Consider the following 56471-nt stretch of genomic DNA (forward strand, 5'->3'; position numbering starts at 1 on the left):
CTTGAGGCCGAACAGCAAGTTGCCCCGCACCGACAGGTGATCAAACAGGCTCGCCTCTTGGAAAACGTACCCCAGCGCTCGCTGGTGAGGCGGCACAAAAATCCCACGCTCGCTGTCCTGCCACACTTCGCCATTGACCTCGACGAAGCCCCGCGCGGGCCGGTCCAGCCCGGCGATGCAGCGCAGGCACGTGGTTTTGCCGGAGCCGGATTCGCCGTACAGCGCCGTCACGCCCCGGCCAGGCAGTTGCACGTCCAGGTCCAGGGAAAACGGGCCGTGGTCGAGTTGAAATCTCGCCTGGATCATCGATCAGCTCCAACCGGCGCGGGTGCGGCGGCTGGAATACAGCGCTAGCAGCACCAGGAAAGAAAACACCAGCATCGCCGCCGCCAGCCAGTGGGCCTGGCTGTATTCAAGGGCTTCGACATGGTCGTAGATCTGCACCGACACCACCCGGGTCTTTTCGGGGATGTTCCCGCCGATCATCAGCACCACGCCGAATTCGCCGACTGTGTGGGCGAAGCCGAGGATCGCCGCCGTAATGAAGCCCGGGCGCGCCAAGGGCAGGATGACGCTGAAAAAGGTGTCCCACGGGCCGGCCCGCAGGGTGGCGGCGACTTCCAGCGGACGGCTGCCGATGGCGGAAAAGGCGTTTTGCAGCGGCTGCACGACGAAGGGCATCGAATAGATCACCGAGCCAATCACCAGCCCGGTAAAGCTGAAGGTGAGGGTGCCCAGGCCGAGGGCCTGGGTGAACTGGCCGATCCAGCCGTTCGGTCCCAACGCCAGCAGCAGATAGAAGCCGATCACGGTAGGCGGCAGCACCAACGGCAGCGCCACCACCGCGCCCACGGGCCCGCGCAGCCAGGATCGGGTGCGTGATAGCCACAGGGCGATGGGCGTGCCGATCAGCAGCAGGATCACCGTGGTCAGTGACGCCAGCTTCAGGGTCAACCCGATGGCGGAATAGTCGGCGCCGGTCAGCATTTAGCGTTGATAACCGTAGGTTTGGATGATGGCGGCGGCTTTCGGGCCCTTGAGGTAGTCCATCAATGCCTTCGCGGCAGGGTTGTCCCGACCCTTGCCGAGGATCACGGCGTCCTGCTTGATCGGATCATGCAGTTCGGCCGGGACAATCCACGCGGAACCGCTCGCCAACTTGCCGTCCTTGAATACTTGGGACAGGGCCACGAAGCCTAGCTCGGCATTGCCGGTGGAAACAAACTGGTAGGCCTGGGTGATGTTCTGGCCTTCAACGATCTTGTCCTTGACCTGCCCGGTCAGCCCCAGTTTATCCAAGACCTGGGTGGCGGCGAGGCCATAGGGCGCGGCTTTCGGGTTGGCGATGGACAGATGCTGGAACGCGTTGTCCCGCAGGACCTGGCCCTTGGCGTCGACGTAATTGTCCTTGGCCGACCACAATGCCAGCGTGCCGACGGCGTAGGTGAAGCGCGAGCCTTTCACGGCATCGCCTTCGCTTTCCAGTCTGGCCGGGGTGGTATCGTCGGCGGCCAGGAACACCTCGAACGGCGCGCCGTTCTTGATCTGGGTATAGAACTGCCCGGTCGCGCCGTATGCGGCGATCAGTTTGTGGCCGGTGTCTTTTTCGAATTCGCTGGCGATGGCCTGGATCGGGGCGGTGAAATTGGACGCGACGGCAACCTGCACCTCTTCGGCTTGGGCAGCATTGATACAAAAGCAGGCTGCCAGCAGCAGCGGGGCGAAATGGACAGGGCGCATGGACAGAGTTCCGTGGGGGCGGGTTCGCTATATAGCGGAATATATAGCGAAAGGCTGACAAACGGAACGTGGCATTTTGTCAGAAGTCAGCGGTGGCAGGGCTGCCGTCATCGCGAGCAAGCTCGCTCCCACAGGATTTCGGGATGAATGCATGATTGATATTCACACTGAACCCCTGTGGGAGTGAGCTTGCTCGCGATAGCGTCCGGTCAAGCGCCGGGGACTGTCAGGCTTGCGCTCAGCCCTTGAACCGAGCCAGCGCCTCCTCGGCCAGACGCCGGGTCAACTCGCCGCTCGGTAACTCACGCCCCAGGGGAAACGCCTGGCCGGCCCAGAGATTGGAGAAGTCAGCTTCGTCTTTGGCGCGCAAGGGCATCAAGGCGCCACCCGCCAAGGGGAATGCCGGGGCGAGCGGGCTCATCGGGCCGACTTCGCGCATCACTCGGTTGACAATCCCACGGGCCGGGCGACCGGTGAACAGATTGGTGACTGCGGTCTGGCTTTCCTTGGCCGTGCGTAACGCCCGGTGATGGGACGCGCTGATCTTCGCCTCGGGCGTGAACAGGTAGGCGCTGCCCAGCTGTACCGCTGACGCGCCCAGGGCAAACGCGGCGACGATTCCCCGCGCATCGCCGATTCCGCCAGTGGCGATCACCGGCACCTTCACCGCGTCCACGACCTGCGGCAGCAAGGCGAACAGGCCCACTTGGGTGTTGAGATCGTCACTGAGGAACATCCCGCGATGGCCGCCAGCTTCGTAACCCATGGCGATGATCGCGTCGCAGCCGTGCTGTTCGAGCCAGACGGCTTCTTCGACGGTGGTGGCCGACGAGAGAATTTTCGCGCCGGTGGCCTTGACCCGATCCAGCAACGATTTTTCCGGCAGGCCGAAGTGGAAGCTGACCACCTTGGGCCGCAGTTCTTCCAGCACGCGGCAGGCCGCATCGTCGAACGGCGTGCGATTGGACACTGGCGTTGGCGCGTCGTAGTCAGCCCCCAGTTCTTCATAGTAAGGCTTGAGGCGTTGCTTCCAGGCCTCGGCCCTTTGTTCATCAAAGACTGGCGGTTGATGGCTGAAGAAATTCACGCTGAACGGCTTGTCGGTCTGTCCAGCAATGTCCGTCAGGGCCTGGCGCAGTTGCTCTACATCGAGCATCGCGGCAGGCATCGAACCCATCCCACCGGCATTGGACGTGGCGACCACCATGGCCGGACCGGTCACCCCAGCCAGCGGCCCCTGGATGATCGGGTGCTCGATGCCGAGCAGGTCGAGAATGCGGGTGTCTGGCCACTGACTCATGTCCGGGTGTCTCCGACGGCAGAAGGAAACCGTGTTTTTAGCAGGAGTGACCCGGCCAGTGCCAGTCGAGTTTTTCAATCGATGCCCGGGTTGATCCCGACGCAAGGATCGGTACCATGCGGACTTCAATCATCAAGGAGCCCGACCCATGGACGTGAAACTCAGGACTGTCGAACCCTTCACCGTCGCCGGTTTGCAGGTGCGCACCCGCAACGTCGACGAGCAACAGGGCGACGCGGCGAAGATCGGCCCGATGTGGCAGCAGTTCTTCACCGAAGGGCTGTTCGACCAGATCCCGGCGCGTCAGTCGGAGTCGTTCGTCTATGGGGTGTATTCCGGCTACGAGTCCGATGCAACCGGCTATTTCAACGTGACCGCGGGTGTGCAGGTCGATGCCACGAGCGCAGGCTACCCCGCCGTGAATATCGAGGGCGGGGATTACCTGGTGTTCTCGGCCAAGGGTGAAATGCCTGACTGCGTGATCCAGACCTGGGGGCTGATCTGGGCGTACTTCGCCGACAACCCGCAAGCCGTGCGCCGGTTCACCACCGATTTCGAGGTGTACAACACGGCTGATTCGGTCGCGATCTATATCGGCGTTCAATCCTCCGACGAGCGTTCCAGCGCCAACAGCTGACGCTTGCGCTCAACACCCCAGCGGTAGCCCGACAGGTTGCCGTCGCTGCGCACCACCCGATGGCAGGGGATCGCCACGGCGAGGCTGTTGGCGCCGCAGGCCTGGGCCACCGCGCGCACCGCTTTGGGCAAGCCGATGCGCTGGGCGATCTCGGCGTAGCTGGCGGTGCTGCCTGGCGGAATCTCCCGCAGGGCCTGCCAGACCCGCTCCTGGAACGCCGTGCCGCGCAGGTCCAGCGGCAATTCCAGGCCCAGGGCAGGCGCTTCGATAAAACCCACCACTTGGGCGATCAGTTGCTCGAATTCCCGGTCGGCGCCGATGAGGTTGGCGCGACGGAATTTGTCTTGGAGGTCGCGCACCAGCACGTCCGGATCGTCGCCCAGCAGGATCGCGCACACGCCACGCTCGCTCTGCGCCACCAGGATCGCCCCGAGGGAGCACTGGCCGACGGCGAAGCGAATGTCAGTGTTTTGCCCTGCGGCGCGGTAATCGGCGGGTTTCATGCCCAGAACTTTGTCGGCAGCTTCATAAAAGCGGCTGTTGGAGTTGAAGCCGGCGTCGTACAGCGCTTCGGTCACCGACCCGGCGTCGGCCAGGCGTTCGCGCACCCTGCGCGAGCGATGGGCCGCGGCGTAGGCCTTGGGTGTCAGGCCGGTGACGGATTTGAAGACTCGGTGGAAATGAAAGGGGCTCAAGCCAGCTGTCCGGGCGAGGTCATTCAACCCAGGCAGTTCATCGGCCGCCTCGATCTGCCGGCAGGCGGCCGCGACCCGGGCCGCTTGTTGCGCAGCAATCTGGGTCTGGTCCCTCGCCAGGCGTTTGCTCGGACGGTAACCGGCGGCCTGGGCCTGTTCCGGCGTATCGAAGAATTCGACGTTGCGCGGGTTGGGCAGGCGCGACAGGCTGCTGGGGTGGCAATAGATGCCGGTGGTCTTCACGCCGTAGACAAATGTGCCGTCGGCGCGCGGATCCCGAGCGAGCACGGCGGCCCAGCGTGGGTCTTGGTCGGGGGAGCGGTTGTTGGAAGTGCTGTTCATGGTCGTTATTCCATTGGCCCGTTTTGCCTAGAGTAAGGAGCCATGCTTGTGACGACACTCCGGGTCTTGCGGTTGAATTCTGCGCTTTTATCCGGCCATGCGGAACGTCAGGTTGATCCGTTGGGCGCCCAGGCGCGGATGCTCTCCCGGCTTGAGGGGCAGCACGCCGTGGTAGCGCAACCGGTCCACGCCACCCCAGACGGCGATGTCGCCATGGAACAACGGGATGCGCTGGCTTTTGTCGCTGCGCTCGAACCCGCCGAACTGGAACATTGCCGGCAGGCCAAGGGAGAGTGAAACGACGGGGGCCGTCAGGGAGCGCTCGTTCTTGTCCTGATGCAATGACATGCGCGCGCCAGGCACGTAGCGGTTGATCAGGCAGGCGTCGGGCTCGAAATGCTCGAACCCAGCCTGCCGGGCAGCGGCCCGGGCCAATTCGCGAAAAACTTGCGGCATGTCGGGCCAGGGGTGGCCGGTCTGCGGGTCATGGGCGGTGTAGCGGTAGCCGCTGCGGTCAGTGGTCCAGCCGAGCGCACCACAACTGGTCAACGCCACCGACATTGTGAAGCCGCCGGGCGTGACCATCTGCCGGAACGGTGCCGCCTGCAAGACGCCTTCCAGCGCCGGCAGCAAGCGGTCGAGCCAGGGCAGGGCAAATCCGCGCAGCACAAAGGATTGTTGGCCGATCTGTTCGACCTGGCCGGGCGTGGTGGGCGCCTGGTCGGCGAACAGGTCGAAGGTGATGGGCGTGTCGTCATTGCGCATCATGAAAAATGATCCCGAGTGTATGCCGGCGACCGCTGTGCACGCGGCTGACGCCATGGCGCAAGTTAACCCGAAAATAACCGCGAACGCCCTTGACCGGCCGCTGATGCACGGCGAATACCACGGCGTCGCCTTGTTTCAAGTCGATGACCTGGGGGCGCGATTGCATGCGCGGCCGCTGTTCCGTGAGGACAAACTCGCCACCGATGAAGTTCTCGCCCGGTTCCGACAGCAGGATCGCCACCTGCAGCGGGAACACGTGCTCGCCATACAGGTCCTGGTGCAGGCAGTTGTAGTCCTGCGGCCCGTATTGCAGCAGTAGCGGGGTGGGGCGTTGCTGCCCGGCGGCGTGGCAGCGTTGGATGAAATCGGCGTGTTTGTCGGGATAGCGCGCGTCCAGCCCCATGCATTCGTTCCAGCGATTGGCCAGGGGTGCCAGCTTCGGATACAGCGACTGACGCAATTGCTGGATCACTTCAGGCAGCGGATAAGCAAAATACTGATACTCGCCGCGCCCGAATCCATGGCGTGCCATTATGACCCGCGAACGGAAAAGCCCGGGGTCGGCGTACAAACTACTTAACTGCCGACATTGCGTTGGCGACAGCAAATTGCGAATGATCGTGCAGCCGTCCTGGTCGAGGCTTTGTTCCAGGGCAGGCCAGTCGAGATCGGCGAGGTGTTGGGGCAGGGAGGGCTTAGGGGACATGATTGCAATCCTGTTGGAAGGACTGTCAGTCTGAAGAATGCTGTGTTGCAGGCACCCCGATTCTTGCTTATTTGAGAGCTCTTGTGGCGAGGGGATTTATCCCCGCTCGGCTGCGCAGCAGTCGTAAGCTTGCATCCACGGTTCACCTGCTGCAATGAAGTAGCAAGTTTTGGGGCTGCTGCGCAGCCCAGCGGGGATAAATCCCCTCGCCACGGATGCGTGGCTGCGTCTTACAGTGCCTTGCTGACCTTGAGGTCGGTGATCACATCGTCAGTCTCGCCATGCAGCTTTTTCAGCGCGGCCATGGCTTCTTCCTCAGTGCCGGTTTGCAGCTGGGCAAACTCGAAGCGGCGTTCGCCGTTGAGCTTGTACTTGATAACGTATTTGGTCGTCGGGGCCACGGTCTTTCCTGTTTTTTACGAAAGGGCCGCTCAGCTCAGCTTCGAGCTGGAGCGCCGGATGATCTTGATCTTGTGGGTCAGGGTCGGCTTGCGGGTGACGCTGATGGCGCGACGGTTGACGGTGTCGATGGTGATGTTCCAGAAACCGGTGCTGGGCGCGGTGATCCTGGCCGGGAACGTGTCGAACGCGCCGCCATGGTAAGTGTGCCGGCCACCGTTCTTGAAGCTGCGGAAATTGGCGTCGTTCATCAGGCGGATGTTACACATTTGGGAGCATTCGATGACGACGATATCGTCCTCGTTGAGGTGCTCGCGCTGATGGATGAATTTCATGGGTGCCTCCAGAAGGGCATTTCTTGCAAATCGACACGGCAAGATGGGCAAATAATGGCGCGCAGTTTACCAGCACCTAGGGTCAATAACCGACCCCTGTCCTGGGTGAAAGTCATTTATTGCCGGTTGGCGAATAAAAAAAACCAGGGCGTTGGAGAAAAACGGCGTTTGCATTGTCGGAGGGTCTTTACTGGAGGAATGATATGAAGCGCAGCGTGTGGGTACTGGCCTTGGCCCTGGGTGGATGTGCATCGGTATCGGACATCAACCAGACGCCACCCACCATGAGCGTCATCTCCGGTAAGAAGCCTCATGAATACGCCAATTGCGTTGCCGACAAGCTGCTCAAGACCCGTGGCCCGCTGCAGATGGAACCGCACAAGAACGGCGTCCGGGTGATCGTGCCAGGCAGAATATCGACGTTGCCCGCGGCGGTGTTCGACATCGACGAGCGTTCCAGTGGCAGCAGCATCAAGTTGCACGAAAGCATGTCCAACGTGCCGGTGCGTCCGGGGGACGTGCAGGAAGCGGCCAACGCGTGCATCTCCGGTTGAGCGCGTTCCGGGCCTGACGAACGGGCCGGGCATCGGTTAAGCTGCGCCCTTCGAAAAAAATGCCGCCACGGTCACGTTGGCGGCATTGTCATTTATGGAGTTCAGTCGATGAAACGCGAGCAGGTCCGCGAGCGCCATGCAGAAGGACTTATCTGCGCCACCCATGTGATACAGAACCCCGCGAGCCCCGGGGAATGGATCGTCTTCTTCAAGAAAAGCGCCGGACGCAGTTTCTTTCTCGTGGATGACCAGGACGAAGTCGAATCCTTCAGCCGGCTCGATGACCTGATCGAGACCCTGCGGGGCCTGGGGATCAAGTTCGCCGAGATTCACATCTAGCTTATTTGCAGACGACCACGACACTGCGGCTGGTGAAGTTTCCAACATCGACGCCCAAGGTCTTTTCGCTTTCCTTGGCCTGTGGCGTGCCATCGGTGCCGACGATGCGGTAACCGGTGCCGGCGCAGGAGGCATCCGCCTTCTCATAGCAGGTGGCCCAGGAGTTGGCTTCGCCCGAACAGTCGATGGACAGGCCTTGCTCGCCGTTATCCAGGTAGGTTTTTTCCGCCGAGGCACAACCTGCCAGGGCCAGGACTGCGGACAGCGCCAGGAACGTCTTCATGGGATAGTCATCAAGAAGGGAGGAATGGCGCGAGATTATAGCGAATAGCCATTCCGGTACAGCTAAACCAATGGCCCCTTCGAGCACCCAGGCGTCGAAGGGGCTGGCCGATTATTTCTTGCGGCGATTATTGCGCGCAGGCGCCTGTTCGCGTTCTCGCGGCGCCGGGGCAGAGCGCTCGTCCTGGAAGACCGCGGCGACTTCCACCGCCATCGTCTTGGTCGGCAAGGGGCCGGCGACCTGCTCGCCATGGTAGTTGATAATCCACCATTGGCCGTCCTTGTCCTGGCTGACCGAATAACCGTTTGCGTTCTGTGTTGCCGACATCTAGCTGCCTCATTGGCGGGATCAAGGCGGCCATGATACGCCAAATACCCGCAAACAGCGCTGATGGGCGTACAGTGGGGACCGCTGGAACCATCGAAGCGAAAGGCGATTGAACTATCCGCCGGTTTATTTCTCTATGATGGCATCGGTTGGCCAGTGCAGGCATTGTAAGCCGCCTGCCGGCTGATTAGACTGCGCCGAAACTTGTACACACCGCCTTTTCAAGGACTTATATGATCAAGAAATGCTTGTTCCCAGCAGCCGGTTACGGTACTCGCTTCCTGCCAGCGACTAAAGCCATGCCCAAAGAAATGCTGCCGGTGGTGAACAAGCCACTGATCCAGTACGGCGTCGAAGAAGCCCTCGATGCAGGCCTGACGGAAATTTCCATCGTCACCGGCCGTGGCAAGCGCGCCCTGGAAGACCATTTCGACATCAGCTACGAGCTGGAAAACCAGATCAAGGGCACCGACAAGGAAAAATACCTGGTCGGCATTCGTAAGCTGCTGGATGAGTGCTCGTTCTCCTACACCCGCCAGACCGAAATGAAAGGCCTGGGCCACGCGATCCTCACCGGTCGCCCGCTGATCGGTGACGAACCGTTCGCCGTGGTTCTCGCGGACGACCTTTGCGTCAACCTGGAAGGCGACGGCGTACTGACCCAGATGGTCAAGCTGTACAAGCAATTCCGCTGCTCCATCGTGGCAATCCAGGAAGTGGATCCGCAGGAAACCAACAAGTACGGTGTGATCGCTGGCGAAATGATCCGCGACGACATCTACCGCGTCCACAGCATGGTTGAAAAACCAAAGCCTGAAGATGCGCCGTCGAACCTGGCGATCATCGGTCGCTACATCCTGACCCCGGACATCTTCGACCTGATCGAACAGACCGAGCCAGGCAAGGGTGGTGAAATCCAGATTACCGACGCCCTGATGAAACAGGCCCAGAACGGCTGCGTCATGGCCTACAAGTTCAAGGGCAAGCGTTTCGACTGCGGTGGCGCCGAAGGTTATATCGACGCGACCAACTTCTGCTTCGAGAACTTCTACAAGACCGGCAAGGCTTACTGATAGCCAGCGTCGCGCCTTGAAAAAACGCCCCGACTGGTTCGGGGCTTTTTTTTGCCTGCAGATCAGCAAGCTCCCTCGCCACAAGGGCTCTTTGCAGATGCCGTTTGGCTTTTCGTTTTCCGTCCCCATAATCAATTGCAACGCTGCCCGTTCTGGCTGCTCCGCGCAGGAACAGCAGGTATGCTGACAACCTGCCGAAGGAGATAGATGATGGCCTACGATTTTAATCTGTATGTGATTGGCGCCGGTTCCGGCGGTGTGCGGGCGGCGCGGTTTGCCGCGGGTTTCGGCGCAAAAGTGGGCGTGGCGGAAAGCCGCTACCTGGGTGGGACCTGCGTCAACGTCGGTTGCGTGCCGAAAAAACTGCTGGTCTACGGCGCGCATTACGCCGAGGACTTCGAACAAGCGTCGGCCTACGGCTGGACGGCCGGCGAGGCGAATTTCGACTGGGCCACGCTGATTGCCAACAAGGACCGCGAGATCAATCGCCTCAACGGCATCTACCGCAACCTGCTGGGCAACAGTGGCGTCACGCTGCACGAAGGCCACGCCAGGATCACCGGCCCTCACGAAGTCGAGATCAACGGCGAGCGCCACACCGCCGAGCACATCATGATCGCCACGGGTGGCTGGCCGGTGATCCCGGATATTCCAGGGCGCGAGCACGCCATCAGTTCCAACGAGGCGTTTTTCCTGAAGACGCTGCCCAAGCGCATGTTGGTGGTGGGCGGCGGTTACATCGCGGTGGAGTTCGCCGGGATCTTCCACGGCATGGGCGCGCAAACGTCCTTGCTGTATCGCGGCGACCTGTTCTTGCGTGGCTTCGACGGCGCAGTGCGCAAGCATCTTGCAGAGGAACTCGAACGTCGAGGCCTGGACCTGCAATTCAATGCGGATATCCAGCGCATCGACAAGGAAGCCGACGGCAGCCTGAAAGTGACGCTCAAGGACGGTCGCACGCTGTCCACCGACTGCGTGTTCTACGCCACTGGCCGGCGACCGATGCTGGACAACCTCGGCCTTGAAAACACCGGCGTGACGCTGGACGAAAAAGGCTTTGTGCAGGTCAACGAAAAATACGAGACCGCCGAGCCGTCGATCCTGGCCATTGGCGACGTGATCGGTCGCGTGCAGCTGACGCCTGTCGCGTTGGCTGAAGGCATGGCGGTGGCGCGACGCCTGTTCAAGCCCGAGCAGTATCGCCTGGTGGACTATCGGATGATCCCCACAGCCGTGTTCAGCCTGCCGAACATCGGCACGGTTGGCCTGACGGAAGAACAGGCCCGGGAGGAGGGGCATGAGGTGCAGATTTTCGAGAGCCGTTTCCGGCCGATGAAGCTGACCCTCACCGAGTGCCAGGAACGCACGCTGATGAAGCTGGTGGTTGACGCCAAAACCGATAAGGTCTTGGGTTGCCACATGGTCGGGCCGGATGCGGGAGAAATCGTGCAGGGCTTGGCTATTGCCTTGAAGGCCGGCGCGACCAAGCGTGACTTCGACGAAACCATCGGCGTACACCCGACCGCCGCCGAAGAATTCGTCACCATGCGTACGCCCACCGCCTGACGCATGGAAGATGCCTGTAGGTGCTGCCGAGTGCAACGAGGCTGCGATCTATTCCTTGGAACTTTCACTTCAAACGAAAGATCAGGATCAAAAGATCGTCCGAACGCGGCCCGAGCCTTCGCCAGCTTCTACAGATTTCTTCTATCTATATGGTTTCCTGATAGCCAAAACCAATCATTCGCATGAGCTTTGGCAATGAGCCAACCGCGAATTGAATGGCTAAGATTCCCCCATCAACTTTTCAACCCCTGACGGAGAGTCAACGATGCCTATCATCAACAGCCAAGTTAAACCGTTCAAAGCCACCGCTTACAAAAATGGCAGCTTCATCGAAGTGTCGGACGCTGACCTGAAAGGCAAGTGGTCTGTCGTGTTCTTCTACCCGGCTGACTTCACCTTCGTTTGCCCAACCGAACTGGAAGACCTGGCCGACAACTACGCCGAATTCCAGAAGCTGGGCGTCGAAATATACAGCGTGTCGACCGACACTCACTTTGCCCACGCTGCCTGGCACAACACTTCGCCAGCCATCGGCAAGATCCAGTACACCATGATCGGCGACCCGACCCTGGCTATCTCCCGCAACTTCGACGTGCTGATCGAAGAAGCTGGCCTGGCTGACCGCGGTACTTTCGTGATCAACCCTGAAGGCCAGATCAAGATCGTTGAAATCAACGACGGCGGTGTAGGCCGTGACGCTTCCGAGCTGCTGCGCAAGATCAAGGCTGCTCAGTATGTTGCCGCTCACCCAGGCGAAGTCTGCCCAGCCAAGTGGAAAGAAGGCGAGGCCACCCTGGCTCCGTCCCTGGACCTGGTCGGCAAGATCTAAGTCTGTGAGTTATCCGAGGGCGATCCGCTCTTAATCAAGTAAGCCGCTTCGCCCCAAAAAACGCCCGGGCGAGATTCGCTCGGGCGTTGTTTTTTCTGAAATTCACACATGGAAATCGCCCGTATGTTGGACGCCAATCTTAAAGCTCAGTTGAAGTCATACCTGGAACGGGTCACCCAGCCGATCGAGATCGTTGCATCCCTCGACGACGGTGCGAAATCCCAGGAAATGCTCGCGTTACTCAAAGACGTCGCCAGTCTTTCCAACCAGATTACCTTGCTCGACAACGGTACCGATGCGCGCAAGCCGTCGTTCTCGTTGAACCGCCCGGGAGCCGATATCAGCCTGCGTTTCGCCGGCATTCCCATGGGCCATGAATTCACTTCGCTGGTGCTGGCCCTGCTGCAAGTCGGTGGCCACCCTTCGAAGGCCAGTGTCGAAGTGATCGAACAGATCCGCTCGCTCAAGGGCGAGTTCAACTTCGAGACGTATTTCTCGCTGTCGTGCCAGAACTGCCCGGACGTGGTCCAGGCGCTGAATCTGATGGCTGTGCTGAACCTGAACATCAAGCACGTCGCTATCGACGGCGCGCTGTTCCAGGCCGAAGTCGATGAACGCCAGATCATGGCCGTGCCAAGCATCTACTTGAACGGTGTGAACTTCGGCCAGGGCCGCATGGGCCTGGAAGAAATAATCGCCAAGATCGACACCAGCGGCATCGAGCGCCAGGCCGAGAAGATCAGCGCCAAGGATGCCTTTGACGTGTTGGTGGTCGGCGGTGGCCCGGCCGGTGCTTCGGCGGCGATCTACGCGGCGCGCAAAGGTATCCGCACCGGTGTGGCGGCCGAACGTTTCGGCGGCCAGGTGCTCGACACCATGGCCATCGAGAACTTCATCTCGGTCCAGGAAACCGAAGGCCCGAAACTGGCCGTTGCCCTGGAAGAACACGTCAAGCAGTACGACGTCGACATCATGAACCTGCAACGCGCCGACGCCTTGGTGCCTGGCACGGACGGCGGACTGCATGAAGTCAAGTTCGCCAGCGGTGCGAGCCTCAAGGCCAAGACCGTGATCCTGGCGACCGGTGCCCGCTGGCGTGAAATGAACGTGCCGGGCGAGCAGCAATACCGCAACAAAGGCGTGGCGTACTGCCCGCACTGCGACGGTCCGCTGTTCAAAGGCAAGCGTGTCGCAGTGATCGGCGGCGGCAACTCCGGCGTCGAAGCGGCCATCGACCTGGCCGGTATCGTGTCCCACGTCACCTTGCTGGAATTCGACGTGCAGTTGCGAGCCGACGCGGTGTTGCAGCGCAAACTGCACAGCTTGCCGAACGTGACGGTGATCACCAATGCCCAGACCACCGAAGTGACGGGCGACGGCCAAAAGGTCAATGGCCTGCGCTACAAGGATCGTCCGAGCGGTGAAGTGCGCGACGTGGCGCTGGAAGGGATCTTCGTGCAGATCGGCCTGTTGCCTAACACCGATTGGCTCAAGGGCACCGTTGAGTTGTCACCGCGCGGCGAGATTATCGTCGATGCCCGTGGCGAAACCTCGATCCCTGGCGTGTTCGCAGCCGGTGACGTGACCACCGTGCCGTACAAGCAGATCGTGATCGCCGTGGGCGAGGGTGCCAAGGCTTCGTTGAGTGCCTTTGACCACCTGATCCGCACTTCCGCGCCGGCCTGATCGCCTCCCGCTGAAACGAATAAACCCCATGGGCCTTGGCTCATGGGGTTTTTTTTTGGATCTCGCGTTTTCCTGTGGGAGCGAGCTTGCTCGCGATAGCGGCCGGTCAGCTTGCATCCATGTTGAATGTGCTGAAGTCATCGCGAGCAAGCTCGCTCCCACAGGGGATTTGTCAAATGTTGGAGCGGTAATGCGGTTTACAACGGCGCAGGCTGGATGATCTCAACCCAATAGCCATCCGGGTCCTTGATGAACGCCAGGCTTTTCATGCGGCCATCGTTCAGGCGTTTCTGGAAGTCACAGCCCAGCGCTTCGAAGCGTTCGCAGGCGGCGACGACATCGGGCACGGAAATGCAGATATGACCGAAACCGCGCGGGTCGGTGTTGCCGTTGTGGTAGGCAAATGCCGGGTCGTTTTCGGTGCCATGGTTGTGGGTCAGTTCGAGGATGCCGGGGATCGACTTCATCCACTCGGTGCGCGCCGCCGCGTCCGCCGGAATCTGGCTCTTGTCCACCAGCGCCAGGAAATACAGGCTGAATTCGGCTTCAGGGAAGTCGCGTTTCTCCACCAGCGAGAAACCCAGCACGCGGGTGTAGAAATCCAGGGACTTGGTGATGTCCTTGACCCGCAGCATGGTGTGGTTGAAGACGAACTTGGCCGTGGCCGCATCGGGTTGGGCGGTGACGCCAGGGAAAGTATTGAGTTCGTGCAGGCTCATGGGCCCTCCGGAAAATAAGTGGGGCAAACGGCGTCGCAGCCTGGGGCACGACGGTTCCTGGGCTTGCGTCAGATGGCTTCCTTGCAGGTGCGCCCATGATACGCAAGGGACGCGGCGCCGCCAAACCGCGCATGGCTATTGCCTGGTTCTGCCTCGGGCTTCAGACTTCACGATTCGTTCTTGAGTGCCAACGCAATGATTCGACCGTTCCTTACGCTGTTTGTCCTGCTACTTGCAAGTGTCGGCGGTGTCCAGGCGGCCGAACCGCAGGTCACCTGGCCCCAGGGCTGGGTTGTCGAACCGCTGCCAGCGGATACATCGGCCTCGGCTGCCCCTGGAACCCTGCGCCAACGTGCCACCAAGAGTGATCCGGCAGGCAATGCCGTAATGGTCATGGAGCTGACCATGACCCCCGTCGCGCCGGATCATCAGGTCAACTTGCAGGGTGTGTTGCTGGAAATGCGCAAATCAATCCAGAAGGATTTTTTCCAGGGCGGTTATCAAAGTGTGTGCACTAAGGTCCATGCCTCCATGTTGGCTGACGTAACTGCATTGGAAACCACTTGCACGATCACGCAAAACGGACGACATGTATTGTCTCAGACACTCGTCGCGGCACTAACTGAGGGCAAGGCTTATGTGCTGTCCTATGCAGGGCAGGCGCAGGCGTTTATTGAAAGCCAGGATGAAATACAGTCGGTGCGAAACAGTTTGAAACTGTGACGCCTTAAGCGTAATACGCCAAAAGGTTTAATCCTAAAGTTCAGCTCATAAAAAAGCCCTGAATGGTCAGGGCTTTTGCATGCTGGGCTGTCAACCACGCAACCAGGAGTCAACGGTCGCTGCACCGTATTGTTCTTTCCAGGCTTTCAGGCCGCGGTGATTGCCACCCTTGGTTTCGATCAACTCGCCGGTGTGCGGGTTCTGGTAAACCTTCACCACTCGCGCACGGCGGGTCTTGGTGGGCTTGTTCGATGGCAGGCTTGCCTTGGACGGGTTCGGGTCGAGGATCGCGACGATGTCGCGCAGGCTCTTGCCGTAGGTTTTCATCAGTCCCTGGAGCTTTTCCTCGAATTCGATTTCCTTCTTGAGCCCGGCATCGTTCTTCAGCGACTCCAGCTGCTTGAGCTGTTCTTGAAGGGCCTTTTCGGCTGCACGAAATTCAGCGAGTCTGGACAAAATGATTACTCCAATCAAAATATTTGGCTGATACCAACCGCAAACAAAGCTATAAGCCAAGCGCCTTGAAGCGACCCGGTGTTAATGACCCTCTGCTGTTATGTGGCACAGGTAGAAAAATTGTAGTAGTTAATCCAGAAAGTGTAAATCGTAACTTTTTCGTTATGTAACAACAGCAAACGCTTTATCAACTGGACGTCGTCGTCAATAGATCGGCGACGGTTAACTGCCGTTAGTGGTGTTCAATGACTCAGCGAATGCCTGTCCGCTAATCGGTCGACCAAATAGATAGCCCTGTAGAAAGTTCACCCCATGGGCGCTCAGGTAGTCGCTTTGTTCGACGGTTTCGACGCCTTCGGCCACCATGTCCAAGCCCAACTTGCCCGACAGTTCGATGATGCTATCAAGGAGGTGACGCGACAGGGCGTCGGCACCGATCATCGCGACAAAACTCTGGTCAATTTTCAGGAAGTCCACGTTGAACTGGCGCAAATACGCCAGGCTGGAATGACCGGTGCCGAAATCGTCGAGCGCGATCTTGACGCCCAATTCCCGCAGTTGGTCGAACAGTTGCCGGGTCACGGGCGTCGGTTCGATCAGCTCGCGTTCGGTCAACTCCAGCACCAGAGTAATCGCCCCTGGCGCGAAGGCGCCGAGAAACTTGCGACAGTCGTCCACCAGCGCCAGATCATGGCAGTGGCGGGCGGTGATGTTGATACCGACATGAAACGGCGCTTCGAGTCGCGGCGCGAGCGGCGCCAGCAGGCGCATGGTTTGCTGCATCAGCACACGGGTCATCGGCACGATCACACCGCTGTGTTCGGCGAAGGGGATGAAGAGATCCGGGCGGACCAGGCCTTCCTTGGGATGGTTCCAGCGCATCAGCACCTCGACGCCTGCCCAGCGTTTGCTGTCGCTGTGCACGACCGGTTGCAGGTAGGGCACGAACTCGCCGGCTTCCAGCGCCCGTTGCAATTCACGGCTGGGAGACGAGGCGCGCTTTTGCAGCCAGTGTCCGAGTGTCCCGAGCACCGCGCCAAAGAAGATCAGCAGGCTGAACAGCGGTGGATATTCCCTGGTCATGTAGCGCCAGGTTTCACCCTCCTCGAATCCGGCCTCCACATTAAAGGCGTAGCGCGATGAACCCAGTTCACTCTGGGCCACCGGCAGCCCCGGCAAGGGCCCTGGCCGGACCTTGCCGTCCGCCGCCAGCCAATTTGGCCCGACTTGCAGTCGCAGCCGGGTCTGGCCGCCGATCAGGCGCAGGACATTGGCCAAGTGATACCCGTCAAGTGTGGCCAAGGCGCCTTGCCGGCCGTCATTGAGTCGGTAGATCAGCAGTGCGGTATCCGGCGTCACCGGGTTGCCGTCCATGAGCCATAGCATGCCCTGATGATAATCGCTCGGGTTGACCCGCTCCTCGAAAGCCCCGAACAGCGAGCTGCAATACAGGCTGTCGTCCCAGATCAGGTTGGTCGAGCGGACAAAGGGCCGGCGCGTCACTTGTTCGCGCAAGGCCAGCTTCACCGCTTCGCAGGGCTGGCCCGCCAGGGGCAACAATTCACGGGCCGCCAGGGCAGTATTGTCGAGCATCAACTCGATCTGCCTGACCAGTTCCTCGGCGGTCTCCCGGGTGTGTTGCGCCAGCGTCCGCTCGGCCTGCATGTACAAAATGGCCAGCCCTGACAGTATCGGCACCAGGCCGCACAGTAGGGTGACCAGGTAGCGGCGGGACCGGGTGTGCGAGCGGGTGGTCGTCAAGGGCATCGGCACAACCTGAGGAAAAGGGGATGAGGGGGAAGCGTTGGATGCCGACCATGATAGATGGCCTGCCGGTTACTTGCCTTACGCAATTGATGCATGCTGACCCGCTGTCATCGCGAGCAAGCTCGGCTCCCACATTTATCAGGGGAGTTCTTGGAATCTGTGAAGGCTACAGATTCTGTTGGGCCAGTTCGATAAACGCCAAGGTGGCAGGAGAGGCCTGGCGACTGTCCAACACGGCCAGGCCGATCTGTCGCGGCACCCGCGGCGACAAGGGCCGGACGACGTAACCAGGGTTCTCGGCATCTGGCAATGACCCTTCGGACACCACACTCACCGCCTCGCCACGCCTGACGACATCCAGGGTGCTGAGCAACTGCGAGCAATGGAAACGCACGATCGGCGTCAACCGGGCGGCATTGAACAGGCGCGTGACCAGCTCCGACGATCCCGCCTCGGTGTGCACGAAGGGGTCGTTGCACAGGTCCTTGAGGCTCAGGCTGGCCTGGGCGGCGAGGGGATGTGCGCTGGGCAGCAGGGCGACCATCTGATCTTCCATCAACATGAACGTATCGAAACGCTCCTCGGGCAGCACCACGAAACCAATGTCGATCCGCCGCTCGTCCAACCATTGGATGACCTGTCTGTCGGGCCCTTCGTCGATGTGCACTTCGATCCCCGGGTGCAAGGCTCGATAGCGCCGCAGGATCCCGGGCAGCAGTTTCATCGATGACGTCGGCCCGAACGAGCCGATGCGCAAGGTGCCTCGGCGCATGCCTCGGGCATCGGCGGCTTCCTGGCGCAAGGTGTTGGCCAGCCCGAGCATGGCCCGGGCCCGTAGCAGCAACTGTTGGCCAATATCGCTGGGTTCCACCATCGACTGATGACGCCTGAGCAATTCCACGCCCAGCTCTTGTTCCAGGGATTTGATGGCATGGGACACCGCGGATTGGCCAATGCCCAGACGCGTGGCCGCAGCAGTGAAACCGCGCAGCTCGGCGACCAGCGAGAAGATTTCGAGTTGGGTGAGCGTCATGAGGGATTGCTCATTTTACGATGATCGAATATGAGGCGAACAATACGGCATCCCAACCGTACACGGAACTTTGGCCCTGGCGCTTTTCTGTGGCGAGGGAGCTTGCTCCCGCTGGACCGCGCAGCGGGCCCGTTGCTGGTAAATGAGAGGACTGCTTCGCAGACCAGCGGGAGCAAGCTCCCTCGCCACAGGTAATTCGTTCTATTTCAACGTGGTGAAACCATGAAACCCTTCGAACAAACCGTCCCAATCCCCTCAGACCTCCCGGTCTATCTGAAACTCGCCATGGTCACGATGATCTGGGGCGGGACTTTCGTGGCCGGACGGATCCTTTCCGATGCCCTGACGCCCCTGTTCGCCGCCAGCCTGCGGTTCCTGCTGGCAAGTGTCGCGCTGTTGGCGTTTCTCGGCCTGGCCGGCATTCCCCTGGCCAGGCCCAGCCTGAAGCAGGGGGTACAACTGGCGGTGCTGGGGTTCTTCGGTATCTTCTTCTACAACCTGTGCTTCTTTTATGGTTTGCAACACATCAGCGCGTCACGCGCCTCGCTGATCGTGGCATTGAATCCGGCCGTGATCGGGTTGGCGTCCTGGTGGCTGTTCAAGGAGCGGTTGGGACGCTTGAAAATCACTGGCATCGCGCTGTGCATCGGCGGGGCGGGGCTGGTGATCGTCAGTCGTGATCCTTCCTTGTTGCACGCAACCGGGCAGGGCTGGACCGGCGACTTGCTGATCTTCGGCTGCGTACTGGGGTGGGGCATTTATTCGCTGTTCTCCCGGAGCCTGAATGAGAGCCTCGGCCCCCTGCAGACGGTCACCTGGTCGATCCTGTTGGGCTCGCTGATGTTGTGGGCGGCCTGCGCGACGGTGGGTGAGGTTCGCTTCGAGGCGTTGACCGCGCTGGACATCAGGCAATGGCTGAGCCTGCTGTACCTCGGCGTGCTGGGCTCGGCCCTGGCCTACATCGCCTGGTATGACGGTATTCGCCGGATTGGCGCGACCCGTTCCGGCGTATTCATCGCACTCAATCCGCTCACAGCCGTGCTGCTGGGGGCGTTGTTGCTGGACGAACGGCTCACGGCCCTGATGTGCGTCGGCGGTGGCGTGATTCTGGCGGGCATTTTTCTTTGCAACAAACCCGTTGCACAGTCGGCGCAAAAAACGATTTGATACGGAAGGCGGACAAATCCGGTTACGCTGTGTAGAATCGATTTACGCATATAAGAATAACGTCTTCTGGCAGCAGAAGCCTCGCCCGCAAAAGCCTTGGGTCGACAATGAAGATACTTGGGTTTCAACTGATCTATGGCGATTTCCTCGCCCGCAGCGTTCGTGGCATCTCCTGCGCGCCGCCCCGTGCCCTCAGCATGACTGGCAACTAACGTTTCCTGTTAATTGATAAGCATGATGAGGCGCCGACATGGCAGATCTATACGAAAACCCGATGGGCCTGATGGGCTTTGAATTCATCGAATTCGCGTCACCTACGCCCAACACCCTGGAGCCGATCTTCGAGATCATGGGCTTCACCAAAGTGGCCACCCACCGCTCCAAGGATGTGCACCTGTATCGCCAGGGTGCGATCAACCTGATCCTCAACAATGAGCCCCATAGCGTGGCGTCCTACTTCGCCGCCGAGCACGGCCCGTCGGTGTGCGGCATGGCGTTCCGGGTCAAGGACTCGCAATTGGCCTACAAGCGCGCCCTCGAGCTTGGCGCCCAGCCGATCCACATCGAGACCGGTCCGATGGAGCTGAACCTGCCGGCCATCAAAGGCATCGGCGGCGCGCCGTTGTATTTGATCGACCGTTTCGGCGAAGGCAGCTCGATCTACGACATCGACTTCGTGTTTATCGAGGGCGTGGACCGCAACCCGGTGGGCGCAGGTCTGAAAATCATCGATCACCTGACCCACAACGTGTATCGCGGACGCATGGCGTACTGGGCGAATTTCTACGAGAAGCTGTTCAACTTCCGCGAGATCCGCTACTTCGACATCAAGGGCGAATACACCGGCCTGACTTCCAAGGCGATGACCGCTCCGGACGGCATGATCCGCATCCCGTTGAACGAAGAATCGTCCAAGGGCGCCGGCCAGATCGAAGAGTTCCTGATGCAGTTCAACGGCGAAGGCATCCAGCACGTGGCATTCCTCACCGACGACCTGGTCAAGACCTGGGACCAGTTGAAGAAAATCGGCATGCGCTTCATGACCGCGCCGCCGGACACCTACTATGAAATGCTCGAAGGCCGCCTGCCGAACCACGGTGAACCTGTCGATGAATTGCAATCTCGCGGCATCTTGCTGGACGGCTCGTCCAACCCGGATGACAAGCGACTGCTGCTGCAGATTTTCTCGGAAACCCTGATGGGACCCGTGTTCTTCGAGTTCATCCAGCGCAAGGGTGACGACGGCTTCGGCGAGGGCAACTTCAAGGCGTTGTTCGAGTCGATCGAGCGCGACCAGGTGCGTCGTGGTGTGCTCGCTACCGAGTAACACCCAGGCATCATGAAAAAGCCCGCCCGGCAGTGATGCCGGGCGGGCTTTTTGTTGCCCGACGCAGTCCCCAATGTGGGAGCGAGCCTGCTCGCGAAGGCGTCGTTTCAGTCAACATCAATGGCGCCTGACACGCCGCTTTCGCGAGCAGGCTCGCTCCCACAGGGTCTGGCGGTGACGTTAAGTCCGGCGCCGCTGCCGTACCAAGTGCTTAAACCCTTCGAACACCAATACCGCCACGGCCATCCAGATGGGAATGTAGGTCAGCCATTCTTCGGCCTTGATACTTTCCCCCAGCAACAGCGCAACACCCAGCAGCAACACGGGTTCTACATAGCTCAACAACCCGAACAGGCTGAATGGCAGCAGTCGGCTGGCGACGATGTAGGACACCAGTGCCGACGCACTGATGACACCGAGAATCGGGATCAACAGCGACAGCCACGGATACTGATCGAAAACACCGAAGCCCTGTTCACCGCTCTGCACGAACCAGAGTGCCAATGGCAGCATCAATGTCATGTCCATCCAGAGCCCGCCCAGGTTGTCGGTGCGCAGGCGTTTGCGCAGGATGAAATAGATGGGATAGCCCACCACCACCAACAACGTCGCCCAGGAAAAACCACCCACCTGGTAAAGCTCGTTGAGCACGCCAAGGGTGGCGAAAAACACCGCGACCTTTTGCAAGCGCGAGAGCCGCTCGCCATAGACGATACGTCCGGTCAGAACCATCGACAGCGGCAGCAGGAAATAGCCCAGCGACACGTCCAGGCTGTAGCCGTTGAGCGGCGCCCACATGAACAGCCACAACTGCGCGCCCATCAACGCCGATGACGCCATTGCCCCGAGCAGCAAGCGCGGCGTGGCGACCAGGCGGGCGACAAGATCCGAGACGAGTTTCCACTCACGGGCGATCAACATGAACGCCGTCATGCACGGCATCGTCAGCAACATGCGCCAACCAAAAATCTCCAGGCCGGTCAGTGGCGTGAGCAGCGAGGTGTAGTAATACATGACGGCGAACAGGGCGGATGCCGAGACCGATAGAGCGATGCCTTTGGACACGGATGCCTCTTGTTATTGGATAAGCCTGAGTCCCCGCGGCGAGGAGCTTGCTCCCTCGCCACGGTGATATTCATGAAAGTTACGACGTACGCGGCACGCGTCCCGGCACGAAATGGCCGACATCGTTGAACCCCGGCGTCGAGGCATGCCCAGGCGTCACCAGCGAATCGATGAACGCTTCATCTTCCGCGGTGATTTTCACCGCCTGCGCCTTGGTGTACGAATCCCATTGCTCCTCGGTGCGCGGCCCGACGATGGCCGAGGTCACGGCATTGTTGTTCAACACCCAGGCGATGGCGAACTCGACGATGCCCACGCCCCGGCCTTGGGTGTATTCCAGGATCTGCTGGGCGATGCGCAGGGATTCGACCCTCCATTCGGTTTCCAGGATGCGCTTGTCCTGGCGTCCGGCACGACTGTTGGCGTCCGGTGCGACGTCTGGCGCGTATTTTCCACTGAGTACGCCGCGAGCCAGGGGGCTGAACGGCACCACGCCAAGGCCATAATTTTGCGCCGCGGTGATCTGCTCGGTTTCCGCCTGGCGGTTGACGATGTTGTACAACGGTTGGCTGATCACCGGGCGGTCAATGCCCAGGCTGTCGGCGATCCGGATCACTTCGGCGATGCGCCAGCCACGATAGTTCGACAGGCCCCAGTAGCGGATCTTGCCCTGGCGAATCAGGTCGCCGATGGCCGATACGGTGACGTGCAGCGGGGTGTTGTGGTCTTCGCGGTGCAGGTAATAAATGTCCAGGTAATCGGTGCCCAGGCGCGTCAGGCTGGCCTCGATGCCATTGAACAGATGCTTGCGGCTCAGGCCGCTGCGGTTGGGCACGCCGTCCGGCGGGCCGAAACCGACCTTGGTGGCGAGCACCCACTCGTGGCGGCGGCTGGCAATCGCCTCGCCGACGATTTCTTCGGAGCGACCGCCGGTGTAGACGTCGGCGGTGTCGATGAAATTGATGCCCTGGTCCCAGGCCTTGTCGATGATCCGCAGCGAATCTTCGGTGCTGGTCTGTTCGCCGAACATCATGGTTCCCAGGGTCAACGTCGAGACTTGCAACCCGGATTGGCCTAGCGTGCGGTAGCTCATGACAAGATCCTTTCATCCATGGGGAAAGGCTCAATCAAACCCCAGAACAGCCGCGAGGATCAAACAGATTTACCCAAACACCCCCAATCAACTGTGGGAGCGAGCCTGCTCGCGAAGAGGCCAGCAACGCCAAACCACCATTTTTGTGAATTTGACCAATAATGCTCCAAGACTTTTGTGCGGCGGACCGGCGTCACGGTTGCGGTCAGCTGGCAGAATGCTGTGCATCGGAACCGGAGAGCAAAAATGAAAATAGTCATCGCCCCCGACTCGTTCAAGGACAGTCTCAGCGCCCAGGGCGTGGCGGACGCCATCGCAGGAGGGTTGGCCCAGGTCTGGCCGGATGCGCAGTTGATCAAGTGTCCGATGGCTGACGGAGGCGAGGGGACAGTGGAGGCGGTGCTTGCGGCCTGCGACGGTCAGTGGCGTGAAAACCGGGTCCTCGGCCCGCTGGGAGCCGCCGTCGAGGCTCGTTGGGGCTGGCTGCCGCAAAGCCGCACGGCGATCATCGAGATGGCTGAGGCCAGCGGTCTGCAACTGGTAGCACCGGGGCAGCGCGATGCCTGTTCCAGCAGCACCTATGGCACCGGTGAGTTGATCCGCGCGGCCCTGGATGAAGGCGCTAGCCGAGTCATCCTGGCGATCGGCGGCAGCGCCACCAACGATGGCGGTGCCGGGGCGATGCAGGCCCTGGGCGTGGCGTTGCTTGATGGCCAGGGCCAGGCGCTGCCGCCCGGCGGCTTGGCCCTGGGCAAACTGGCGCGTATCAACCTGAGCGAACTGGATCCGCGCCTGGCCGGCGTGCGATTTGAGATTGCTGCGGATGTCGATAATCCGCTTTGCGGGCCCCATGGCGCTTCAGCTGTGTTCGGCCCGCAGAAAGGCGCCTCCGCCGAGCAGGTGCAGCAACTGGACCGGGCCCTGGGGCATTTTGCCGAACATTGCGCCCAGGTGTTGAACCGCGACGTACGCGACGAACCCGGCAGCGGTGCGGCCGGCGGCCTGGGCTTCGCCGCCAAGGCGTTTCTCCAGGCACAGTTTCGGACCGGCGTGGAAGTCGTCGCCCAGTTGACCGGCCTGGCCGATGCAATCAACGGTGCCGACCTGGTGATCACCGGCGAAGGCCGTTTCGACGCCCAGACCCTGCGCGGCAAGACGCCTTTCGGCGTCGCCCGCATCGCCCGGCGCCACGGCGTGCCGGTGGTGGTCTTGGCCGGTACGTTGGGGGAGGGCTACGAAGCGCTTTATGAACACGGTATCGAGGCCGCGTTTGCCCTGGCAAACGGGCCGATGACCCTGCAAGAAGCCTGCACCGATGCGCCGCGCCTGCTGGCCGAGCGGGCCAGGGACATCGCCCGGCTCTGGCGAGTGGCAGCCCGCTGATTTTCACCTGCGGTCGGTTGCCAGGACGCATCAGTCATCGGAGATTGCCTTCGGACATTGACCCGCCCGCACACCCTGCGTAGCCTTGCGCCTTCGAGGTTCTTCGGCACGCGCCGAAGCTAAGAAGGGAACGCGGTCCAAGCCGCGGCTGCCCCCGCAACTGTGAACGGTGCTGTTTCTGCAATGCCACTGTGCATGCCCTGTTACAACGGGCGCACGGGAAGGCGCAGCCACTGTCAGCCAGGCTTTGCATCAGAAGCCTGGCTGGCCCACCGTCAGCCAGGAGACCTGCCTCGACAAGATTCTCACTACAACCGGGCGGGGTGATCCGGTGGCGAAATCTTCCGCGCGCCCGTGCCTGCGGTTGTCGTCCCGTTTGCCCGCCACCTTGCCAAAGGGCATCCGATGAAAACACTGGCCAAACTCCCCGTCACTATCGTCACCGGTTTCCTCGGCTCGGGTAAGACCACCTTGCTGCGGCACATGCTCGACAACGCCCAAGGCCGGCGCATCGCGGTCATCGTCAATGAATTCGGCGAACTGGGCATCGACGGCGAGATCCTCAAGCAGTGCTCCATCGGTTGCACCGAAGAAGAAGCCAACGGCCGCGTCTATGAACTGGCTAACGGTTGCTTGTGCTGCACCGTGCAGGAAGAATTCTTCCCGGTGATGCGCGAACTGGTGGCCCGTCGCGGCGACCTCGATCACATCCTCATCGAAACCTCCGGCCTGGCCTTGCCCAAGCCGCTGGTCCAGGCCTTCCAGTGGCCGGAAATCCGCAGCGCCTGCACCGTCGATGCGGTCATCACCGTGGTCGACAGTCCGGCCGTTGCCGCCGGCACCTTCGCCGCGTTCCCGGACAAGGTCGATGCCCAGCGCAAGCTGGACCCGAACCTGGACCATGAATCGCCGCTGCACGAGCTGTTCGCCGATCAACTGGCGAGTGCCGACCTGGTGATCCTCAACAAGGCCGACCTGATCAACCCCGAAGACCTGGCCAAGGTTCGCCTGGAAGTCGCCGAGGAACTGCCGCCAGCGGTCAAGGTCATCGAAGCCAGCAGCGGTCGCCTGCCGCTGGACGTGCTGATCGGCCTGGGCGCCGGTTCCGAAGAACACATCGACAGCCGCCACAGCCATCACGACCATCACCATGACGGCGATGACGACGACCACGATCACGATGCCTTCGATTCGATTTCCATCGAACTGCCCCAGGCTGACGAAAGCCTGCTGCTCGACGCGCTGACGCAACTGGTGATCCAGCACGACGTGCTGCGGGTCAAGGGCTTCGCAGCCATCCCGAACAAGCCGATGCGCCTGCTGATCCAAGGCGTCGGCACGCGTTTCGACAAGCACTTCGACCGCCAGTGGGGCGCCGACGAAGCACGCGTGACGAGGCTGGTGCTGATCGGCCAGGCGCTGGACGCCGGGCTGCTCGAAGCGCAGTTGCGCGCTGCCCTCAGCGCCTAAGCCATGCACCTGCTCAGGACCCAGCCCGGCGGTTTCGTGTCGGATGACAACATTGCCGACCTCGGGCAAACCCCCGCCGAGCTGGTGATCCTGTGCAGCGGCGATTCCAGCCTGGCGCTGTTGGCCGAAGCGGCGCGGCAGTTGCCGGACGATTATCCGCAGTTCCGTCTCGCCAACCCGATGCAAATTCAGAACCACGCCTCGGTGGATCTGTACTTCGAAGATGTGCTGCGCCACGCCAAGGTCATCTTGCTGTCGCTGCACGGTGGCATTGGCTATTGGCGCTACGGCATCGAGCGGCTGATGGAGCTGGCCGGGCGCGGTGTGCAACTGATCCTGGTGCCGGGGGACGACCGTCCGGATCCGGAGCTCAGTGACTTGAGCAACGTGCCTGTCGAAGATCGCGACCGGCTCTGGCAGTTTCTTCGCCAGGGCGGGTTGGAAAACGCCCTGAACCTGTTCCGTCACCTCGCCAGTCAATGGTTTGGCCGCGATTATCCGTGGGACGAGCCCCAGCCCCTGGCGCGCACGGCGATCTATCATCCGGAAAAAAACAACGCGACCCTGAACGATTGGCAACCCGACTGGCAGGCCGGCGAACCGGTGGCGGCGCTGTTGTTTTATCGCTCCCACCTGCAAGCCGCCAACACGGCGTTCATCGATGTGTTCTGCGAGCGCCTGCAAGCGGCGGGGCTCAATCCGTTGCCGATCGCCGTGGCGAGCCTCAAGGAACCTGGCTGCCTGACACAGGTGGAGAATTGGCTGGACGAGGCAGAGGCGGGGGTGATTCTCAATACCACCGGCTTCGCGCAATCCAGCCCGGAAGCACCGCACCTGCGGCCGTTTCGCCGCAATATCCCGGTGATCCAGGCAATCTGCGCCCAGGACAACGAACCCGGCTGGCGCGCCAGCGAACAAGGCCTCGGGCCGCGAGACCTGGCGATGCACATCGCCTTGCCGGAACTCGACGGGCGCATCATCAGCCGGCCGATCAGCTTCAAGGATCTGGCCTGGCGCAGCGAGCGCAGCCAGAGCGATGTGGTCTGCTACCGGGCGGTGCCCGAGCGTATGGATTTTGTCGCCGGCCTGGCCCGGCGCTGGACCACCCTGGCGCGGCTGCCCAACGGCGAAAAACGGGTGGCGCTGATCCTTGCCAACTACCCGACCCGGGACGGGCGCATCGGCAACGGGGTTGGCCTGGACACGCCGGCGGCGGCGTTGAATATCCTGCGGGCGATGCAGGCCGAAGGGTATCCGCTGTCCGCCGAGCTGCCGGCCAGTGGCACCGCGTTGATCCAGCAATTGCTCGGCGGCGTCACTAACGACCTGGACGGCCTCGACTTGCGGCCCTGCCATCAAAGCCTGGCCCTGGACGTGTATCAGGCAATGTTCGACGCGCTGCCCGAGGCCAATCGCCAAGCGGTGCTGGCGCGTTGGGGCGCGCCCGAACAGGACCCGATGTTCCGCGACGGCCGCTTGATGGTCGCCGGCCTGCGCCTGGGGCTGACGTTCGTCGGCATCCAGCCGGCGCGGGGTTACCAGGTCGATCCGAGCGCGGTGTACCACGACCCGGACCTGGTACCGCCCCATGGCTACCTGGCGTTCTATTTCTGGTTGCGCCACACCTACGGCGCCCACGGCGTGATCCATGTCGGCAAGCATGGCAATCTCGAATGGCTGCCGGGCAAGGGCGTCGGGCTGTCGGAAAGCTGCTGGCCGGATGCGCTGCTGGGGCCGCTGCCGAATATCTATCCGTTCATCGTCAACGACCCGGGCGAGGGCGCCCAGGCCAAGCGTCGCACCCAGGCGGTGATCATCGACCACTTGATGCCGCCGCTGACCCGCGCCGAAACCTACGGCCCGCTGCGTAACCTGGAGTTGTTGGCCGACGAATACTACGAGGCGCAACTGCTCGATCCGCGCCGTGCCAGGGAACTGCAACGGGACATCCTGGCCCTGGTGCGCGAGACGCACATCGATCGCGAGCTGCAACTCGACGCCGCCCTCGACAGCGACGCCGACGCGGCGATCTGGCTGCCGCGCCTGGACACTTACCTGTGCGACTTGAAGGAGTCGCAGATCCGCGACGGCCTGCATATCTTTGGCGAATCGCCCGGCGGACGGCTGCGCATCGACACCTTGCTGGCGCTGTTGCGCATTCCCCGTGGCGACGGCAAGGGCGCCCAATCGAGCCTGCTGCGAGCGCTGGCTAAAGCGTTCGGGCTGGGTTTCGATCCGCTCGATTGTGCCTTGGCCGAACCTTGGATCGGCGAGCGTCCCGAGGCTTTGCGCGACGTCAGCGACGAGCCTTGGCGCACCGTTGGCGACACCCGCGAGCGTCTGGAGTTGTTCGCTGGGCAATTGATCGAGCAAGCCTTGGTCGGCGACATCGGGCAGCTCGACGCGCCGGGTTGGGAGACGGTGCACGGCATCATCGAGCACCTGCGCTCCGTTGTCGCGCCGCGCCTGGACGCCTGCGGCCCGGCGGAAATGCGCGGCTTGCTCGATGCGTTGAGCGGGCGTTTCGTACCGGCCGGCCCCAGTGGTGCGCCGAGTCGCGGACGCCTGGATGTGCTGCCTACCGGGCGCAACTTCTTCTCCGTCGATGTGCGCAACCTGCCGACCACGGCGGCGTGGCGCATCGGTTTCCAGTCGGCGAACCTGATTCTCGAACGACACTTGCAAGACCATGGCGATCACCTGCGCCAGCTCGGCCTGTCCGTGTGGGGCACCGCCACCATGCGCACCGGCGGCGACGACATCGCCCAGGCCATGGCGCTGATGGGCGTGCGTCCGGTGTGGGCCACGGGCAGCCAGCGCGTGGATGATTTCGAGATTCTTCCGCTGAGCCTGTTGGACCGGCCTCGGGTCGATGTGACGCTGCGGGTGTCGGGGTTCTTCCGGGACGCCTTCGCCAACCTGATCCGCTTGTTCGATGCGGCGGTGCAGGCCGTTGCCGCCTTGGATGAGCCCGACGACCTGAACCCGCTGGCGGCCAAGGTCCGCGCTGAGCGCGAAGCCCTGCTGCAATCGGGCTTGCTCCCGGAAGACGCGGCGCGCCAGGCCGGCTGGCGGATCTTCGGCGCCAAGCCCGGCGCTTATGGTGCAGGCGTGCAAGGGGCGATTGACGGTCGGCTCTGGCAGAGCCGCGAAGACCTCGCCGAGGTCTATCTCAATTGGGGCGGCTATGCGTATGGCGCGGGCGACGAGGGCACCGCGGCGAGGGCGCAATTCTCACGGCGCCTGAGCCAGGTACAAGCGGTGCTGCAGAACCAGGATAACCGCGAGCATGACCTGCTCGACTCCAACGATTACTACCAGTTCCAGGGCGGCATGCTCGCTGCCGTGGAAACCCTAAGTGGCGAAGCCGCCGCCAGTTATCACGGCGATCACAGCCAGCCGGACCTGCCGAAGATCTGCACGCTGAAGGAAGAGCTCAACCGAGTGATTCGTTCCCGCGCGGCCAATCCGAAGTGGATCGACGGGGTCAAGCGCCACGGCCACAAAGGTGCGTTCGAACTGGCGGCGACGGTGGATAATCTGTTCGCCTTCGACGCCACCACCCAGTTGATCGACGACCACCAGTACGCCTTGCTGGCCGATGCCTATCTCCTCGATCCGCACACCCGCGATTTCGTCCGCCAGCACAACCCCGACGCCCTGCGGGACATGACCGAGCGAATGCTCGAAGCGCAGCAGCGCGGGATGTGGCAGGAGCCGGGGGATTATCGCGAGGCGCTGGAAAACCTGCTGTTGGACATTGAAGAAGATGGCTGACTTTAGCCAAGACAGATATCTATGGTGATGGGATATATCTGTGGCGAGGGGATAAATCCCCTCGCCACGGAATACTGTGTTGCCTGAACCTCACCGGACAGTTTGAGAGAACAAGATGACCGACATCCCCCATTTCCCCCTCGCCGCGGTGGTCGGCGCCGATGCGCTGAAACTGGCCCTGTGCCTGGCGGCGATCGATCCGAAGATCGGCGGCGTGCTGATCGAAGGCCCGCGCGGGATGGCCAAGTCCACCCTGGCCCGGGGCCTGGCGGATCTGTTGGCCAGCGGCCAGTTCGTCACCTTGCCGCTTGGCGCAACCGAAGAACGGCTGGTGGGCACCCTCGACCTGGACGCGGCGTTGGGGGAAGGGCGCGCGCAGTTTTCCCCCGGCGTGCTGGCCAAGGCCGACGGAGGCGTGTTGTACGTCGATGAAGTGAACCTGCTGCCGGATCATCTGGTGGATCTGCTGCTCGATGTCGCCGCCAGCGGCACCAACCTGATCGAGCGCGACGGCATTTCCCACCGGCATCCGGCGCGCTTCGTGTTGATCGGCACGATGAACCCGGAAGAAGGCGAGCTGCGTCCGCAACTGCTCGACCGCTTCGGCCTCAACGTGGCCCTGGACGGCCATACCGCCCCGGCCGAGCGCGGGCAGATCATCCGTCGGCGACTGGATTTCGACAGCGATCCGGCGGCGTTTTGCGCCGAGTGGGAGCCCGCCCAGCAGCAGTTGCGCGAACGCTGCGAACAGGCCCGGGCAGGCTTGGCCCTGATTCCCCTCGATGATACGGCGCTGGGGCAGATCACCGAGCGTTGCTTTGCCGCCGGGGTCGACGGGGTGCGCGCCGACCTGGTCTGGCTGCGCGCGGCCCGCGCCCATGCCGCGTGGCGTGGCGCGCAAGCCATCGCGGCGGAAGACATCGAAGCCGTTGCCGAGTTTGCCTTGCGTCATCGCCGCCGCGGCCACACCGCACCGGCTCCGGCGCCCACCCAGGCGCCGCCCTCGAACCCGAATGAAGCCAGCCAGCCGGGCGAAGGCCAAGGCCAATGGGGCGACCTGCCGCCTCGGGCACTGCCGACCGGCGCCCGGCGTGAAGTGCCGAGCTGGCCAAAAAAGCCCTAGGCATTCGCCCCCATTCGCCAGCGGGGGCGAATGCCAGACCCCGCGCCGGGCGACTCGACCAGGGCCGCCAAGGACGAAGCAAAGCGGCGGCCAGCGGCTTGGTGGACTGGCCGGGCTCCTTGCTCGGCGGACGTCCGCGCTTGCTGGCCGACTTGCGTTTCAAATGGCGGCAGCGTTCGGCCCATGAGCTGTGGCTGGTGATCGTCGATGCGTCGGCCTCGACCCGTCGCCATCGGGCCTTGAGCGACGGCAAGGGGCTGCTCGCGCAATTGTTCGACGACGCCTACCGGCAACGCGCCCGGCTGGCGTTGTTGACCGCCAGCGGCGCCGCACCGACCTGGCAAGTGCAGGGCCTCAAAGCCTCCACCGGCCTGGGCCACTGGCTCGACGCGCTGGGTGCTGGCGGCGGTACGCCTTTGCTGGCGGCGATCGGCGAGGCGCAGCGCTGGCTGGCCGCCCGGCGCAAGCGCTTCCCGGCGGAGCGACAGCGAGTGCTGCTGATGACCGACGGCCGGGTGAAGGAAGGCCAACCCCTGCCGCCCCTCGATTGCCCCAGCCTGCTGATCGACATCGAGCGCGGCCCGATTCGCCTGGGCCGGGCGCGGCAATTGGCGGGGCAGTTGGGGGCTGAGTATCGGCATATCGATGAAGGCACTTGAAATGTGCTGTGGCTGTCTGGGCCCTATCGCGAGCAAGCTCGCTCCCACATGGGTTTCGCTGTGAACACATAACTGCTGAACACCCCAGCTCCCTGTGGGAGCGAGCTTGCTCGCGATGGCATCACCGTGGTTTCAATGCTCTGCCCACCCAACCCGCATCACTGCTCTATGCTCAAGCAACCCTCAAAGGAATGAACCCATGCGCGCACTCGTCACCAATCCTCGGGATGACTTCCGGGTCAAGGCCTACGCCGGCACCAACGGGGTGCTGCTCGCCATGGACCTCGCCGAACCCCGGCGCAAGGGGTTGCTGGGCTTTGCCATCGAGAAGCAGGCGGGTGACAAGCCCTGGCTGTTCCTGTTCAACAGCCTGACCTTCCCCGACAAGGCCCACACTTTTCCCCAATTTCACGCCACGCCCAGCGACAAGGCACCGTTGCAGAAATTTCGCTGGGCCGATTACGCGGTCAACCCGGGCGTGACGATTCATTATCGCGTGCACCTGGCCTATGGCAGCCCCGATGCGCCGCAACTGGGCGAAGCGCTGGAAGTAACCGTGACCAGCGACGACGGCCAACCGGCCAGCCAGCGGGTCATGTTCAACCGCGCGGTGGCCGCCAGCCAGGCGTTCCAGCGCAAGTTTCCGGAAGTGGATGCGCTGATCAGCGCGAATAAAAAGTTGTCCATCGAGGAATGGCCCGACGCGCCACGTCGCTGGCTGGAAAACGGTTTGCTGGGGCGCTTGATCGGCTTCATCGACCGGGCCCTGGACGCCAACTGGGCGCTGGACGTGGCCATCTATGAATACGAACTGCCGGTGATCGTCGCTGCGGTGAACGCCGCCCATGCACGCGGCGCGCAGGTCAGGGTGCTGTACCACGCCGAGCCGGATGACGACACGACACTGCGCAACGAAGCCGGCCTGGAAAACCTTCCGGCCGCCAACAAACGTGGGCGGGTCACCCACAATATCTTTCACGACAAGTTCATCGTCCTGAGCCGGGTCGAAGCAAATGGCACGTTGACGCCCGAGGCGGTGCTGTGCGGCAGCACCAATTTCACCGCCAATGGTGTTTATCGCCAGGCCAACGTCATCCATGTGCTGGACGATTCACGGATCAGCGACAGCTACCGCCAGGTGTTCGAGCAGATCTGGCACGCGCCCGAGGACGTCGACGCCACCCGCGATTGGTTGACCCAACACAATCCTATGAACGTCGATGACAAACTGTTCGCCGGGTTTTCACCCCGCAACGGCCAAGGCGATCTCGATCGCTTCGTCGACATCATCAGGTCCGCGCGCAAGGACCTGCTGTTCGTCACGGCATTTGCCCTGCCGGACGCGATTCTCGATGCCTTGCTCGGCCAGCCGAATGACGATGTGCTGCGCTACGGCCTGCAGAATTCTGCCAGCCGCATCACCGGTTTTCATGCCGATCGCACCGCGGAGTTCGCCGCCACCGCGTTACTCAATACCGGCCTGGAAGGTTGGCTGCGGGAAAACATGAAGGGCCAGAAGGGCAACTTGCTGGTGCACACCAAGGCCATCGTCACCGACTTCACCAGCGATGCGCCGACGATCATCAGCGGCAGCCATAACCTCAGCGCCGCCGCCAGCAGCGGCAACGATGAAAACTACCTGATCATCCAGGGCGACACCGACCTGGCCGACCGCTACGGGCTGGAACTGCTGCGCTTCTACGAGCACTACCGGTTCCGCTACTTTGCGAAAAAACTCGCCCTCAAGCAGGTCAATCCCTTGGCGCCGAACGACAGCTGGACCGATGACTACTACCGCGACGGCGATCTGCGGATGTTGTCCCGGCTGAGGTTCAGCGCCCGTTAAGGGGATCAAGGCGCAACGTGGTAGGGATTGCGCGGATCGTGGTTCCAATCCAGGAACGGCTTGCCAGTGTCCACCGTGACCATTTCGATGCAGTCCTGCACCGGACAGGTGATCTGGCAGAGGTTGCAGCCGACGCATTCTTCATCGATCACCTCGTAGGCATGGGTGCCGTCCGCCAACTTGAGGGTGGCGATGGCCTGGTGCGAGGTGTCTTCACAGGCGATGTGACAGCGCCCGCAACCAATGCACGCCTCTTGGTCGATCTTGGCGATGACCTGGTAGTTGATGTCGAGATACTTCCAATCGGTGGTGTTACCCACCGCGCGGCCGGAGAAGGCTTGCAGGTTGGCGTGACCGTGCTCGTCCATCCAGCGCGACAGGCCGTCCTTCATCTCCTCGACGATGCGAAAGCCGTGCAGCATCGCCGCGGTGCAGACCTGCACCGCGCCGCTGCCCAAGGCGATGAACTCCGCCGCATCGCGCCAGCTACCGATGCCACCGATGCCGCAGATCGGCAGGCCCTGGGTCTGTGGGTCACGAGCAATTTCCGCGACCATGTTCAACGCAATCGGCTTGACCGCCGAGCCGCAATACCCGCCGTGGGTGCTCTGGTTGCCGACAATGGGCAGGGCGACCATGCGGTCCAGGTCGACGCTGGTGATGGAGTTGATGGTGTTGATAAGCGACACCGCATCGGCCCCGCCTCGATGGGCGGCTCGGGCGGCGACGCGGATGTCGGTGATGTTCGGTGTGAGCTTGACGATCACCGGCAGCGAGCAATAGGTCTTGCACCAGCGCGTCACTTGCTCGACGTATTCGGGCACTTGGCCCACCGCCGCGCCCATGCCCCGTTCCGGCATGCCGTGGGGGCAACCGAAATTCAGCTCGATGCCATCGGCGCCGGTGGCTTCCACCAGGGGCAGGATGTTCTTCCAGGATTCCTCGACGCACGGCACCATCAGCGACACGATCAGCGCCCGGTCCGGCCAGTCCTTCTTTACCTGGGTGATTTCCCGCAGGTTGATCTCCAGCGAACGGTCGGTGATCAGCTCGATGTTGTTGATGCCCAGCACTTCGCGGTTGGCGCCGTAGTGAGCCGAGTAGCGCGAGGACACGTTCACTGCCGCCGGATCTTCCCCCAGGGTTTTCCAGACCACGCCACCCCAGCCCGCCTCGAAGGCACGCACGACGTTGTAGGCCTTGTCGGTGGGCGGCGCGGAGGCCAGCCAGAACGGGTTCGGGGCTTTGATGCCGGCGAAGACAATCGACAGATCGGCCATTACGCAGCCTCCACATTGAGCGTGAGATGAGCATTGATCGCCTCGGCGGCGAGCTTGCCGTGCTGCACGGCTTGCACGGTGAGGTCCTGGTCCAGGCTGGTGCAGTCGCCGCCGGCATAGACCCCGGGAATGCTGGTGCGCAGATGTTCGTCCACGAGGATGCGGCCGTCCTGGCGCTTGAGCTCACGGGCCAGCGGGTCCACCAGCGCGTCGTCGTCGAAGGCTTGGCCAATGGCTTTGAAGATGGCATCGGCGGGCAAGTCGAAGGTCTCGCTGCTGATCACCAGCCGTCCGTTCTCCAGATGGGTCCGGGAAAAGCGCATGCCGCGCACCACGCCGCTGTCGTCCAGCAGCACCTCTTGCGGTTGGGCCCAGGTCAGCAGGCGGACCTGATTGGCCTTGGCGATGTCTTGCTCATGTAAGGTCGCGCCCATGTCTTCAAGACCGCGACGGTAGACCAGGTTGACGTCGCGGGCACCGAGGCGGGCCATTTGCACGGCCATGTCGATGGCGGTGTTGCCGGCACCGAGCACGATGCAACGGTCGGCCAGCGGCAACTGGCTGAGGTCGTCGGCCTGGCGCAATTCGCGGATGTACTCGGTGGCGGCCAGCAACCCGGGTGCCTGTTCGTCGCTCAGGCCGAGTTGTTTGCTGGCGGCCAAGCCGAGGCCGAGAAACACCGCGTCGAATTGCTGGTGCAGGTCGCTCAGGCTGAGGTTGTCGCCGAGCTTTTGGCCGTGACGGATTTCAATGCCGCCGATTTTCAGCAGGAAGTCCAATTCGCGTTGGGCGTAATCGTCCACCAGTTTGTACTTGGCGATGCCGTATTCGTTGAGGCCGCCGGCCTTCTCCCGGGCTTCGAAGATCACCACGTCATGGCCGTGCATCGCGCTGCGATGCGCGCAGGACAGCCCGGCGGGGCCTGCCCCGACCACGGCGATGCGTTTGCCGCTGGCGGCGGCGCGTTTGAACGGGTGTTCGCTGAAGTGGGCATTGTCGACGGCGTAGCGTTGCAACAGGCCGATCAGCACGGGCGCGCATTCGTCGGCGTTGTTGCGCACACAGGCTTGCTGGCACAGCACCTCGGTGGGGCAGACCCGGGCGCAACTGCCGCCGAGGATGTTCGCCGAGAGAATCCGCTGGGCCGCGCCTTGGACGTTGTCCTGATGGATGTTGCGAATGAACGATGGAATGTCGATCTCGCTCGGACAAGCATTCACGCAAGGCGCGTCGTAGCAATACAGGCAACGTGATGCTTCCAGGTGGGCCTGGCGCGCGTTCAGCGGTGGCGCCAGGTCGCTGAAACGGGCGGCGACGGTGGCCGGGTCTTCCTGGGAATGGGGGAGATGATTCAAGGGCTGGATCATGGAATCGGGCCTCACGGTGTTTGAGGTGCTGCCTCTGGTGGGCAGTGGTTTTTTTGTTGCCTGGGCTGACGCCATCGCGAGCAAGCTCGCTCCCACAGGGGATCTGCTGTGCACATGGTTTTTGCATTCACCCAAAATCCAGTGTGGGAGCGAGCCTGCTCGCGAAGGCCGAAGGCCTCGATTTCAGCGTTTAACAGCAGTCGGCTTGGTCAACTCAGCCCGCTTGCTCAGCAAATCGAACACCGCCGGATACGCCGGTCGTTCGATATAGCGCCCGGCCCCGCGCTCGGCCCGCAGGTCGCCGTCGGCCCAGACCAGCCGACCCTGGCTGATGGTGTGGCTGGGCACGCCGCGCACGGTCTTGCCTTCGAAGATGTTGAAGTCCACTTGCTGGTGGTGGGTCTTGGCAGAGATCGTGCGGCTACCCTGGGGATCCCAGAGCACCAGGTCAGCGTCGGCACCGACGCGGATCGCGCCCTTGCGAGGGTAGAGGTTGAAGATCTTTGCAGTGTTGGTGGAGGTCAGGGCAACGAAGTCTTGCATCGACAATTTGCCGCTGTTGACCCCTTCATCCCAGAGCACGGCCATGCGGTCTTCGATACCGGCGGTGCCGTTGGGAATCTTGCTGAAATCATCACGGCCGGCGGCTTTCTGTTCCGCGCAGAAACAGCAGTGGTCGGTGGCGGTGGTGTGCAGGTTGCCGGACTGCAAACCGTGCCAGAGCGCTTCCTGATGCCCGCGCGGACGGAAGGGCGGGCTCATCACATAACCGGCGGCGGTCTGCCAGTCGGGATCGCGATAGACACTGTCGTCCAGCAGCAGGTGCCCCGCCAATACTTCGCCGTAGACCGGCTGGCCCTTGCCGCGCGCGTAGGTGATTTCGTCCAGCGCTTCTTTCGTCGAGACGTGTACCAGGTACAGCGGCGTGCCGAGGGTTTCGGCGATACGGATGGCCCGGCTGGCGGCTTCGCCTTCCACTTGGGAAGGGCGCGACAGCGGGTGGGCTTCCGGCCCGGTGATGCCTTGGGCCAGCAGCTTGCGTTGCAGGTGATAGACCAGCTCGCCGTTCTCGGCATGCACCGTGGGCACCGCGCCCAGTTCCAGGCAGCGCTCGAAGCTCGCCACCAAGGTGTCATCGGCGGCCATGATCGCGTTCTTGTAGGCCATGAAATGCTTGAAGCTGTTCACGCCGTGATGGCTGACCAACTCGCCCATTTCCTCGCGAACCTGTTCGCTCCACCAAGTGATCGCCACGTGGAAGCCGTAGTCACTGGCGCTTTTTTCGGCCCAGCCGCGCCATTGATGGAAGGCTTCCATCAGCGATTGCTGAGGGTTGGGAATCACGAAATCGATGATCGAGGTAGTGCCTCCGGCAAGCCCCGCCGCCGTGCCGCTGAAGAAGTCCTCGCTGGCGACCGTACCCATGAAGGGCAACTGCATATGGGTATGGGGATCGATACCACCGGGCATCAGGTATTGACCGCTACCGTCGAGCACTTCGGTCGCGGCCGGAACATCAAGGTTTTCACCAATGGCCTTGATCACGCCGTCGGCGCAGAACACGTCGGCGCGATAACTTTCATCATGGGTAATAACGGTGGCGCCACGGATCAACAGAGACATTCCGAGTTCCTCGCAGGGCATGACCGACTGTTGCCGGTTCTTTATGTTTTAACAATCACGGTGGGTAAGTCAGTCGAGCAGATTTTAATTCCTGTCACGACTGTCAGGATTAGACGCTAGCTGGAGTTATTGAAATCAGCAAGATTATTTTTTATAAGCTTATTCGTTATTTAAGTGATTGAAATTAAATAGTTAAATATTCAAATCACCAAATTGGTGAGCGTGCTCACCAATTTGACGCACTTGACAGGATCGCTATTTGAGCGAGATTTACCATGCTAAATCAGCGGCTTGAAAGCGCTTGAAGTGCGGTCTAGACACTTCGCGCCATGCCGGGCTGCACCACTTTGAATCTCCCGCTCGACAGGGCGCGAAGGTCATCTAGCCTGAACATCGATGATCATGGAATGAAGCAGGGCGGTAATGTGGCCGTAAAGCGTTGAATATCAATTGGTTGAAAGGGATATATCGATCGCTCCGTCAGTTATTCATTTGTTCGGCACGGTTATTGAGTGTCGTCGTGGCCTGGCGGGGTGATCGGCAGTACGCGTGCAAGTACTCCAGCCATCGCCCGTCGATGAGCAAAAAATAATGAAAACAGTGGAGCGGACATGACCAGATCAACAGTGACCGAGCGCGACGGGTTATTCGAACTCGAAGCCGGCAGCGACGTCCTCGACAGCCCCCGTTACAACCACGACATCGCGCCAACCAAGGTGCACGAGCGAACCTGGAACAAATGGCACATCACCGCACTGTGGGTCGGCATGGCGATCTGCGTGCCGACCTATACGTTGGGCGGCGTGCTCACGGCCTATTTCGGACTGACGGTGGGGGAGGCGCTGCTGGCGATCCTGTTCGCCAACATCATCGTGTTGATCCCGCTGACCCTCAATGCCTTTGCCGGGACTAAGTACGGCATCCCGTTTCCGGTGTTGCTGCGCTCGTCCTTTGGCGTTATCGGTTCCAACGTGCCGTGCCTGATCCGCGCCCTGGTCGCCTGTGGCTGGTTCGGCATCCAGACGATGTTCGGCGGGCTGGCGATCCACCTGTTTTTCGGTTCGGTGTTCGACGGCTGGAAGAGCCTCGGCGGCACCGGCGAAGTGATCGGCTTCATGGTGTTCTGGGTCATCAACCTGTGGGTGGTGTTGCGCGGCGCCGAGTCGATCAAGTGGCTGGAAACCTTGTCTGCGCCGCTGCTGGTTCTGGTGGGGGCCGGGCTGTTGGTCTGGGCGTTGCCCAATGTGTCGCTGACCGAGCTGATGGCGGTCCCGGCCAAGCGGCCCGAAGGCGCTGGGGTGACCGGCTATTTTCTCGCCGGGCTGACGGCGATGGTCGGTTTCTGGGCCACTTTGTCATTGAACATCCCGGACTTCAGCCGCTATGCCAAGAGCCAGAAGGACCAGATCGTCGGACAGATCATCGGCCTGCCGTTGACCATGTTCCTGTTCGCCTCCCTCGGCGTGGTCATGACCGCCGCTTCGGAAAAACTGGTGGGTGTGACCGTCTCCGACCCGGTGACCTTGATCGGGCATATCCAGAGCCCGCTATGGGTGGCGTTGGCCATGGTGCTGATCATCGTCGCCACGCTTTCGACCAACACCGCTGCCAACATCGTCTCGCCGACCAATGACTTCCAGAACCTGGCGCCGAAACTGATTGGTCGCACCAAGGCCGTGCTGCTCACCGGCCTGGTGGGGCTGGCGCTGATGGGCCACGAATTGCTGAAAAAACTCGGCTGGATCGTTTCCGACGTCAGCCTGGAATCGGTTTATTCGAACTGGCTGCTGGGCTATTCGAGCCTGCTGGGGCCGATCGCCGGGATCATGGTGGTGGATTATTTCCTGATCAAGCGGCAGCAGTTGGACCTGGCTGGCTTGTACCGCGACGACATCTACCCGGCGTGGAACTGGAACGGTTTCATCGCCTTTGGCGTACCGGTGGTGCTGACGTTGCTGTCCCTGGGCAGCGATGCGTTCAGCTGGTTCTACAGCTACGGCTGGTTCACCGGCTCGGCGTTGGGCGGGGTGATTTATTACGGGTTGTGCAGTATGCGAGCGAGCCCGTCCGTCGCTAAAACCGCGGTGTGAAGGAGGGCCTCATCGCGAGCAAGCTCGCTCCCACAAGGGATCTGCTGTGCACCCCAATCCAGGGTGGGAGCGAGCTTGCTCGCGATAGCGGTCTCAAACACACCCAAAAATGCCTGAAGAAAATGGAGATCCCCATGAACGCAGCCACCGACGTCCTGCAATCTACCCACCGGCACATCAACCGCGACCGCCTCTGGCAATCACTCATGGACCTGGCCCAGCTCGGCGCCACGGTCAAGGGCGGTGTGTGCCGGCTGGCCCTGACTGACCTCGATCGCCAGGCCCGCGACTTGTTCGTGCAATGGACCGAAGCGGCGGGGTGTACGGTCAGCGTCGACGCGGTGGGCAATATCTTCGCCCGCCGCCCGGGGCGCAATCCGAACCTGCCACCGGTGATGACCGGCAGCCACATCGACACCCAACCTACCGGCGGCAAGTTCGACGGCTGCTTCGGCGTATTGTCCGGGCTGGAAGTGCTGCGCACCCTCAATGACTTGGGCATCGAGACCGAAGCACCGTTGGAAGTGGTGGTCTGGACCAACGAAGAAGGCTCGCGCTTTGCCCCGTGCATGATGGGTTCCGGGGTGTTCGCCGAGAAATTCACCCTCGAAGAAACCCTCGCCAAGACCGACGCCGAAGGCATCACGGTGGGCCAGGCGCTGAACACCATCGGTTACGCCGGCCCCCGGCAGGTGACTGGCCATCCGGTGGGCGCGTATTTCGAGGCCCATATCGAGCAGGGACCGATCCTCGAAGACGAGGGCAAGACCATCGGCGTGGTGATGGGCGCCCTCGGGCAGAAGTGGTTCGACCTGACCCTGCGCGGCGTCGAGGCCCACGCCGGCCCCACGCCGATGCACCTGCGCAAGGATGCACTGGTGGGCGCCTCGATCATCGTCGGTGCCGTCAACCGCGCCGCCCTCGGCCATCAACCCCACGCCTGCGGCACGGTCGGGTGCCTGCAAGCCTACCCGGGGTCGCGCAATGTCATCCCCGGAGAGGTGCGCATGACCCTCGACTTCCGCCACTTGGAACCGGCGCGCCTGGACTCGATGATTGCCGAGGTCAAGCAGGTGATCGAAGACACGTGTCGGCAGCACGGCCTGACCTTTGATTTGAAACCCACGGCAGACTTCCCGCCGCTGTATTTCGACCAGGGCTGCGTCGACGCGGTGCGCGGCGCTGCACAAGGGCTAGGAATGTCGCACCTGGACATTGTCAGCGGCGCCGGTCATGACGCGATTTTCCTCGCTGAACTGGGCCCCGCCGGCATGATCTTCGTGCCCTGCGAAGGCGGCATCAGCCACAACGAAATCGAAAACGCCGCCCCCGACGACCTCGCCGCCGGCTGCGCCGTGCTGCTGCGCGCCATGCTGGCCGCCTCCCAGGCGATCGCCGAGGGGCGCATGGCGGCTTGAGCGGCTGGCGCACTATCCCGGAGCCATGCGGTCGTAACCTTCAACGCATCCATGCCAGAACGTGACGACCCCATGGAGACCCAATGAATCAGGATGTCCCGAACACCGACACCAATCGCCGCCAGTTGCTGCAGATCATCGCCGGGCTGTCCGACGGCGTCATGCTCGTCGAGGTCGACCAGACCATTGCCTGGGCCAACGAGGCGGCACTGACCATGCATGGCGTGCAGGAGCTGAGCGAACTGGGTGCCAACGCCAAGGCATATGCCCGGCGTTTCAACTTGCGCTATCGCAACAATCATCCGCTGCCAGAGGAAAACTATCCCATCGCCCGGGTGGCCCGTGGTGATGAGTTCAGTGACGTGCTGGTGGAAGTCACGCCAGCGGCCGACCCCGACCGTACCTGGGTGCACCGCATCCGCAGCATGGTGCTGGCCGACCGCGCCGGCGAGCCGGAATACCTGGTGCTGATTCTCAGCGATGCCACCGAGTGGGCCAGCGCCGAGCAGCGTTTCGAGAGGACCTTCGCCGCCAACCCGGCGCCAGCGGTCATTTGCCGTCTCAGCGACTTGCGCTACATCAAGGTCAACCCCGGCTTCCTGGAAATGACCGGCTACAGCCGCGAGCAGGTGATCGGCCGTTCGGTGTACGAATTGGATGTGCTCGAGGCCGCGGAGAAGCGCGACCTGGCCATCGAGCGACTGGGGCAGGGCGCAACCATTCCACAGATGCAGGCCGAGCTGCGCTTGCCGGACGGCACGATCAAACAGGTGATCGTCGCCGGGCAGCCGCTGGATCTGCACGATGAAGACTGCATGTTGTTTTCGTTCATGGACATGGAGCCGCGGCGCAAGGCCGAAACGGCGCTGCGTCAGAGCGAGGAGCGCTTCGCCAAGTCATTCCGCCTGTCTCCGGTGCCGACCTTGATCTGCAGTGGTGAACTGCAATTGCTGGAGATCAACGAAGCCTTCCTCCAAGTGACTGGTTACGCCAGCGAGGAACTGCTGGGCAAGACAGTGGATGAAATCGGCTTCCTGGACAAGGCGGCGGGCGCAGCATTGTTTGCCCGGCTGGAGAACGCTGCCGCCGTGTCCAGCGTCGACGTCAAGGTGCACAAGAAAGGCGGCGAGCAGATCGATTGCGAAGTGGCCGCCGATACCGTGGTCATCCAGGACAAGCCCTGCTATTTGCTGGTGCTGATGAATATCACCGAACGCAAGCGCTCGGAGCTGGAATTGGTGGCGGCTATCGAGGAGGTGATGAAGGACGCCTCGTGGTTCAGCCGAACCCTGATCGAAAAACTGGCGAATGTAAAAAGCATCAACGCGCAATCACCCTCGACCTCTTTCACCGAACTGACGGCCCGGGAACGTGACGTGCTGGGGCTGATTTGCGAAGGCCTGGCCGACAAGGAAATTGCCGCACGCTTGAAACTGGCCCCCAATACCGTGCGCAATCACGTGGCGACGCTGTATTCGAAACTGGACGTCCACAGCCGCAGCGAGGCGATTGTCTGGGCCCGGGAGCGGGGGCTGTTCGGGAATGAATGGCGGATGAAGGCACTATAGTGGCTAGTGCATATGCACCTGGCGTTATGGTGCAAATTCGGGTTCTACCCAGGCGGTTACGTCCTTAGGCTGATGGGGTGCGGCATTGTCAGAGGTGTCGCGTCCCCACGAAACAGTCAAGGAATACGTCACGATGTGTAGCAAACCCTTTAAAAGTGAGACCGACAGGACGTCTGTGCGAGCCCGGAGGCCGGAGCGAGTTGCCGGTCATTTGCGACTCCGCAGCTGAGGTGCGCCCATGACCCACCTGGCTCCGTTACGCACCCGTCTTGAGAACAGCTTTGCGCCCCTGTCCTGCGAATGCAGCCTCAATGGCGACGGCACGCTCACCATTCGTTTGTATCATCAGGAAAGCGGCGAGGTCGACCTGGTGGTCAGCGGCATGAGCGTCGACAGCATCCGCTCCGAAGAAGGCCTGGAAAAGCTGATCGATGAGTTGCGCTATGAATTGCACAACACGCCGTTGCATCGCAGTGATCCTGCCTGAAAGGCGTCCTGTGGCGAGGGAGCTTGCTCCCGCTCGGCTGCGAAGCAGTCGCAATCTGGTGCAAGCGGCGTGTCGAAACTGCGCGTTCGGCAGGTTTTGGGATCGCTGCGCGATCCAGCGGGAGCAAGCTCCCTCGCCACGATGAAATTCCGCTGTAGCCACATCGAGCGTTCCTGGTGCTACGGTGAAACCCCTCTACAACAACGTCGCCCGACAATCCAGCGTCAACCGCGCGCCTCCCGACTCGCTGCGATCCACCTCCAGCGTAAACCCGTGCAGGCTGACAATCGCGGCGACGATCGACAGGCCGAGGCCGAATCCGCCGTGTTGGCTGCTGCCCTCGGCGCGATAGAAGCGTCGAAACACGGCCTTGCGTTCGGCCTCGGGGATTCCGGGGCCGGAGTCGAGGACTTCGATGCGGGTGCTGTCGCCCTGGTCAACGCCCTTGAGGATCACTTCGCCGCCCGGCGGGGTGAATTTGATCGAGTTGCTCAGCAGGTTCGACACCGCTTCGAACAGCAGTGCCCGGTCACCGTTGAGCAGGGGCAGTGCGTCGGGTACTTCCAGGGTGAAGACTAGCTCGCGCTCTTCGGCCAGGGGCAGATAGAAATCATGCAATTCCTGCAACAACTGCAACGGATCGAGGCGCACGAAACCTGAGCGGCGCTGCTGGTCCTCCAGTTCCGAAATCCTCAACAGGCCACGAAACCGCGCCATGAGCGTATCGGTCTCGGCGATCACCTGATCCATCTGCAACGCTTCGGGGGAGCCGTCGGCGGCTTCCTGCTGGATGCGATAGAGTTGCGCGCGCAGCCGGGTGAGCGGGGTGCGCAAGTCGTGGGCGATGTTGTCGCACACACCCTTGACCTCGTTCATCAGCCGTTCGATGCGGTCGAGCATGGCATTGACGATCGCTGCCAGCATATCCAATTCATCGCGCCGGCTCGACAGCGGCAGGCGATGGGTCAGGTCGCCGGCAACGATGGCTTCGGCACTGGCCTGCAGTTTGCGAATGCGCTGCAACGGTCGGCGGCGCAACAGGTGCCAGCCAGCGATGCCTGGCAGGATCGTCAGCGAGACGCCCCAGAACAGCGCGTGCAGGATGATGCGCGTGACGGCGAACAGCGAACCGTTGTCCCTCGCCAGTACCAGCCAGCGGCCATCCTGGGTCCGGGACGCCACTGCATCGCAACTGTCTGAAGGCACGTCCGGATCGTCGGAATCCACGCAGCCGCCAAGCATGTGGATCTTGCCGTCGAGCGGCAGGTCGGCGGGGATTCGCTGGATCGGCCCGCTCAGGTGACGCAGTTGCGGGTCGAACAGGCCATAGGCGTCAACGCCGCGTTCGTCCAGCGTCAGGCTGGCCATCAGCGCGTCTTCCAATTGGTCGCCGTGGATGCGCGCGAACAAGTGCTGGCGCTGCATCAGGGAGTGCTTGGCGAGGCTGTCAAGGTAGCCAAATACCTCGTAGTACATCACCCCCATCAGGATCGCGCTCCAGAGCACGAACAGCGAACTGTACAGCGCCAGCAGGCGGCTGCTGGAGGAGCGCCAGCCCTTAGCGGGGTTCAGCAATGACATAGCCGGAACCCCGTACCGTGCGAATCAGCGGTTCCAGGCCCGGCGGGTCGATTTTCTTGCGCAGGCGGCCGATGTGGACGTCGATCAGGTTGGTGCCGGGGTCGAAGTGATAACCCCAGACTTCCTCGAAAATCATCATGCGCGAGAGAATCTGCCCGCTGTTGCGCATCAGGAATTCCAGCAGTTTGTACTCGGTGGGCAGCAGGCTGAGCAACTGCCCGTTGCGGCTGGCTTCGCGACTGATCAGGTTGAGCTCCAGGTCGGCCACTCGCAGCGCGGTTTCCGGTTCGCGCGCGCCGTTGTTGCGTCGCAGCAGCACTTCGACCCGGGCGGCCATTTCGTCGGTGGCGAACGGTTTGGTCAGGTAATCGTCGCCACCGGCCCGCAAGCCTCGCACACGTTCATCGACGTCGGAAAGGGCGCTGATCATCAGGATCGGCGTGGCGACGCCCATGCTTCGCAGTTGGGTGACGATCACCAGGCCGTCGAGTTCGGGCAGCATGCGGTCCAGGGTAATCAGGTCGTAGTCACCGCTGACTGCACGTTCCAGGCCTTCACGGCCGTTGTCGACCCAATCGACATCCAGGCCGTTGCGGGTCAGTTCGGCGACGATCTCACGGGCGGTCACGGCGTCGTCTTCGATAGTCAGGATGCGGTTCATGGGCGGTACCGTGTGGGGAAGTTGGAGCGACTGCGCAGCATTTTGCCAAAGAATACCTGTCGGCTTTCTGAAAAAAAGTTCATCGACGCCAGCCTGCGGCTTTAGTGGCCTGGATCAATACTTCGTCACAAATATTCCCTAACATCCTTTCGGTGCGCACCATCATGCTGCGCTCGCTGCCCGGTTCTGGCGCGCTGTCGCCGATGGGCATTGACGCAAGGCAAAGAGTGGCGTGTCGCAAGGAGCCGAGACCTACTGAACTTTCAAGGAAGAGCTGCATGATGCAACCTCAAGACTTCATACATCGACCATTTGATATCCAACCCCTGGAACAGGCTGACATGACCGTGCACCTGGACGGCCAAGCTGTCAACGCCGCCCAGGGCGAAACCGTGCTCACGGTCATCCAGGCCCTGGGCCAGCGCCAGGTCGCCCGCAACGATCATGGCCAGATCAGCGGTGCCTATTGCGGCATGGGCGTGTGCCAATGCTGCCTGGTCAAGATCGACGGTCGCCATAAGCGCCGTGCCTGCCAGACTCTGGTGCGCCCCGGCATGCACATCGAAACCCGGACCAACCGCATTGCCGAAACGGAGGCGCCATGAGCCTCGATCCGGTGATTGTCGGCGGCGGTCCGGCGGGTATGGCGGCGGCCATTGAACTGGCCGCCCACGGCGTGCGCTGCACCTTGCTCGAAGAGGCGCCGCGCCTGGGCGGGGTGGTGTATCGCGGCCCTTTGCGCGATGGGGTACGCCTGGATTACCTGGGGCGGCGCTACAGCGAAGCCCTGGAAAAACTCCACGGGGAATTCCAGCGCCATGCCGGCCTGATCGACGTGCGGTTGGGCAGCCGGGTCATCGGCGCCGAAGGGTTCCGGGCCCTGATGTTGCTGGACGCTGACGAGCGCTTGCGCGAAGTCGCCTATTCCCAGCTGATCCTTGCGGCCGGTTGCCATGAACGCAGCGTGCCGTTTCCTGGCTGGACGTTGCCGGGTGTGATGATGCTCGGTGGCTTGCAATTGCAGATCAAGAGCGGCGTAGTCAAACCGCCGAGCCCGGTGGTGATTGCCGGCACGGGCCCGCTGCTGCCATTGGTGGCCTGCCAACTGCACGCCTCGGGTGTCACCGTGGCGGGTGTCTACGAGGCCTGCGCGTTCGGCCGGATCGCCAAGCAAAGCCTGGCGTTGCTGAACAAGCCGCAGCTGTTCCTCGATGGCCTGGGCATGCTCGCGTATCTCAAGCGGCATCGTATTCCCGTCCGCTATGGCTGGGGCGTGGTGCGTGCCGCGGGCGGGGGCGAGTTGAGCGGCGTGACCGTCGCGCCGTATTCCGCCGATTGGGCGCCGGACCTCGAGCGCGCCGAACAGCTGCCGGCCCAGACGCTGGCGGTCGGCTACGGGTTTATCCCGCGCACCCAACTGAGCCAGCAGATGGGCCTGGAACACGGCTTCAGCGAAGACGGTTATTTGCGTGCGGTGTCCGATGCCTGGCAACGCAGCAGCGAGACCCATGTTCATCTGGCGGGCGACATGGGCGGGATTCGCGGAGGTGAAGCCGCCATGCTGAGCGGGCGTATTGCCGCGCTATCAGTGCTGATGCAACGCAATGTCCTGGATGAGCCGGCTGCCCTTGAGCGTCGCGGCCACTATCAGGCCCGACTGGAGCGGATCATTCGCTTTCGCGCCGCCGTCGATCGCTATACCCGGCGCGGGGCGGGCCAGACTGCGCTGCCCAGTGCCGAAACGGTGATCTGCCGCTGCGAGCATGCCACCCGCGCCGACATCGACCGGGCTCTGGAGCAGGGTGTGCAAGACATGGCCAGCCTGAAAATGCGCACCCGCGTCAGCATGGGTGATTGCCAGGGGCGCATGTGCGTCGGTTACTGCAGCGACCGGTTGCGCGAGGCCACCGGACGCGCCGATGTAGGCTGGTTGCGGCCGCGCTTTCCCATCGATCCGATTCCTTTCTCAGCCTTTCAGAATGTCGGCACGGAGGCCGCTTCCCATGACTAAGCACTATGACGTGGTGATTGCCGGCGGCGGTGTGATCGGCGCTTCCTGTGCCTATCAGCTGTCCAAGCGCAGCCATTTGAAGGTCGCCCTGATCGACGCCAAGCGCCCCGGCAACGCCACCCGTGCGTCGGCGGGTGGCTTGTGGGCCATCGGTGAATCGGTGGGCCTGGGCTGCGGGGTGATTTTCTTTCGCATGATGTCTGCCAATCGCAAGCGTCAGGCCCAGGGCGCCGCCGTGGCGGTGGATGCGAGCACGCCGCATATCCTGCCCGACTCGTTTTTCGAGTTCGCCTTGCAGTCCAACGCGATGTACCCGCAACTGCATCGCGAGTTGCTTGAGCGCCACGGCATGGATTTCAAATTCGAAGAAACCGGGCTGAAGTTCGTGATCTATGACGATGAGGACCGCTTGTACGCCGAGCACATCGCCGCCTGCATTCCCCATCTGGCCGATCAGGTGCGTTGGCTCGACCAGGCGGCCTTGCGCGAGGCAGAACCAAATGTGAGCCATGAGGCCCTCGGTGCGCTGGAGTTTCTCTGCGATCACCAGGTCAGCCCGTTCCGCCTCGCCGACGCCTACACCGAGGGCGCGCGGCAGAACGGCGTCGACCTGTACTTCAACACCCATGTGACGGAAGTCTTGCGCAGCGGCGCGCAGGTGGTCGGCGTGCAAACCGCCGAAGCCGGGACATTCAATTGCCGGACCCTGATCAACGCCGCCGGCGCCTGGGCGGCGGACCTCAGCGAGCAGGCCACGGGCGTGCGCATTCCGGTCAAGCCAGTCAAGGGCCAGATCCTGTTGACCGAACGCATGCCCAGGATACTCAACGGTTGCCTGACCACCAGCGATTGCTATGTGGCGCAGAAAGACAACGGCGAAATCCTGATCGGCAGCACCACGGAGGACAAGGGGTTCGACGTGACCACCACCTACCCGGAGATCGAAGGGCTGGTGCAAGGCGCGATGCGCTGTATTCCGAAACTGGCCGACATCAACCTCAAACGCACCTGGGCCGGCCTGCGCCCCGGCTCACCCGACGAGCTGCCGATCCTGGGGCCGATGCGCGGCGTGGAGGGCTATCTAAACGCCTGCGGACATTTCCGCACCGGCATCCTCACCTCGGCCATTACCGGGGTGTTGCTGGATAAACTGGTCAATGATGAGCCGCTGCCGCTGGACATTACGCCGTTCCTGGCGGACCGGTTCGAGGTGGCGCCGATTGCAGAACCAAGGGAAGTGGAGCCTGCCTGAGCGAACCTTGTGGGAGCGATCAGGCTCGCACCCACACTGTCCTCGGTTGGTCGCGGCATATGATTCGCCAAAAATCCCTGTGGGAGCGAGCCTGCTCGCGAAGGCGTCATGTCAGTCGGCATCCATGGTGACTGATGCGCGGCTTTCGCGAGCAGGCTCGCTCCCACACGGGAATGTATCAGCCGTTATTCCACCGGCGTGCTGATGAACGCTTCCAACCCTTCGGCATAGGCGGTGAACGCGCTGATCTGCGGGAAGGCCTTGCCCTGCACCTGATCCGCCACCAACAGGTTGGTGAAGGTCCATGCCACGGCGACGGTGATGCCGGCCTGGTCGATCGAGCCATCGGTGGGCAGTGGCTGTTTTGCCAGCGCCTGCTCCAACCCGCCGTACGCCGCCAGCAGTTGGCCGGAGATCCGCTCAAGCCATGGACCGTGTTGGATTTCCGCCGGCCGCAGGGTGCGTTCGTAATAGATCTGCACCGACTTCTCACACGCCGCCAAGGCCAATCCAATCAGTTGCAACGAGCGCAGCCGTTGCTTGGGATCGTCCGGCATCAGGCTGTGCGTTGGGCCGGCCAGGGCCTCCAGGTAATCGATGATCAACGTGGAATCCATCAGCACCGAGCCATCATCCAGCACCAAAGTCGGTGCCTTGACCACCGGGTTGATGCTTTGGAAATGCTCGAAATGCCTGAACACCGAAACCGATTCGTGTTCCAGGGCGATCCCCAGGCGTTTGGCGGAAATGGCGACGCGGCGCACATAGGGCGAGTCCAGCATGCCGATCAGTTTCATGGCTTCTCCTTCAGCGGTTTTCAGGTCGGGCATCAATCCTCGAAGCCGACCTGTTCATGGATTTCATCAACCTTGAGTTCAAGGCGGTAGGCCACGGCGATGAATAACGCCTGGCACAGGCACAACGTGGCGCTCAACGAGCGGAACGCGAACGAGCTGCCTTCGTTGACCAGCAGCACCGCATTGGCCCGCTTGGCCAGGGGCGACAAATTGCTATCGGTAATGATCAACGTCTTGGCCTGGTGATGCTGGGCAATGCGCAGGCAGTGCTGGGTTTCCTTGCCGTAGGGCGTGAAGCTGATGGCGATGACCAGGTCATTGGCGCGCACGCTGCGCATCTGCTCGCGATAACTGCCGCCCAGGCCGGACACCAGGTGAATGCGTTTGTTGGTGTGCTGCAGGTTGTAGACCAGGTAGTCGGCCACCGCGAATGAACGCCGCACACCGACCACGTAGATATTGTCGGCATTGACCACCAGGTCCACGGCTTTCTCGAACGCCTCGTCGTCCAGTTCCAACCCCAGGCGCTCGATGCCTGACAAGGTCGCGTTGACGCACTCTCGGGCAAGATCGCCGGCACTGGCCTTCTGCGACTTGTTGGCGATCATGCTGCGGATGCGCTGCTGGTAGTTCTGCACCGGCGTGGTCTTGTGGGTATAGGCTTCGCGGAACAAGGCCTGCATTTCGCTGAACCCGCTGAAGCCGAAGCGCTGGGAGAATCGCACGATGGCCGAAGGGTGGACTTCGCATTCCCGGGCGATGTCGCTGATGCGATCGACCATGATCCGGTCGCTTTGCTGGCTCATGTAGCTGGCGATGCGCTTGAGCTGGCGAGGCAGGCTTTCGTATTCCTCGGTGATCAGTTGCAGCAGACGCTCGGCGTTGATCGGTGGGCTGGGGAGAGCGGCTTCGGATGCGCTCTCGGACGGCGCCGGCAGATCGGGGCGGGTCATAGGAAATCCTTCTGGCTTGTTCTTATAGGGCAACCCGTGCAAACGGGCCGCCCTCGACAATAGGTTGGCTGGCCGCAGTCTACAGCGTAGGCGCGAGGAAAATCATGGGTGAACGACGTTGCAGCACCTGCTGAAACGATGCACTGCGCCTGGCCCGGTTGAGCAGTAGCATATTGGAAAAAATATTCCACGATAAAAATTTATGGAAAAAATATTGATTATTGGCGCTGGCTCGTTTTAGTCTGCATCCACCGAAGCGCTGATGTCGGGTCCGACGACCAGCGCAGGCTGATAAAAATAACAGGAGCCAGCATGGGCCAGACTCGTTTTGCCAGTGGGCGTCAATTGGATGTGATCTGCCTGGGACGCCTGGGCGTCGATCTCTACGCGCAGCAAGTCGGCGCGCGCCTGGAAGATGTTTCAAGCTTCGCCAAGTACCTGGGCGGATCATCGGCCAACATCGCCTTCGGCACGGCTCGCCTGGGGCTTCGGTCGGCAATGCTGAGCCGGGTCGGCGACGATCACATGGGGCGCTTTCTGGTGGAATCACTGGCGCGTGAAGGGTGTGACGTCAGCGGTATCAAGGTCGATCCTGAGCGACTCACCGCCATGGTCCTGCTGGGCATCAAGGATCGCGAGACCTTCCCCTTGGTGTTCTACCGGGAAAACTGCGCCGACATGGCGCTGCGGGCCGAAGACATCGACGAAGCCTTCATCGCCTCCAGCAAGGCGCTGCTGATCACCGGCACGCATTTCTCCACCGAAGGCGTCTACAACGCCAGCATCCAGGCGCTGGACCATGCGCGGAAACACAACGTCAAGTGCGTCCTCGACATCGATTACCGCCCCGTCCTCTGGGGCCTGGCAGGCAAGGCCGATGGCGAGACCCGTTTCGTCGCCGATCGTAAAGTCAGCCAGCACGTGCAAGGGATCCTGCCGCGTTTCGACCTGATCGTCGGCACTGAAGAAGAATTCCTGATTGCAGGCGGCAGCGAAGATCTATTGACCGCACTGCGGACGGTGCGCTCGCTGACGACCGCAACCCTGGTGGTCAAGCTCGGCCCGCAAGGGTGCACGGTGATCCATGGTGATATTCCAAGCCGATTGGAGGACGGCGCCCTTTACCCTGGCGTGCGGGTCGAAGTCCTGAATGTGTTGGGCGCAGGCGATGCGTTCATGTCGGGTTTTCTCGCCGGCTGGCTGGAAGACGCCAGCGATGAGCGCTGCTGCCAGTTGGCCAATGCTTGTGGCGGCCTGGTGGTGTCGCGCCATGCGTGCGCCCCGGCGATGCCGACTCGGGCCGAGCTCGATTATCTGTTCAAGAGCCCGGTGCCCATTACTCGACCGGACCAGGATGCCGTGTTGCAACGGCTGCATCAGGTCAGCGTGCCGCGCAAGGCTTGGAAACAGCTGTTCATCTTTGCCTTCGATCATCGCTGGCAGTTGGTGGAGCTGGCGCAGAAGGGCGGCCGTGAACTGAGCAGCATCGGCGAACTCAAGCAATTGTTTATCCAGGCGGTGGAGCGGGTCGAAGCCGACCTGCAGCGACAGGGCATCGAGGCCGACGTCGGCCTGTTGGCCGATCAGCGTTTCGGCCAGGACTCCCTCAACGCGGCCACCGGGCGCGGCTGGTGGGTGGCGCGGCCCGTGGAGGTGCAGGGCTCGCGACCGCTGGCGTTCGAGCATGGGCGCTCCATTGGTAGCAATCTGATCGCCTGGCCGCAGGAACAGATCATCAAATGCCTGGTGCAATTTCACCCCGACGACGAGCCGCTGCTGCGCCTGGAACAGGAGGCGCAGCTGATGGGGTTGTACAAGGCGTCCCAGGTCAGCGGCCATGAATTGCTGCTGGAAGTGATCCCGCCGAAGGATCATCCATCGGCCCATCCGGACGTGCTGCTTCGCGCGCTCAAGCGCCTCTACAACCTGGGTATTTTTCCGGCGTGGTGGAAGATCGAAGCGCAGACGGCCGAGGAGTGGAAACAGCTCGACGAGTTGATCCAGCAGCGCGACCCGTACTGCCGTGGCGTGGTGCTGCTGGGCCTCAACGCTCCGGCGTCTGCATTGGCCGAAGGCTTCCGCCAGGCCAGTCAAAGCACCACCTGCCGGGGGTTTGCCGTGGGCCGGACGATCTTCCAGGAACCGAGCCGGGCCTGGATGGCCGGAGAGATCGATGATGAAACGTTGATCCGGGACGTGCAGGGACGGTTTGTGGAATTGATCGAGGCGTGGCGTGCTGCACGGGCGTGACGCGATGGGGCTCTTGTGGCGAGGGAGCTTGCTCCCGCTGGGCTGCGAAGCAGTCCCAGGCCAGTCACCTCGATTCGACAGGGAAACCGCGGTCACAGATTTTGCGTCTGCTTCGCAGCCGAGCGGGAGCAAGCTCCCTCGCCACGGGTGATCGGTTAAATATTAGAGAAAACAATAAAAGGTGCAGCCATGCCCGCAATCCGAATTGGCATCAACCCGATTTCCTGGAGTAACGACGACCTGCCATCCCTCGGCGGCGAGACGCCCTTGAGCACGGCGCTGAGCGAAGGCAAGGAAATCGGCTACGAAGGTTTCGAGCTCAACGGCAAGTTCCCCAAGGACGCCAAGGGCGTCGGCGACGTGTTGCGCCCGTATGACCTGGCGCTGGTGTCTGGCTGGTATTCCAGTCGCTTGGCGCGGCGTTCGGCGGCCGAGGAGATCGACGCCATCGCCAGCCATGTCGAGCTGTTGGCGCAGAACGGCGCGACGGTGCTGGTCTACGGCGAGGTGGCGGATTCGATCCAGGGCCAGCGCATCCCGCTGATCGAACGCCCGCGCTTTCATACTGACGAAGCCTGGCAAGCCTACGCCGACAAACTCACCGAGCTGGCGCGCTTCACGCTGTCTCAAGGCGTGCGCCTGGCGTATCACCACCACATGGGCGCCTACGTCGAATCGCCTTCGGACATCGACAAGCTGATGGCGCTGACCGGCAGCGAAGTGGGCCTGCTGTTCGACTCGGGCCATTGCTACATGGGCGGGGGCGAACCGTTGCAAGTCCTGCGCAAGCACATCGAGCGCATCTGCCATGTGCATTTCAAGGATGTGCGCAAACCGGTGGTGCAATTGGCGCGCAACAACCTCTGGAGCTTTCCCGACTGCATCATCAACGGCACCTTCACCGTGCCGGGTGATGGCGACATCGATTTCGCCGCGTTGCTCGACGTCCTGCTCGCCGCCGACTACCACGGCTGGCTCGTGGTGGAAGCCGAGCAGGATCCGGCAGTAGCGCCGAGTTATGTCTACGCCAAAAAGGGCTACGACACCTTGCGTGCCCTGCTGCAAGAGAGGATGCCGGCATGAGCCTGTTGATCAAGAGCAATCCTGGCGGCCAAAAGCTGGTCGAACTGCCCCATGGCGCGTTGGAGTACGTGGGATTCGCCGCCTACCGCCTGAGCCTCGGCGAAACCCTTCCCGTGATGGCCGGTGACAAGGAGTTGTGCGTGGTCCTGCTCAGCGGACGCATCGACCTCAAGGGCGAAGCGCCAGGGCAGGGCGCCTTCAACTGGGACAACCTCGGTGATCGCCAATCGGTGTTCGAGGACAAATCACCCTTCGCGGCTTATCTCCCGCCCGGCAGCCAGGCCCAGGTCACCGCGCTGAGTGATGTGCAGGTGGCGGTGTGCGCCGCGCCGGGTGCCGCGCAAAGCGAATACGGTCCACGGCTGATCCGCCCCGACAGCATGAAACGCAGCGTACGCGGCAAGGGCGCCAATACCCGCTACGTCTGCGACATCCTGCCCGACAGCGAGCCGGCGCATTCGCTGCTGGTGGTGGAAGTGCGCACGCCGTCCGGCCATTCGTCCAGCTACCCGCCCCACAAGCACGACACCGACGACCTGCCGCACCAGAGTTTTCTCGAAGAAACCTATTACCACCAGGTCAATCCGTCCCAGGGCTTCGTGTTCCAGCGGGTCTACACCGACGACCGCAGCATCGACCAGGCCATGGCCGTGGAAAACAGCGACCTGGTGGTGGTGCCCAAGGGATACCACCCGGTCAGCGTGCCCTACGGGTATGAGTCGTATTACCTGAATGTCATGGCCGGCCCGAAGCGCGTCTGGCAGTTCCATAACGACCCGCAGCACAGCTGGCTGCTCGACCTCTGAATTCGAACATTCCAACGGAGAACCAGGACAATGAGCGACACCCCGGTAATAGGTCATTACATCAACGGCCAGGTGCAGGACGGCGACACCGCTCGCTCCAGCAACGTCTTCAACCCGGCGACCGGCGCGGTGCAGGCGCGGGTGGCCCTGGCCGAGCCGAGTACCGTCGACGCGGCGGTGGCCTCGGCGCTGGCGGCGTTCCCGGCCTGGTCCGAGCAGTCGTCGTTGCGTCGCTCGCGGGTGATGTTCAAGTTCAAGGAATTGCTCGATCGTCACCACGACGAACTGGCGCAGATCATCAGTCGCGAACACGGCAAGGTGCTGTCCGATGCTCACGGTGAAGTCACCCGTGGCATCGAGATCGTCGAGTACGCCTGCGGTGCGCCGAGCCTGCTCAAGACCGATTTCAGCGACAACATCGGCGGCGGCATCGACAACTGGAACCTGCGCCAGCCCCTCGGTGTTTGCGCCGGCGTCACGCCGTTCAATTTCCCGGTCATGGTGCCGCTGTGGATGATTCCGCTGGCGCTGGTTGCCGGCAATTGCTTCATCCTCAAGCCCTCGGAACGCGACCCGTCCGCCAGTTTGCTGATGGCCCGCCTGCTGACCGAAGCCGGTTTGCCGGACGGCGTGTTCAACGTGGTCCAGGGCGACAAGGCGGCGGTGGATGCGCTGTTGCAGCACCCGGACATCGAGGCGATTTCCTTTGTCGGCTCCACGCCCATCGCCGAATACATCCACCAGCAGGGCACCGCGAACGGCAAGCGCGTCCAGGCGCTGGGCGGAGCGAAGAACCATATGATCGTCATGCCCGATGCCGACCTCGACCAGGCGGCGGACGCCTTGATCGGCGCGGCCTACGGCTCGGCCGGCGAGCGCTGCATGGCGATTTCGATTGCCGTGGCGGTGGGCGATGTCGGTGATGAGTTGATTGCTCGATTGCTGCCGCGCATTGATCAATTGAAGGTCGGCAACGGCCAGCAGCCAGGTACGGACATGGGGCCGCTGGTTACCGCCGAGCACAAGGCCAAGGTGGAAGGGTTTATCGATGCCGGCGTGGCCCAGGGCGCTCGGCTGATCGTCGATGGCCGGGGCTTCAAGGTGCCGGGAGCCGAGCAGGGATTTTTTGTCGGCGCGACGCTGTTCGACCAGGTCACCGCCGAGATGAGCATCTACCGGCAGGAGATTTTCGGCCCCGTGCTGGGCATCGTTCGTGTACCGGATTTCGCCACCGCAGTGGCGCTGATCAACGCCCATGAGTTCGGCAACGGCGTGTCGTGCTTCACCCGTGACGGCGGCATCGCCCGGGCATTCGCGCGCAGCATCAAGGTCGGCATGGTGGGCATCAACGTGCCGATCCCGGTGCCCATGGCCTGGCATTCCTTTGGCGGCTGGAAGCGTTCGCTGTTCGGCGACCACCATGCCTATGGCGAGGAAGGCCTGCGTTTCTACAGTCGCTACAAGAGCGTGATGCAGCGTTGGCCCGACAGCATCGCCAAGGGCCCCGAATTCAGCATGCCCACTGCCCAATAAACTCAATTTCATGAATGCCGGAGGGAGAACAACAATGAACCAGCCCCTGCGTTTTGCCTTGAACCGAATGGTTGCCCCACGCCTGTCACTGCCGGCTTTCATCGACTTGGCGCTGGCGTTGAAAACCGATGCCATCGAGATTCGCAATGATCTGAAAGGTGTCGAGATCGAAGACGGCATGCCACCGGCACGCGTCCGTGAGTTGTGCGAGGCGCGCGGCATCAAGGTGCTGTCGATCAACGCCTTGTACCCGTTCGATGTGTGGAACGAGGAGCGCCGTGCCCAGGCCGTGCGCCTGGCCGACTACGCCCGTGAGTGCGGCGCCGAAGGGCTGGTGATGTGCCCGCTCAACGACCGCGCCGACCCGCGCAGCGAGGCCGAACGGGCGACGGGGCTGCGCACCGCCCTCAGTGAACTGGCGCCGATCCTGCGGGCCTTCGGTATCTACGGTTTCATCGAGCCCCTGGGTTTCGAAGAGTGCTCGCTGCGCCGCAAGCGCGCGGCGGTGGAAGCGATCAAGGCCA

Annotated in this window: 53 protein-coding genes and 1 riboswitch (2 of these 54 only partly in view); of the genes, 29 read left to right on the forward strand and 24 right to left on the reverse strand. The window is 62.1% G+C overall.

What is annotated here, in order from left to right; all coding sequences use genetic code 11:
* The 4 genes from modC to FHK92_RS24435 form a co-directional block, all read right to left on the reverse strand.
* Positions 1-306 carry the start of a molybdenum ABC transporter ATP-binding protein gene (modC, locus tag FHK92_RS24420; RefSeq protein ID WP_181290379.1) on the reverse strand. Its footprint begins 774 nt before the window's first position, so 306 of the gene's 1080 nt are visible here — the first part of the coding sequence; the start codon lies at positions 304-306; its stop codon lies beyond the left edge, outside the window.
* 3 nt (positions 307-309) lie between these two features.
* Positions 310-987, reverse strand: coding sequence for a molybdate ABC transporter permease subunit (modB, locus tag FHK92_RS24425; RefSeq protein WP_181290380.1), 678 nt, complete (start codon positions 985-987; stop codon positions 310-312).
* Positions 988-1740: a molybdate ABC transporter substrate-binding protein gene (modA, locus tag FHK92_RS24430; protein ID WP_181290381.1), complete on the reverse strand. Its 753-nt coding sequence runs from the start codon at positions 1738-1740 to the stop codon at positions 988-990.
* 238 nt (positions 1741-1978) lie between these two features.
* On the reverse strand, positions 1979-3040 hold the full coding sequence (locus tag FHK92_RS24435) for an NAD(P)H-dependent flavin oxidoreductase (protein WP_181290382.1): 1062 nt from the start codon (positions 3038-3040) through the stop codon (positions 1979-1981).
* A 148-nt stretch (positions 3041-3188) separates the two neighbouring features.
* Here FHK92_RS24435 and FHK92_RS24440 point away from each other — a divergent pair, with 148 nt between their 5' ends.
* Positions 3189-3677: a GyrI-like domain-containing protein gene (locus tag FHK92_RS24440; RefSeq protein WP_181290383.1), complete on the forward strand. Its 489-nt coding sequence runs from the start codon at positions 3189-3191 to the stop codon at positions 3675-3677.
* On the opposite strand, the gene ada is transcribed toward FHK92_RS24440, so the two are convergent.
* The 5 genes from ada to FHK92_RS24465 all read right to left on the reverse strand — a co-directional run bounded on the left by ada (position 3641) and on the right by FHK92_RS24465 (position 6922).
* Positions 3641-4714: a bifunctional DNA-binding transcriptional regulator/O6-methylguanine-DNA methyltransferase Ada gene (ada, locus tag FHK92_RS24445; protein ID WP_181290384.1), complete on the reverse strand. Its 1074-nt coding sequence runs from the start codon at positions 4712-4714 to the stop codon at positions 3641-3643. The two genes, FHK92_RS24440 and ada, sit on opposite strands and share 37 nt — an antisense overlap.
* Positions 4715-4801: 87 nt before the next feature.
* Positions 4802-5482, reverse strand: a complete 681-nt coding sequence (alkB, locus tag FHK92_RS24450; protein WP_375154629.1) for a DNA oxidative demethylase AlkB — start codon at positions 5480-5482, stop codon at positions 4802-4804.
* A complete protein-coding gene (locus FHK92_RS24455) occupies positions 5469-6188 on the reverse strand; it encodes a 2OG-Fe(II) oxygenase (protein ID WP_181290385.1) in 720 nt (239 codons plus the stop codon). The genes alkB and FHK92_RS24455 overlap by 14 nt, the downstream gene beginning before the upstream one ends.
* A 230-nt stretch (positions 6189-6418) precedes the next feature.
* Positions 6419-6589, reverse strand: coding sequence for a hypothetical protein (locus FHK92_RS24460; protein ID WP_181290386.1), 171 nt, complete (start codon positions 6587-6589; stop codon positions 6419-6421).
* Between the two features lie 30 nt (positions 6590-6619).
* The gene (locus FHK92_RS24465) at positions 6620-6922 is read right to left on the reverse strand and encodes a DUF1883 domain-containing protein (RefSeq protein WP_003182962.1); all 303 of its coding nucleotides are present in this window, start codon (positions 6920-6922) and stop codon (positions 6620-6622) included.
* Positions 6923-7125: 203 nt separating this feature from the next.
* Between FHK92_RS24465 and FHK92_RS24470 the strand changes: the two genes are divergently transcribed.
* Positions 7126-7476: a hypothetical protein gene (locus tag FHK92_RS24470; RefSeq protein WP_181290387.1), complete on the forward strand. Its 351-nt coding sequence runs from the start codon at positions 7126-7128 to the stop codon at positions 7474-7476.
* A 108-nt stretch (positions 7477-7584) separates the two neighbouring features.
* Positions 7585-7815 carry a hypothetical protein gene (locus FHK92_RS24475; RefSeq protein WP_181290388.1) on the forward strand — a complete coding sequence of 77 codons (231 nt, stop codon included), beginning with the start codon at positions 7585-7587 and terminating at the stop codon, positions 7813-7815.
* 1 nt (position 7816) lies between these two features.
* Here the strand turns inward: FHK92_RS24475 and FHK92_RS24480 are convergent, their stop codons facing one another.
* Both FHK92_RS24480 and FHK92_RS24485 read right to left on the reverse strand, forming a co-directional pair.
* Positions 7817-8098 carry a hypothetical protein gene (locus tag FHK92_RS24480; RefSeq protein WP_181290389.1) on the reverse strand — a complete coding sequence of 94 codons (282 nt, stop codon included), beginning with the start codon at positions 8096-8098 and terminating at the stop codon, positions 7817-7819.
* Positions 8099-8209: 111 nt separating this feature from the next.
* Complete coding sequence (locus tag FHK92_RS24485) at positions 8210-8425, reverse strand: hypothetical protein (RefSeq protein ID WP_039592969.1); 216 nt, start codon at positions 8423-8425, stop codon at positions 8210-8212.
* A 233-nt stretch (positions 8426-8658) separates the two neighbouring features.
* Between FHK92_RS24485 and galU the strand changes: the two genes are divergently transcribed.
* The 4 genes from galU to ahpF all read left to right on the forward strand — a co-directional run bounded on the left by galU (position 8659) and on the right by ahpF (position 13579).
* Positions 8659-9498, forward strand: coding sequence for a UTP--glucose-1-phosphate uridylyltransferase GalU (gene galU / locus FHK92_RS24490; RefSeq protein WP_003182953.1), 840 nt, complete (start codon positions 8659-8661; stop codon positions 9496-9498).
* Positions 9499-9708: 210 nt separating this feature from the next.
* Positions 9709-11064, forward strand: coding sequence for a glutathione-disulfide reductase (gene gorA, locus FHK92_RS24495; protein WP_181290390.1), 1356 nt, complete (start codon positions 9709-9711; stop codon positions 11062-11064).
* 265 nt (positions 11065-11329) lie between these two features.
* The gene (ahpC, locus tag FHK92_RS24500) at positions 11330-11893 is read left to right on the forward strand and encodes an alkyl hydroperoxide reductase subunit C (RefSeq protein ID WP_181290391.1); all 564 of its coding nucleotides are present in this window, start codon (positions 11330-11332) and stop codon (positions 11891-11893) included.
* Between the two features lie 123 nt (positions 11894-12016).
* Positions 12017-13579: an alkyl hydroperoxide reductase subunit F gene (gene ahpF, locus FHK92_RS24505; protein ID WP_181290529.1), complete on the forward strand. Its 1563-nt coding sequence runs from the start codon at positions 12017-12019 to the stop codon at positions 13577-13579.
* A 197-nt stretch (positions 13580-13776) separates the two neighbouring features.
* Here ahpF and gloA read toward each other — a convergent pair whose 3' ends face one another.
* Entirely contained in the window at positions 13777-14298 is a 522-nt protein-coding gene (gloA, locus tag FHK92_RS24510) for a lactoylglutathione lyase (protein ID WP_181290392.1), read from the reverse strand.
* A 195-nt stretch (positions 14299-14493) separates the two neighbouring features.
* Here gloA and FHK92_RS24515 point away from each other — a divergent pair, with 195 nt between their 5' ends.
* Entirely contained in the window at positions 14494-15021 is a 528-nt protein-coding gene (locus FHK92_RS24515) for a DUF4946 domain-containing protein (protein ID WP_181290530.1), read from the forward strand.
* A 90-nt stretch (positions 15022-15111) separates the two neighbouring features.
* Here FHK92_RS24515 and FHK92_RS24520 read toward each other — a convergent pair whose 3' ends face one another.
* From FHK92_RS24520 to FHK92_RS24530, 3 genes are all read right to left on the reverse strand, one after another.
* Positions 15112-15477, reverse strand: coding sequence for a histone-like nucleoid-structuring protein, MvaT/MvaU family (locus tag FHK92_RS24520; RefSeq protein ID WP_181290393.1), 366 nt, complete (start codon positions 15475-15477; stop codon positions 15112-15114).
* A gap of 222 nt (positions 15478-15699) precedes the next feature.
* Positions 15700-17244: an EAL domain-containing protein gene (locus tag FHK92_RS24525; RefSeq protein WP_181290394.1), complete on the reverse strand. Its 1545-nt coding sequence runs from the start codon at positions 17242-17244 to the stop codon at positions 15700-15702.
* 166 nt (positions 17245-17410) lie between these two features.
* The gene (locus tag FHK92_RS24530; RefSeq protein WP_181290395.1) at positions 17411-18277 is read right to left on the reverse strand and encodes a LysR family transcriptional regulator; all 867 of its coding nucleotides are present in this window, start codon (positions 18275-18277) and stop codon (positions 17411-17413) included.
* A gap of 222 nt (positions 18278-18499) precedes the next feature.
* Between FHK92_RS24530 and FHK92_RS24535 the strand changes: the two genes are divergently transcribed.
* Positions 18500-19444 carry a DMT family transporter gene (locus FHK92_RS24535; protein WP_181290396.1) on the forward strand — a complete coding sequence of 315 codons (945 nt, stop codon included), beginning with the start codon at positions 18500-18502 and terminating at the stop codon, positions 19442-19444.
* Positions 19445-19694: 250 nt separating this feature from the next.
* A complete protein-coding gene (hppD, locus tag FHK92_RS24540; RefSeq protein WP_181290397.1) occupies positions 19695-20771 on the forward strand; it encodes a 4-hydroxyphenylpyruvate dioxygenase in 1077 nt (358 codons plus the stop codon).
* 180 nt (positions 20772-20951) lie between these two features.
* Here hppD and rarD read toward each other — a convergent pair whose 3' ends face one another.
* Together rarD and FHK92_RS24550 are read right to left on the reverse strand one after the other, a co-directional pair.
* The gene (gene rarD, locus FHK92_RS24545; protein WP_181290398.1) at positions 20952-21836 is read right to left on the reverse strand and encodes an EamA family transporter RarD; all 885 of its coding nucleotides are present in this window, start codon (positions 21834-21836) and stop codon (positions 20952-20954) included.
* Between the two features lie 79 nt (positions 21837-21915).
* Positions 21916-22929, reverse strand: a complete 1014-nt coding sequence (locus FHK92_RS24550) for an aldo/keto reductase (RefSeq protein WP_181290399.1) — start codon at positions 22927-22929, stop codon at positions 21916-21918.
* Positions 22930-23175: 246 nt separating this feature from the next.
* Here FHK92_RS24550 and FHK92_RS24555 point away from each other — a divergent pair, with 246 nt between their 5' ends.
* The 6 genes from FHK92_RS24555 (at position 23176) to FHK92_RS24580 (ending at position 33187) form a co-directional block, all read left to right on the forward strand.
* The gene (locus FHK92_RS24555) at positions 23176-24312 is read left to right on the forward strand and encodes a glycerate kinase (RefSeq protein WP_181290400.1); all 1137 of its coding nucleotides are present in this window, start codon (positions 23176-23178) and stop codon (positions 24310-24312) included.
* Positions 24313-24391: 79 nt separating this feature from the next.
* Positions 24392-24622: riboswitch (cobalamin riboswitch) on the forward strand.
* Positions 24623-24717: 95 nt separating this feature from the next.
* Entirely contained in the window at positions 24718-25782 is a 1065-nt protein-coding gene (cobW, locus tag FHK92_RS24560) for a cobalamin biosynthesis protein CobW (protein WP_181290401.1), read from the forward strand.
* A 3-nt stretch (positions 25783-25785) separates the two neighbouring features.
* Entirely contained in the window at positions 25786-29559 is a 3774-nt protein-coding gene (cobN, locus tag FHK92_RS24565) for a cobaltochelatase subunit CobN (protein WP_181290402.1), read from the forward strand.
* 115 nt (positions 29560-29674) lie between these two features.
* On the forward strand, positions 29675-30682 hold the full coding sequence (locus FHK92_RS24570) for an ATP-binding protein (RefSeq protein ID WP_181290403.1): 1008 nt from the start codon (positions 29675-29677) through the stop codon (positions 30680-30682).
* A 101-nt stretch (positions 30683-30783) separates the two neighbouring features.
* Positions 30784-31341: a vWA domain-containing protein gene (locus FHK92_RS24575; protein ID WP_181290404.1), complete on the forward strand. Its 558-nt coding sequence runs from the start codon at positions 30784-30786 to the stop codon at positions 31339-31341.
* Between the two features lie 199 nt (positions 31342-31540).
* On the forward strand, positions 31541-33187 hold the full coding sequence (locus tag FHK92_RS24580; protein WP_181290405.1) for a phospholipase D-like domain-containing protein: 1647 nt from the start codon (positions 31541-31543) through the stop codon (positions 33185-33187).
* A gap of 5 nt (positions 33188-33192) precedes the next feature.
* Here the strand turns inward: FHK92_RS24580 and preA are convergent, their stop codons facing one another.
* The 3 genes from preA to hydA form a co-directional block, all read right to left on the reverse strand.
* On the reverse strand, positions 33193-34467 hold the full coding sequence (preA, locus tag FHK92_RS24585) for an NAD-dependent dihydropyrimidine dehydrogenase subunit PreA (RefSeq protein ID WP_181290406.1): 1275 nt from the start codon (positions 34465-34467) through the stop codon (positions 33193-33195).
* Complete coding sequence (locus tag FHK92_RS24590; protein ID WP_181290407.1) at positions 34467-35834, reverse strand: NAD(P)-dependent oxidoreductase; 1368 nt, start codon at positions 35832-35834, stop codon at positions 34467-34469. Before FHK92_RS24590 ends, preA begins: the two co-directional genes overlap by 1 nt.
* Before the next feature lie 183 nt (positions 35835-36017).
* On the reverse strand, positions 36018-37457 hold the full coding sequence (hydA, locus tag FHK92_RS24595; RefSeq protein ID WP_181290408.1) for a dihydropyrimidinase: 1440 nt from the start codon (positions 37455-37457) through the stop codon (positions 36018-36020).
* 611 nt (positions 37458-38068) lie between these two features.
* Between hydA and FHK92_RS24600 the strand changes: the two genes are divergently transcribed.
* From FHK92_RS24600 to FHK92_RS24615, 4 genes are all read left to right on the forward strand, one after another.
* Positions 38069-39547: an NCS1 family nucleobase:cation symporter-1 gene (locus tag FHK92_RS24600; protein ID WP_181290409.1), complete on the forward strand. Its 1479-nt coding sequence runs from the start codon at positions 38069-38071 to the stop codon at positions 39545-39547.
* Between the two features lie 134 nt (positions 39548-39681).
* Complete coding sequence (locus FHK92_RS24605) at positions 39682-40965, forward strand: Zn-dependent hydrolase (RefSeq protein WP_181290410.1); 1284 nt, start codon at positions 39682-39684, stop codon at positions 40963-40965.
* 83 nt (positions 40966-41048) lie between these two features.
* Entirely contained in the window at positions 41049-42533 is a 1485-nt protein-coding gene (locus FHK92_RS24610) for a helix-turn-helix transcriptional regulator (RefSeq protein ID WP_181290411.1), read from the forward strand.
* Between the two features lie 238 nt (positions 42534-42771).
* Positions 42772-43020: a DUF1652 domain-containing protein gene (locus FHK92_RS24615; RefSeq protein WP_181290412.1), complete on the forward strand. Its 249-nt coding sequence runs from the start codon at positions 42772-42774 to the stop codon at positions 43018-43020.
* A 195-nt stretch (positions 43021-43215) separates the two neighbouring features.
* On the opposite strand, the gene FHK92_RS24620 is transcribed toward FHK92_RS24615, so the two are convergent.
* Both FHK92_RS24620 and FHK92_RS24625 read right to left on the reverse strand, forming a co-directional pair.
* A complete protein-coding gene (locus tag FHK92_RS24620) occupies positions 43216-44601 on the reverse strand; it encodes a sensor histidine kinase (protein WP_181290413.1) in 1386 nt (461 codons plus the stop codon).
* The gene (locus FHK92_RS24625; protein ID WP_030141267.1) at positions 44579-45262 is read right to left on the reverse strand and encodes a response regulator transcription factor; all 684 of its coding nucleotides are present in this window, start codon (positions 45260-45262) and stop codon (positions 44579-44581) included. Before FHK92_RS24625 ends, FHK92_RS24620 begins: the two co-directional genes overlap by 23 nt.
* Before the next feature lie 117 nt (positions 45263-45379).
* Here FHK92_RS24625 and FHK92_RS28215 point away from each other — a divergent pair, with 117 nt between their 5' ends.
* Genes FHK92_RS28215 through hcnC form a run of 4 tightly spaced genes read left to right on the forward strand, consistent with a single transcriptional unit; the run spans position 45380 to position 48525 of the window.
* Complete coding sequence (locus FHK92_RS28215; protein WP_181290531.1) at positions 45380-45544, forward strand: WhiB family transcriptional regulator; 165 nt, start codon at positions 45380-45382, stop codon at positions 45542-45544.
* On the forward strand, positions 45544-45867 hold the full coding sequence (hcnA, locus tag FHK92_RS24635; protein WP_181290532.1) for a cyanide-forming glycine dehydrogenase subunit HcnA: 324 nt from the start codon (positions 45544-45546) through the stop codon (positions 45865-45867). The genes FHK92_RS28215 and hcnA overlap by 1 nt, the downstream gene beginning before the upstream one ends.
* Positions 45864-47273 carry a cyanide-forming glycine dehydrogenase subunit HcnB gene (gene hcnB, locus FHK92_RS24640; protein WP_181290414.1) on the forward strand — a complete coding sequence of 470 codons (1410 nt, stop codon included), beginning with the start codon at positions 45864-45866 and terminating at the stop codon, positions 47271-47273. The genes hcnA and hcnB overlap by 4 nt, the downstream gene beginning before the upstream one ends.
* The gene (gene hcnC / locus FHK92_RS24645; protein WP_181290415.1) at positions 47266-48525 is read left to right on the forward strand and encodes a cyanide-forming glycine dehydrogenase subunit HcnC; all 1260 of its coding nucleotides are present in this window, start codon (positions 47266-47268) and stop codon (positions 48523-48525) included. The genes hcnB and hcnC overlap by 8 nt, the downstream gene beginning before the upstream one ends.
* Positions 48526-48710: 185 nt before the next feature.
* Here hcnC and FHK92_RS24650 read toward each other — a convergent pair whose 3' ends face one another.
* Positions 48711-49322 carry a glutathione S-transferase gene (locus tag FHK92_RS24650; RefSeq protein WP_181290416.1) on the reverse strand — a complete coding sequence of 204 codons (612 nt, stop codon included), beginning with the start codon at positions 49320-49322 and terminating at the stop codon, positions 48711-48713.
* A 32-nt stretch (positions 49323-49354) separates the two neighbouring features.
* Positions 49355-50275, reverse strand: a complete 921-nt coding sequence (locus tag FHK92_RS24655; RefSeq protein ID WP_030141273.1) for a MurR/RpiR family transcriptional regulator — start codon at positions 50273-50275, stop codon at positions 49355-49357.
* Positions 50276-50587: 312 nt separating this feature from the next.
* Between FHK92_RS24655 and FHK92_RS24660 the strand changes: the two genes are divergently transcribed.
* The 5 genes from FHK92_RS24660 to FHK92_RS24680 all read left to right on the forward strand — a co-directional run.
* Positions 50588-52525, forward strand: a complete 1938-nt coding sequence (locus tag FHK92_RS24660) for a bifunctional 5-dehydro-2-deoxygluconokinase/5-dehydro-2-deoxyphosphogluconate aldolase (RefSeq protein WP_181290417.1) — start codon at positions 50588-50590, stop codon at positions 52523-52525.
* A 189-nt stretch (positions 52526-52714) separates the two neighbouring features.
* A complete protein-coding gene (iolE, locus tag FHK92_RS24665; protein WP_181290418.1) occupies positions 52715-53608 on the forward strand; it encodes a myo-inosose-2 dehydratase in 894 nt (297 codons plus the stop codon).
* A complete protein-coding gene (iolB, locus tag FHK92_RS24670) occupies positions 53605-54414 on the forward strand; it encodes a 5-deoxy-glucuronate isomerase (RefSeq protein ID WP_181290419.1) in 810 nt (269 codons plus the stop codon). The genes iolE and iolB overlap by 4 nt, the downstream gene beginning before the upstream one ends.
* 30 nt (positions 54415-54444) lie before the next feature.
* Entirely contained in the window at positions 54445-55947 is a 1503-nt protein-coding gene (locus FHK92_RS24675) for a CoA-acylating methylmalonate-semialdehyde dehydrogenase (protein ID WP_181290420.1), read from the forward strand.
* A gap of 34 nt (positions 55948-55981) precedes the next feature.
* Positions 55982-56471, forward strand: the 5' portion of a protein-coding gene (locus FHK92_RS24680; protein WP_181290421.1) for a TIM barrel protein. The gene runs 332 nt beyond the window's last position; 490 of the gene's 822 nt are visible here — the first part of the coding sequence; its start codon is at positions 55982-55984; its stop codon lies beyond the right edge, outside the window.

The organism is Pseudomonas brassicacearum subsp. neoaurantiaca (assembly GCF_013608025.1).
In the GTDB taxonomy this organism is placed as follows: Bacteria; Pseudomonadota; Gammaproteobacteria; order Pseudomonadales; family Pseudomonadaceae; genus Aquipseudomonas.

What these genes read in the sequence shown, in the direction of transcription:
- FHK92_RS24475 (WP_181290388.1), top strand. Translation starts at nt 7,585, where the DNA reads ATGAAACGCGAGCAGGTCCGCGAGCGCCATGCAGAAGGACTTATCTGC.
- gorA (WP_181290390.1), top strand. Translation starts at nt 9,709, where the DNA reads ATGGCCTACGATTTTAATCTGTATGTGATTGGCGCCGGTTCCGGCGGT.
- ahpC (WP_181290391.1), top strand. Translation starts at nt 11,330, where the DNA reads ATGCCTATCATCAACAGCCAAGTTAAACCGTTCAAAGCCACCGCTTAC.
- FHK92_RS24530 (WP_181290395.1), bottom strand. Translation starts at nt 18,277, where the DNA reads ATGACGCTCACCCAACTCGAAATCTTCTCGCTGGTCGCCGAGCTGCGC.
- FHK92_RS24550 (WP_181290399.1), bottom strand. Translation starts at nt 22,929, where the DNA reads ATGAGCTACCGCACGCTAGGCCAATCCGGGTTGCAAGTCTCGACGTTG.
- FHK92_RS24625 (WP_030141267.1), bottom strand. Translation starts at nt 45,262, where the DNA reads ATGAACCGCATCCTGACTATCGAAGACGACGCCGTGACCGCCCGTGAG.
- FHK92_RS24515 (WP_181290530.1), top strand. Translation starts at nt 14,494, where the DNA reads ATGATTCGACCGTTCCTTACGCTGTTTGTCCTGCTACTTGCAAGTGTC.
- hcnA (WP_181290532.1), top strand. Translation starts at nt 45,544, where the DNA reads ATGCAACCTCAAGACTTCATACATCGACCATTTGATATCCAACCCCTG.
- FHK92_RS24605 (WP_181290410.1), top strand. Translation starts at nt 39,682, where the DNA reads ATGAACGCAGCCACCGACGTCCTGCAATCTACCCACCGGCACATCAAC.
- FHK92_RS24470 (WP_181290387.1), top strand. Translation starts at nt 7,126, where the DNA reads ATGAAGCGCAGCGTGTGGGTACTGGCCTTGGCCCTGGGTGGATGTGCA.
- hydA (WP_181290408.1), bottom strand. Translation starts at nt 37,457, where the DNA reads ATGTCTCTGTTGATCCGTGGCGCCACCGTTATTACCCATGATGAAAGT.
- iolB (WP_181290419.1), top strand. Translation starts at nt 53,605, where the DNA reads ATGAGCCTGTTGATCAAGAGCAATCCTGGCGGCCAAAAGCTGGTCGAA.
- cobW (WP_181290401.1), top strand. Translation starts at nt 24,718, where the DNA reads ATGAAAACACTGGCCAAACTCCCCGTCACTATCGTCACCGGTTTCCTC.
- hcnC (WP_181290415.1), top strand. Translation starts at nt 47,266, where the DNA reads ATGACTAAGCACTATGACGTGGTGATTGCCGGCGGCGGTGTGATCGGC.
- cobN (WP_181290402.1), top strand. Translation starts at nt 25,786, where the DNA reads ATGCACCTGCTCAGGACCCAGCCCGGCGGTTTCGTGTCGGATGACAAC.
- FHK92_RS24485 (WP_039592969.1), bottom strand. Translation starts at nt 8,425, where the DNA reads ATGTCGGCAACACAGAACGCAAACGGTTATTCGGTCAGCCAGGACAAG.
- FHK92_RS24650 (WP_181290416.1), bottom strand. Translation starts at nt 49,322, where the DNA reads ATGAAACTGATCGGCATGCTGGACTCGCCCTATGTGCGCCGCGTCGCC.
- FHK92_RS24620 (WP_181290413.1), bottom strand. Translation starts at nt 44,601, where the DNA reads ATGTCATTGCTGAACCCCGCTAAGGGCTGGCGCTCCTCCAGCAGCCGC.
- modB (WP_181290380.1), bottom strand. Translation starts at nt 987, where the DNA reads ATGCTGACCGGCGCCGACTATTCCGCCATCGGGTTGACCCTGAAGCTG.
- alkB (WP_375154629.1), bottom strand. Translation starts at nt 5,482, where the DNA reads ATGATGCGCAATGACGACACGCCCATCACCTTCGACCTGTTCGCCGAC.
- hppD (WP_181290397.1), top strand. Translation starts at nt 19,695, where the DNA reads ATGGCAGATCTATACGAAAACCCGATGGGCCTGATGGGCTTTGAATTC.
- FHK92_RS24455 (WP_181290385.1), bottom strand. Translation starts at nt 6,188, where the DNA reads ATGTCCCCTAAGCCCTCCCTGCCCCAACACCTCGCCGATCTCGACTGG.
- FHK92_RS24435 (WP_181290382.1), bottom strand. Translation starts at nt 3,040, where the DNA reads ATGAGTCAGTGGCCAGACACCCGCATTCTCGACCTGCTCGGCATCGAG.
- iolE (WP_181290418.1), top strand. Translation starts at nt 52,715, where the DNA reads ATGCCCGCAATCCGAATTGGCATCAACCCGATTTCCTGGAGTAACGAC.
- FHK92_RS24600 (WP_181290409.1), top strand. Translation starts at nt 38,069, where the DNA reads ATGACCAGATCAACAGTGACCGAGCGCGACGGGTTATTCGAACTCGAA.
- FHK92_RS24555 (WP_181290400.1), top strand. Translation starts at nt 23,176, where the DNA reads ATGAAAATAGTCATCGCCCCCGACTCGTTCAAGGACAGTCTCAGCGCC.
- galU (WP_003182953.1), top strand. Translation starts at nt 8,659, where the DNA reads ATGATCAAGAAATGCTTGTTCCCAGCAGCCGGTTACGGTACTCGCTTC.
- FHK92_RS24480 (WP_181290389.1), bottom strand. Translation starts at nt 8,098, where the DNA reads ATGAAGACGTTCCTGGCGCTGTCCGCAGTCCTGGCCCTGGCAGGTTGT.
- gloA (WP_181290392.1), bottom strand. Translation starts at nt 14,298, where the DNA reads ATGAGCCTGCACGAACTCAATACTTTCCCTGGCGTCACCGCCCAACCC.
- FHK92_RS24615 (WP_181290412.1), top strand. Translation starts at nt 42,772, where the DNA reads ATGACCCACCTGGCTCCGTTACGCACCCGTCTTGAGAACAGCTTTGCG.
- FHK92_RS24570 (WP_181290403.1), top strand. Translation starts at nt 29,675, where the DNA reads ATGACCGACATCCCCCATTTCCCCCTCGCCGCGGTGGTCGGCGCCGAT.
- FHK92_RS24580 (WP_181290405.1), top strand. Translation starts at nt 31,541, where the DNA reads ATGCGCGCACTCGTCACCAATCCTCGGGATGACTTCCGGGTCAAGGCC.
- FHK92_RS24440 (WP_181290383.1), top strand. Translation starts at nt 3,189, where the DNA reads ATGGACGTGAAACTCAGGACTGTCGAACCCTTCACCGTCGCCGGTTTG.
- modA (WP_181290381.1), bottom strand. Translation starts at nt 1,740, where the DNA reads ATGCGCCCTGTCCATTTCGCCCCGCTGCTGCTGGCAGCCTGCTTTTGT.
- hcnB (WP_181290414.1), top strand. Translation starts at nt 45,864, where the DNA reads ATGAGCCTCGATCCGGTGATTGTCGGCGGCGGTCCGGCGGGTATGGCG.
- FHK92_RS24465 (WP_003182962.1), bottom strand. Translation starts at nt 6,922, where the DNA reads ATGAAATTCATCCATCAGCGCGAGCACCTCAACGAGGACGATATCGTC.
- ada (WP_181290384.1), bottom strand. Translation starts at nt 4,714, where the DNA reads ATGAACAGCACTTCCAACAACCGCTCCCCCGACCAAGACCCACGCTGG.
- preA (WP_181290406.1), bottom strand. Translation starts at nt 34,467, where the DNA reads ATGGCCGATCTGTCGATTGTCTTCGCCGGCATCAAAGCCCCGAACCCG.
- FHK92_RS24535 (WP_181290396.1), top strand. Translation starts at nt 18,500, where the DNA reads ATGAAACCCTTCGAACAAACCGTCCCAATCCCCTCAGACCTCCCGGTC.
- ahpF (WP_181290529.1), top strand. Translation starts at nt 12,017, where the DNA reads ATGTTGGACGCCAATCTTAAAGCTCAGTTGAAGTCATACCTGGAACGG.
- FHK92_RS24655 (WP_030141273.1), bottom strand. Translation starts at nt 50,275, where the DNA reads ATGACCCGCCCCGATCTGCCGGCGCCGTCCGAGAGCGCATCCGAAGCC.
- FHK92_RS24660 (WP_181290417.1), top strand. Translation starts at nt 50,588, where the DNA reads ATGGGCCAGACTCGTTTTGCCAGTGGGCGTCAATTGGATGTGATCTGC.
- FHK92_RS24525 (WP_181290394.1), bottom strand. Translation starts at nt 17,244, where the DNA reads ATGCCCTTGACGACCACCCGCTCGCACACCCGGTCCCGCCGCTACCTG.
- FHK92_RS24610 (WP_181290411.1), top strand. Translation starts at nt 41,049, where the DNA reads ATGAATCAGGATGTCCCGAACACCGACACCAATCGCCGCCAGTTGCTG.
- FHK92_RS24675 (WP_181290420.1), top strand. Translation starts at nt 54,445, where the DNA reads ATGAGCGACACCCCGGTAATAGGTCATTACATCAACGGCCAGGTGCAG.
- FHK92_RS24590 (WP_181290407.1), bottom strand. Translation starts at nt 35,834, where the DNA reads ATGATCCAGCCCTTGAATCATCTCCCCCATTCCCAGGAAGACCCGGCC.